54 protein-coding genes and 1 pseudogene (2 of these 55 cut by a window edge) are annotated in these 57,671 nt (G+C 43.3%); 49 read left to right on the plus strand and 6 right to left on the minus strand.

Annotated features, from left to right (window positions below; genetic code table 11):
• The 8 genes from manA to recG all read left to right on the plus strand — a co-directional run.
• Positions 1 to 44, plus strand: the final stretch of a protein-coding gene (manA, locus tag RDV49_RS04210) for a mannose-6-phosphate isomerase, class I (RefSeq protein ID WP_037608060.1). The gene continues 901 nt to the left of window position 1, outside the view; the window shows 44 of its 945 coding nt (coding positions 902-945); its start codon lies beyond the left edge, outside the window; the stop codon is at positions 42 to 44.
• A 127-nt stretch (positions 45 to 171) separates the two neighbouring features.
• Positions 172 to 912, plus strand: coding sequence for a MerR family transcriptional regulator (locus tag RDV49_RS04215; protein ID WP_310744366.1), 741 nt, complete (start codon positions 172 to 174; stop codon positions 910 to 912).
• A gap of 374 nt (positions 913 to 1,286) precedes the next feature.
• The gene (kimA, locus tag RDV49_RS04220) at positions 1,287 to 3,131 is read left to right on the plus strand and encodes a potassium transporter KimA (protein ID WP_003008566.1); all 1,845 of its coding nucleotides are present in this window, start codon (positions 1,287 to 1,289) and stop codon (positions 3,129 to 3,131) included.
• Between the two features lie 174 nt (positions 3,132 to 3,305).
• Complete coding sequence (secA, locus tag RDV49_RS04225) at positions 3,306 to 5,825, plus strand: preprotein translocase subunit SecA (RefSeq protein ID WP_003008563.1); 2,520 nt, start codon at positions 3,306 to 3,308, stop codon at positions 5,823 to 5,825.
• A gap of 52 nt (positions 5,826 to 5,877) precedes the next feature.
• Complete coding sequence (locus RDV49_RS04230) at positions 5,878 to 6,906, plus strand: 3-deoxy-7-phosphoheptulonate synthase (protein ID WP_003008560.1); 1,029 nt, start codon at positions 5,878 to 5,880, stop codon at positions 6,904 to 6,906.
• 86 nt (positions 6,907 to 6,992) lie between these two features.
• A complete protein-coding gene (gene acpS / locus RDV49_RS04235) occupies positions 6,993 to 7,358 on the plus strand; it encodes a holo-ACP synthase (RefSeq protein WP_003005615.1) in 366 nt (121 codons plus the stop codon).
• Entirely contained in the window at positions 7,345 to 8,457 is a 1,113-nt protein-coding gene (gene alr, locus RDV49_RS04240; protein ID WP_003008552.1) for an alanine racemase, read from the plus strand. The genes acpS and alr overlap by 14 nt, the downstream gene beginning before the upstream one ends.
• A gap of 60 nt (positions 8,458 to 8,517) precedes the next feature.
• Positions 8,518 to 10,533 (plus strand): ATP-dependent DNA helicase RecG, encoded by a 2,016-nt coding sequence (gene recG / locus RDV49_RS04245; protein ID WP_003008548.1) that lies wholly within the window; start codon positions 8,518 to 8,520, stop codon positions 10,531 to 10,533.
• Positions 10,534 to 11,037: 504 nt separating this feature from the next.
• Here the strand turns inward: recG and RDV49_RS04250 are convergent.
• Positions 11,038 to 12,000, minus strand: coding sequence for an asparaginase (locus RDV49_RS04250; protein WP_003008546.1), 963 nt, complete (start codon positions 11,998 to 12,000; stop codon positions 11,038 to 11,040).
• Positions 12,001 to 12,062: 62 nt separating this feature from the next.
• Here RDV49_RS04250 and RDV49_RS04255 point away from each other — a divergent pair, with 62 nt between their 5' ends.
• On the plus strand, positions 12,063 to 13,463 hold the full coding sequence (locus tag RDV49_RS04255; protein WP_003008543.1) for a Cof-type HAD-IIB family hydrolase: 1,401 nt from the start codon (positions 12,063 to 12,065) through the stop codon (positions 13,461 to 13,463).
• A 36-nt stretch (positions 13,464 to 13,499) separates the two neighbouring features.
• On the opposite strand, the gene RDV49_RS04260 is transcribed toward RDV49_RS04255, so the two are convergent.
• Positions 13,500 to 13,952: a universal stress protein gene (locus tag RDV49_RS04260; protein ID WP_003008541.1), complete on the minus strand. Its 453-nt coding sequence runs from the start codon at positions 13,950 to 13,952 to the stop codon at positions 13,500 to 13,502.
• 207 nt (positions 13,953 to 14,159) lie between these two features.
• Between RDV49_RS04260 and RDV49_RS04265 the strand changes: the two genes are divergently transcribed.
• The 33 genes from RDV49_RS04265 (at position 14,160) to RDV49_RS04425 (ending at position 46,324) form a co-directional block, all read left to right on the plus strand.
• Entirely contained in the window at positions 14,160 to 15,374 is a 1,215-nt protein-coding gene (locus tag RDV49_RS04265) for a pyridoxal phosphate-dependent aminotransferase (RefSeq protein ID WP_003008537.1), read from the plus strand.
• A 187-nt stretch (positions 15,375 to 15,561) separates the two neighbouring features.
• A complete protein-coding gene (gene codY, locus RDV49_RS04270; protein WP_003005668.1) occupies positions 15,562 to 16,350 on the plus strand; it encodes a GTP-sensing pleiotropic transcriptional regulator CodY in 789 nt (262 codons plus the stop codon).
• A complete protein-coding gene (locus RDV49_RS04275) occupies positions 16,350 to 16,928 on the plus strand; it encodes a cysteine hydrolase family protein (protein ID WP_003008534.1) in 579 nt (192 codons plus the stop codon). The genes codY and RDV49_RS04275 overlap by 1 nt, the downstream gene beginning before the upstream one ends.
• A 112-nt stretch (positions 16,929 to 17,040) precedes the next feature.
• Positions 17,041 to 18,264: a glycosyltransferase gene (locus RDV49_RS04280; protein ID WP_003008530.1), complete on the plus strand. Its 1,224-nt coding sequence runs from the start codon at positions 17,041 to 17,043 to the stop codon at positions 18,262 to 18,264.
• Positions 18,251 to 19,138 carry a glycosyltransferase family 2 protein gene (locus RDV49_RS04285; protein WP_003008527.1) on the plus strand — a complete coding sequence of 296 codons (888 nt, stop codon included), beginning with the start codon at positions 18,251 to 18,253 and terminating at the stop codon, positions 19,136 to 19,138. The genes RDV49_RS04280 and RDV49_RS04285 overlap by 14 nt, the downstream gene beginning before the upstream one ends.
• A gap of 26 nt (positions 19,139 to 19,164) precedes the next feature.
• On the plus strand, positions 19,165 to 20,448 hold the full coding sequence (locus RDV49_RS04290; protein ID WP_003008524.1) for a glycosyltransferase family protein: 1,284 nt from the start codon (positions 19,165 to 19,167) through the stop codon (positions 20,446 to 20,448).
• Positions 20,445 to 21,938: a glycosyltransferase gene (locus tag RDV49_RS04295; protein ID WP_003008521.1), complete on the plus strand. Its 1,494-nt coding sequence runs from the start codon at positions 20,445 to 20,447 to the stop codon at positions 21,936 to 21,938. The genes RDV49_RS04290 and RDV49_RS04295 overlap by 4 nt, the downstream gene beginning before the upstream one ends.
• A gap of 119 nt (positions 21,939 to 22,057) precedes the next feature.
• Complete coding sequence (gene gatC, locus RDV49_RS04300) at positions 22,058 to 22,360, plus strand: Asp-tRNA(Asn)/Glu-tRNA(Gln) amidotransferase subunit GatC (RefSeq protein WP_002884769.1); 303 nt, start codon at positions 22,058 to 22,060, stop codon at positions 22,358 to 22,360.
• On the plus strand, positions 22,360 to 23,826 hold the full coding sequence (gatA, locus tag RDV49_RS04305; RefSeq protein ID WP_003008517.1) for an Asp-tRNA(Asn)/Glu-tRNA(Gln) amidotransferase subunit GatA: 1,467 nt from the start codon (positions 22,360 to 22,362) through the stop codon (positions 23,824 to 23,826). The genes gatC and gatA overlap by 1 nt, the downstream gene beginning before the upstream one ends.
• A complete protein-coding gene (gene gatB / locus RDV49_RS04310; protein ID WP_003008515.1) occupies positions 23,826 to 25,268 on the plus strand; it encodes an Asp-tRNA(Asn)/Glu-tRNA(Gln) amidotransferase subunit GatB in 1,443 nt (480 codons plus the stop codon). Before gatA ends, gatB begins: the two co-directional genes overlap by 1 nt.
• Before the next feature lie 100 nt (positions 25,269 to 25,368).
• Positions 25,369 to 25,752 (plus strand): hypothetical protein, encoded by a 384-nt coding sequence (locus tag RDV49_RS04315; RefSeq protein WP_003008512.1) that lies wholly within the window; start codon positions 25,369 to 25,371, stop codon positions 25,750 to 25,752.
• Between the two features lie 133 nt (positions 25,753 to 25,885).
• Positions 25,886 to 26,929, plus strand: a complete 1,044-nt coding sequence (locus RDV49_RS04320) for a 2,3-butanediol dehydrogenase (RefSeq protein ID WP_003005506.1) — start codon at positions 25,886 to 25,888, stop codon at positions 26,927 to 26,929.
• Positions 26,930 to 27,024: 95 nt separating this feature from the next.
• Entirely contained in the window at positions 27,025 to 27,936 is a 912-nt protein-coding gene (locus RDV49_RS04325; RefSeq protein WP_003008510.1) for a DMT family transporter, read from the plus strand.
• Between the two features lie 143 nt (positions 27,937 to 28,079).
• On the plus strand, positions 28,080 to 29,168 hold the full coding sequence (locus RDV49_RS04330; protein ID WP_037608055.1) for a DUF4352 domain-containing protein: 1,089 nt from the start codon (positions 28,080 to 28,082) through the stop codon (positions 29,166 to 29,168).
• A 145-nt stretch (positions 29,169 to 29,313) separates the two neighbouring features.
• Complete coding sequence (locus RDV49_RS04335) at positions 29,314 to 30,459, plus strand: amidohydrolase (protein ID WP_003008504.1); 1,146 nt, start codon at positions 29,314 to 29,316, stop codon at positions 30,457 to 30,459.
• A 120-nt stretch (positions 30,460 to 30,579) separates the two neighbouring features.
• Positions 30,580 to 31,407 (plus strand): amino acid ABC transporter substrate-binding protein, encoded by an 828-nt coding sequence (locus RDV49_RS04340; RefSeq protein WP_003008501.1) that lies wholly within the window; start codon positions 30,580 to 30,582, stop codon positions 31,405 to 31,407.
• 24 nt (positions 31,408 to 31,431) lie between these two features.
• Positions 31,432 to 32,295, plus strand: coding sequence for a MetQ/NlpA family ABC transporter substrate-binding protein (locus RDV49_RS04345; protein ID WP_003008498.1), 864 nt, complete (start codon positions 31,432 to 31,434; stop codon positions 32,293 to 32,295).
• Between the two features lie 72 nt (positions 32,296 to 32,367).
• Positions 32,368 to 33,741, plus strand: coding sequence for a M20/M25/M40 family metallo-hydrolase (locus RDV49_RS04350; protein WP_003008495.1), 1,374 nt, complete (start codon positions 32,368 to 32,370; stop codon positions 33,739 to 33,741).
• Positions 33,734 to 34,801 (plus strand): methionine ABC transporter ATP-binding protein, encoded by a 1,068-nt coding sequence (locus RDV49_RS04355; protein ID WP_003008490.1) that lies wholly within the window; start codon positions 33,734 to 33,736, stop codon positions 34,799 to 34,801. The genes RDV49_RS04350 and RDV49_RS04355 overlap by 8 nt, the downstream gene beginning before the upstream one ends.
• Positions 34,798 to 35,490 carry a methionine ABC transporter permease gene (locus tag RDV49_RS04360; RefSeq protein ID WP_003008487.1) on the plus strand — a complete coding sequence of 231 codons (693 nt, stop codon included), beginning with the start codon at positions 34,798 to 34,800 and terminating at the stop codon, positions 35,488 to 35,490. Before RDV49_RS04355 ends, RDV49_RS04360 begins: the two co-directional genes overlap by 4 nt.
• 12 nt (positions 35,491 to 35,502) lie before the next feature.
• Positions 35,503 to 36,099 carry an MptD family putative ECF transporter S component gene (locus tag RDV49_RS04365; protein WP_003008485.1) on the plus strand — a complete coding sequence of 199 codons (597 nt, stop codon included), beginning with the start codon at positions 35,503 to 35,505 and terminating at the stop codon, positions 36,097 to 36,099.
• Positions 36,089 to 36,937 (plus strand): SAM hydrolase/SAM-dependent halogenase family protein, encoded by an 849-nt coding sequence (locus RDV49_RS04370; RefSeq protein ID WP_003008482.1) that lies wholly within the window; start codon positions 36,089 to 36,091, stop codon positions 36,935 to 36,937. Before RDV49_RS04365 ends, RDV49_RS04370 begins: the two co-directional genes overlap by 11 nt.
• A 14-nt stretch (positions 36,938 to 36,951) precedes the next feature.
• A complete protein-coding gene (locus tag RDV49_RS04375) occupies positions 36,952 to 37,503 on the plus strand; it encodes an ECF-type riboflavin transporter substrate-binding protein (protein WP_003008479.1) in 552 nt (183 codons plus the stop codon).
• A gap of 294 nt (positions 37,504 to 37,797) precedes the next feature.
• A complete protein-coding gene (locus RDV49_RS04380; protein WP_003005328.1) occupies positions 37,798 to 37,992 on the plus strand; it encodes a helix-turn-helix transcriptional regulator in 195 nt (64 codons plus the stop codon).
• 28 nt (positions 37,993 to 38,020) lie between these two features.
• On the plus strand, positions 38,021 to 38,503 hold the full coding sequence (locus tag RDV49_RS04385) for a DUF6773 family protein (RefSeq protein ID WP_003008473.1): 483 nt from the start codon (positions 38,021 to 38,023) through the stop codon (positions 38,501 to 38,503).
• A gap of 22 nt (positions 38,504 to 38,525) precedes the next feature.
• On the plus strand, positions 38,526 to 39,005 hold the full coding sequence (locus RDV49_RS04390; RefSeq protein ID WP_003008470.1) for a DUF6773 family protein: 480 nt from the start codon (positions 38,526 to 38,528) through the stop codon (positions 39,003 to 39,005).
• A gap of 150 nt (positions 39,006 to 39,155) precedes the next feature.
• Positions 39,156 to 40,139 (plus strand): oxygen-dependent tRNA uridine(34) hydroxylase TrhO, encoded by a 984-nt coding sequence (trhO, locus tag RDV49_RS04395; protein ID WP_003008467.1) that lies wholly within the window; start codon positions 39,156 to 39,158, stop codon positions 40,137 to 40,139.
• A gap of 99 nt (positions 40,140 to 40,238) precedes the next feature.
• Positions 40,239 to 41,144 (plus strand): DUF4299 family protein, encoded by a 906-nt coding sequence (locus RDV49_RS04400; RefSeq protein ID WP_003008464.1) that lies wholly within the window; start codon positions 40,239 to 40,241, stop codon positions 41,142 to 41,144.
• 157 nt (positions 41,145 to 41,301) lie between these two features.
• Positions 41,302 to 42,075, plus strand: a complete 774-nt coding sequence (locus RDV49_RS04405; protein WP_037608051.1) for a nucleoside phosphorylase — start codon at positions 41,302 to 41,304, stop codon at positions 42,073 to 42,075.
• The gene (locus RDV49_RS04410) at positions 42,076 to 43,779 is read left to right on the plus strand and encodes an ABC transporter ATP-binding protein (protein WP_003008459.1); all 1,704 of its coding nucleotides are present in this window, start codon (positions 42,076 to 42,078) and stop codon (positions 43,777 to 43,779) included.
• The gene (locus RDV49_RS04415; RefSeq protein ID WP_003008456.1) at positions 43,751 to 44,581 is read left to right on the plus strand and encodes an energy-coupling factor transporter transmembrane component T family protein; all 831 of its coding nucleotides are present in this window, start codon (positions 43,751 to 43,753) and stop codon (positions 44,579 to 44,581) included. Before RDV49_RS04410 ends, RDV49_RS04415 begins: the two co-directional genes overlap by 29 nt.
• 4 nt (positions 44,582 to 44,585) lie before the next feature.
• Positions 44,586 to 45,338, plus strand: coding sequence for an SDR family oxidoreductase (locus RDV49_RS04420; RefSeq protein WP_003008453.1), 753 nt, complete (start codon positions 44,586 to 44,588; stop codon positions 45,336 to 45,338).
• A gap of 83 nt (positions 45,339 to 45,421) precedes the next feature.
• Complete coding sequence (locus tag RDV49_RS04425) at positions 45,422 to 46,324, plus strand: carbohydrate kinase family protein (protein WP_003008451.1); 903 nt, start codon at positions 45,422 to 45,424, stop codon at positions 46,322 to 46,324.
• 215 nt (positions 46,325 to 46,539) lie between these two features.
• Here RDV49_RS04425 and rsmG read toward each other — a convergent pair whose 3' ends face one another.
• Positions 46,540 to 47,253 carry a 16S rRNA (guanine(527)-N(7))-methyltransferase RsmG gene (rsmG, locus tag RDV49_RS04430; RefSeq protein ID WP_003008448.1) on the minus strand — a complete coding sequence of 238 codons (714 nt, stop codon included), beginning with the start codon at positions 47,251 to 47,253 and terminating at the stop codon, positions 46,540 to 46,542.
• A gap of 70 nt (positions 47,254 to 47,323) precedes the next feature.
• Between rsmG and RDV49_RS04435 the strand changes: the two genes are divergently transcribed.
• Both RDV49_RS04435 and htpX read left to right on the plus strand, forming a co-directional pair.
• Positions 47,324 to 47,884, plus strand: coding sequence for a LemA family protein (locus tag RDV49_RS04435; RefSeq protein ID WP_003008445.1), 561 nt, complete (start codon positions 47,324 to 47,326; stop codon positions 47,882 to 47,884).
• A gap of 1 nt (position 47,885) precedes the next feature.
• A complete protein-coding gene (htpX, locus tag RDV49_RS04440) occupies positions 47,886 to 48,782 on the plus strand; it encodes a zinc metalloprotease HtpX (RefSeq protein ID WP_003008442.1) in 897 nt (298 codons plus the stop codon).
• Between the two features lie 26 nt (positions 48,783 to 48,808).
• Here htpX and RDV49_RS04445 read toward each other — a convergent pair.
• The 3 genes and pseudogenes from RDV49_RS04445 to RDV49_RS04455 form a co-directional block, all read right to left on the minus strand.
• A pseudogene (locus tag RDV49_RS04445) lies at positions 48,809 to 50,027 on the minus strand (MFS transporter).
• On the minus strand, positions 50,024 to 50,200 hold the full coding sequence (locus RDV49_RS04450; RefSeq protein WP_182448471.1) for a hypothetical protein: 177 nt from the start codon (positions 50,198 to 50,200) through the stop codon (positions 50,024 to 50,026). The pseudogene RDV49_RS04445 and the gene RDV49_RS04450 overlap by 4 nt, the downstream one beginning before the upstream one ends.
• Positions 50,201 to 50,311: 111 nt before the next feature.
• Positions 50,312 to 51,172 carry a helix-turn-helix domain-containing protein gene (locus tag RDV49_RS04455; RefSeq protein ID WP_003008433.1) on the minus strand — a complete coding sequence of 287 codons (861 nt, stop codon included), beginning with the start codon at positions 51,170 to 51,172 and terminating at the stop codon, positions 50,312 to 50,314.
• A 197-nt stretch (positions 51,173 to 51,369) separates the two neighbouring features.
• Here RDV49_RS04455 and RDV49_RS04460 point away from each other — a divergent pair, with 197 nt between their 5' ends.
• The 5 genes from RDV49_RS04460 to RDV49_RS04480 form a co-directional block, all read left to right on the plus strand.
• Positions 51,370 to 51,909, plus strand: coding sequence for a YceD family protein (locus RDV49_RS04460; protein ID WP_037608048.1), 540 nt, complete (start codon positions 51,370 to 51,372; stop codon positions 51,907 to 51,909).
• Positions 51,910 to 52,032: 123 nt separating this feature from the next.
• Positions 52,033 to 53,511, plus strand: a complete 1,479-nt coding sequence (locus tag RDV49_RS04465) for a flotillin family protein (protein WP_003008427.1) — start codon at positions 52,033 to 52,035, stop codon at positions 53,509 to 53,511.
• A gap of 168 nt (positions 53,512 to 53,679) precedes the next feature.
• Positions 53,680 to 55,104, plus strand: coding sequence for an NADP-dependent phosphogluconate dehydrogenase (gene gnd, locus RDV49_RS04470; RefSeq protein WP_003008422.1), 1,425 nt, complete (start codon positions 53,680 to 53,682; stop codon positions 55,102 to 55,104).
• Positions 55,105 to 55,113: 9 nt separating this feature from the next.
• Positions 55,114 to 55,812 (plus strand): response regulator transcription factor, encoded by a 699-nt coding sequence (locus RDV49_RS04475; RefSeq protein ID WP_003008419.1) that lies wholly within the window; start codon positions 55,114 to 55,116, stop codon positions 55,810 to 55,812.
• Positions 55,813 to 56,048: 236 nt separating this feature from the next.
• Positions 56,049 to 57,671 carry the 5' portion of a PTS transporter subunit IIBC gene (locus RDV49_RS04480; protein ID WP_037608409.1) on the plus strand. Its footprint extends 570 nt past the window's final position, so 1,623 of the gene's 2,193 nt are visible here — the first part of the coding sequence; its start codon is at positions 56,049 to 56,051; the stop codon falls past the right edge of the window.

A 57,671-nucleotide genomic window follows, 5' to 3' on the forward strand; every position in this document is an offset into this window, starting at 1 on the left:
CTTTGGAAGGGCAAGGTTTAGAATTGATCGTGAGTCATCCATAAAAAAGAAAGGGTTTGAGTTAAAAGTTGTGAAACAACTCAAGCCTTTTTTATCTGAAAACTATTTTTATGTTAAGCCTTGACTCTGACCTAAGGGGAGGGGTTATACTATCCTTGTAAGGAGGAAATCATGTATCATATCAAAGAAGCTGCAGATCTGTCAGGTGTCTCTGTCAAGACCTTGCACCACTATGACAAGATAGGACTTCTCGTCCCTGTCAAATCTGAAAATGGCTATCGGACATACAGTCAAGAAGATTTAGAACGATTACAGGTGATTCTCTACTACAAGTATCTAGGATTTTCCTTAGACCAAATAGCAGAACTCTTAGCCGAAGAAAAATCTAACTTATTACCCCATTTAACCAAACAGTTGAACTATTTGACTCAAGAAAGACAACGTCTGGATACCTTGATTTCTACCTTGCAAAAAACCATTCAAGAACAAAAAGGAGAAAGAAAAATGACCATTGAGGAAAAATTTACTGGATTTAGCTACCAAGATACTCAAAAATACCAGCAAGAGGCGGTAGAGAAGTACGGTCAAGAAGTCATGGACCAAGCTCTCGAGCGCCAAAAGGGGCGTGAAGATGAGGCGACAAGAGCCTTTAATCAAGTCTTCAAAGTCTTGGCGAAAAACCTCCAAGCAGGTTTGCCAGTAACAGCATCGGAAAATCAAGAAGAAGCAGCCAAACTTTTAGACGCGATTCGAACGTATGGATTTGACTGCTCTATAGAGGTTTTTGGCCATATCGGCAAAGGCTATGTCTATAATCCAGAATTCAAGGAAAACATCGACAAGTTTGGAGTTGGCACAGCCCAGTACACTTCGGATGTCATTGCCTTTTATGTCGAAAATCAAGCAAAATAAAAAAGTGAGAGTGGGACAGAAATCGGTAATTCGTTAGAATTCGATTTCGTCGTCCCACCTCCGCACAGTTGAGTAGGGCTGTAAAAGCTGATGAAATCAGCGCAGTAGAGCCCACTCAACCACTGCGTCTTGCTCGACAATCCAAAAATAATTGAGAGGCTAGGATTTTTGTCCCAGCCTCGTTTTTTGCTTGGATCAATTTGAAAAGAAGCAGGCCGATCTAAAAGAGCTTGAATGGATGAACATAATGAAAACTTTATGAAAATTTCACTATTTCGGTTGACAGTCTTGAAAAAAAGGAGTAGAATAACCCCTGTTTTATGAAAAGAGGCAGGGAATCCCCGGCCTCATGATCTTTTTTCAAGGAGTTTTTTATGTTTTCAACATTGAAAAAATGGTTTATTGGCCGTCCGTTGAAATCTGGTGCAGAAGGTGAAGGTGGATTGCTAGGGAAAATGCAGGCCTTGGCCATGCTTTCTAGTGACGCACTTTCTTCTATTGCCTATGGTCCAGAGCAAGTTATCCTGGTCTTGATGACCGTATCAGCAGGAGCCATTTGGTGGTCCATTCCAATTGGGATTGTGGTCCTGGTTCTCCTAGCCAGTTTAACGATTTCTTATCGCCAGGTCATTCATGCCTACCCTCAAGGGGGAGGGGCCTACATGGTGACTACGGAGAACTTGTCTCCCAAAGCGGGGTTGATCGCTGGTGGGAGTCTCTTAGTCGACTACATGCTGACAGTAGCAGTATCTGTGTCTTCCGGTGCAGATGCCATTACGTCAGCGATTCCATCTCTTCATCCTTATAATCTTCACATTTCCATTTTATTGGTCTTGATCTTGATGCTGATGAACCTTCGGGGGCTACGCGAATCGGCCACATCATTGATGATTCCGGTTTACCTTTTCATTGTCAGTACCATTGCCTTGATCGGCTATGGTGTGATCCAAATCTTGACGGGTCACTTGGCCTATAACGCAACTGCTCATGTGGGTCAAACCATTTCAGGGGTTAGTGTCATTCTCTTGTTGCGGGCCTTTACGAGTGGATCCGCTTCCCTAACAGGGGTTGAAGCTATCTCCAATTCGGTTCCTTTCTTTAAGAAACCAAAAGCAAAGAATGCGGCCTCTACCTTAACCATTATGGCTTTGATTTTGGGGATCATGTTTGCAGGGATTACCTTCCTCAATTACTGGGTGGGTGTCGTTCCAGCAAAAGGGGTAACAACTCTAGCCCAAATGGCCCAAGCTATCTTAGGGAATTCCCCAGTCGGACAAGCCTTCTTTTACGTCTTTCAATTGTCAACAGCCTTGATCTTGGCAGTTGCGGCTAATACCGGTTTCTCTGCCTTTCCAATGTTGGCCTTTAACATGGCTAAAAATAAATACATGCCGCACATGTATATGGAAAAAGGAGATCGTCTGGGCTATTCTAATGGGATTTTGACCTTGGCGATTGGTGCCATCGTCTTGCTCTTGATCTTTGATGGACAAACAGAAAGCTTGATTCCGCTTTATACCATCGGGGTTTTCATTCCTTTTGCCCTTTCTCAAACAGGGATGGTGATCCACTGGAAACGCCAATATCAAAAAGGATTTCTTAAGTATTCGCTTGCCAATATCCTGGGGGCAGCCATCTGTTATGGGATTGTCTTGATCCTCTTATTATTCCGTTTGCGTGAGATCTGGCCCTTCTTCCCTATTATTGGTCTCTTGCTTTGGATGTTCTTGAGTATCCGTAATCACTATGATAAAGTTGCGGCCCAATTGCGCTTGGGAGGTCAGATCGAAAAGACAAGTTATGCGGGCAATACCGTGATTGTCCTTGTTGGGAATGTCACTCAGGTAAGTGTAGGAGCTATGAGTTATGCAAATAGCCTAGGAAACGATGTTATAGCTATGCACGTCTCAACGGAAGAAACCAAGGTCAAAGATGCTGAGGTAGCAGAAGAATTTAAGCGTTATTTCCCTCATATTCGCTTTGAAAATGTTATGACCAGTTACCGAGATATTATCCAACCAACGGTTGAATTTGTCTCAAAAGTAGCTGAGGAGGCCAAGGAAAAAGGGAACACTGTTACAGTCTTAGTTCCTCAATTTATTCCTAAAAAACATTGGCAAAATGTTCTCCACAACCAAATGAGTTTGAAATTGAAGTATGCACTTCGTTGGCATGAAGAAGTGGTTGTGGCAAGCTATTCTTACCATTTGTCTGAATAACGATCGCCTAAAGAAAAGATGTCTGCTTGAGCAGGCATCTTTTTGGATTTTCTCACATGAAAAAAACCACTCGAAAGTCTTGTAAGATACAGCCTTGATCTTGAAAAAATGTTAAAAAAATGCTAGAATAAAAAGAACATTTTAGATTTTGAAAAATTCAAAGTAAGGAAAAAAATGGCAAATTTATTAAAAACAATTATTGAAAATGATCGAGGCGAAATCAAACGCCTTGAAAAAATGGCTGATAAGGTCTTTTCTTATGAGGACCAAATGGCAGCTTTGACGGATGACGAATTAAAAGCGAAAACAGTTGAGTTTAAGCAACGCTACCAAGACGGTGAGTCTTTGGATGATCTTTTGTACGAAGCCTTTGCGGTTGTTCGTGAAGGGGCAAAACGGGTACTTGGTTTATTCCCATACAAGGTTCAGGTCATGGGGGGAATCGTCCTTCACCATGGTGACGTTCCAGAGATGCGTACAGGGGAAGGAAAAACCTTGACTGCGACCATGCCTGTATACTTGAATGCCTTGTCTGGTAAAGGGGTACACGTTGTTACCGTCAATGAATACCTGACAGAGCGGGATGCGACAGAGATGGGAGAACTTTACTCATGGCTTGGCCTTTCAGTAGGGATCAACCTTGCAGCAAAATCTCCAGCTGAGAAAAAAGAAGCTTACCTCTGTGATATTACCTACTCGACTAACTCAGAGATCGGGTTTGATTATCTTCGTGATAACATGGTTGTTCGTGCTGAAAACATGGTTCAACGTCCATTGAACTATGCCTTGGTCGATGAGGTAGACTCCATCTTGATCGACGAAGCGCGTACTCCGCTGATCGTTTCTGGGCAGACAGCTTCTGATACAAGCCAACTCTATCACATGGCAGATGCTTATGTGAAGACCTTGACAGAGGATGATTACATTATCGATGTACCATCTAAAACCATTGGTTTGTCAGATTCAGGGATTGATAAGGCGGAAAGCTACTTTAATCTTGAAAATTTGTATGATATTGAAAACGTAGCCTTGACCCACTTTATTGACAACGCCCTTCGTGCCAACTACATCATGATTTTGGATATCGACTATGTGGTCAGCGAAGATCAAGAAATCTTGATCGTCGACCAATTTACTGGTCGGACCATGGAAGGACGTCGTTATTCTGACGGACTTCACCAAGCGATTGAAGCCAAAGAAGGTGTTCCAGTTCAAGAAGAAACCAAAACATCTGCGTCGATTACTTACCAAAACCTCTTCCGTATGTACAAGAAGTTGTCAGGGATGACAGGGACAGGGAAAACTGAAGAAGAAGAATTCCGTGAAATTTATAACATTCGCGTGATTCCAATTCCAACCAACCGTCCGATTGCCCGTATTGACCATCCAGACCTTCTCTACCCAAGCTTGAAATCAAAATTCAAGGCTGTTGTGGAAGATGTCAAGTCTCGTCATGAAAAAGGTCAACCAGTCCTCGTGGGTACCGTTGCCGTTGAAACCAGTGATTACCTTTCTCAATTGTTGGTTCAAGCAGGTGTCCCTCACGAAGTTTTGAATGCGAAAAACCACTACAAAGAAGCGCAAATCATCATGAATGCTGGTCAACGTGGTGCTGTTACCATCGCGACCAACATGGCCGGTCGTGGTACCGATATCAAACTCGGTGAAGGTGTTCGCGAACTCGGTGGACTTTGTGTCATTGGGACAGAACGTCACGAAAGCCGTCGTATTGATAACCAGCTTCGTGGACGTTCAGGACGTCAAGGAGATCCAGGTGAATCTCAATTCTACTTGTCTCTTGAAGATGAATTGATGCGTCGTTTCGGTTCTGAACGGATCAAAGCAGTGCTTGATCGCTTCAAGTTGAGCGAAGAAGAATCGGTGATCCGTTCAAATATGTTCACCCGTCAGGTAGAGGGTGCACAAAAACGGGTTGAAGGAAACAACTACGATACCCGTAAACAAGTCCTTCAATACGATGACGTGATGCGGGAACAACGGGAAATTATCTACGCTGAACGCTATGATGTCATCACAGCTAACCGTGACTTGGCACCTGAAATCAAGGCCATGATCAAACGGACCATCAAACGGATTGTTGAAGGGGCCAGCCACTCAAGCAAGGAAGAACGCGTTGAAGCGATTCTGAACTTTGCCAAATACAATTTGGTTCCGGAAGATACGATTTCTGCAAGCGATATTGAAGGAAAATCTGACAAGGAAGTCATCGATTACTTGTATGCACGTGCAGAAGAAATCTATGCTAGCCAAGTAGCGAAATTGCGTGACGAAGAGTCTGTGCAAGAATTCCAAAAAGTCTTGATCCTTCGAGTGGTAGACAGCAAGTGGACGGACCATATCGATGCTTTGGATCAATTGCGAAATGCGGTCGGACTTCGTGGGTATGCGCAAAATAACCCAGTGGTAGAATACCAATCAGAAAGTTTCCGTATGTTTAACGATATGATTGGATCGATTGAATTTGATGTGACTCGTCTCATGATGAAAGCCCAAATTCACGAACAAGAACGTCCACGTACGGAACACAGCATTTCAACAACTGCGACTCGCAACATTGCAGCGCAACAACAAGATATTCCAGCAGATATTAACTTGTCACAAGTGAAACGCAACGATTTGTGTCCTTGTGGTTCAGGCAAGAAATTTAAAAACTGTCACGGACGTAAATTTTAAGAGGTCCTCTGAAATAGAAAGAGGATGGGTCTAGCTAGCATAAGGAGGCCGTATGGTATTCATTACGAAGAGCAATAAGATTGATGAGCAAGAGATCACTTCGCTTTACCGCTTGGAAGGTCCAGCCTTGGAGCGCAAAGAAGCGCGTGATCGAGAATTGGAAGCTATTATCAAAGGAGAAGACCAACGGATCCTTCTTGTGATCGGGCCTTGCTCTTCTGATAATGAAGAAGCTGTGATGGACTATGCCCGTCGTTTGGCGGACTTGCAAGAGCAAGTGAAAGATCAGATTTTCATTGTGATGCGGGTCTATACGGCTAAACCTCGGACCAACGGGGATGGCTATAAAGGCTTGATGCACCAACCAGATACACATGCAGCACCAAGCTTTGTGGACGGTTTGAAAGCGGTCCGACATCTCCACTACCGTGTGATTACAGAAACTGGTTTGACAACTGCGGATGAGTTGCTTTATCCAGCAAGTCTTCCGTATGTTGAAGATTTGATTTCCTATCATGCCATTGGAGCGCGTTCGGTTGAAGACCAGGAGCATCGCTTTGTATCTAGTGGGATCTCTGCTCCGACAGGCATGAAGAATCCAACTTCTGGAAATCTTTCTGTCATGTTCAATGCGATTTATGTAGCCCAACATCCCCAAAACTTTTTGTTCAATGCCCAAGCAGTGGAAACATCAGGAAATCCTTTAGCTCATGCGATCCTTCGTGGAGGATTGGATGCAAGTGGTAAGAATATTCCAAACTACCATTATGAAGATTTGCTAGCGGCAGCAAAACGCTATAGCGAAATGGGCTTGCAACATCCCTTCATCCTGGTGGATACCAACCATGACAATTCTGGCAAACAATTCGAAGAGCAAGTACGCATCGTGAGAGAAACCATGATGAACCGTGCTTGGAACAAGGATTTGGCAACTTTAGTTCGTGGTTTCATGATTGAATCCTATCTAGAAGATGGTCGTCAAAATGAACCAGTGGTTTATGGTCAATCCATCACAGACCCTTGCCTGGGTTGGGAAAAAACACAGGCCTTGGTCAAAGAAATTGCAACGATGAATAAGTAAAAGGCAGGGGCGGAAGGAGTGATTCTTTAGCCCCTTCTCTTTTGTCAGTAAAACGATACTGAAACAATAAATAAGGATAAAACAAGATGATCAAAGGACATGGCATCGATATCGAATCGATCGCTGCGATTGAAAAAGCCTATCAGAAGAATACTCGATTCGCTGAAAAAGTCTTAACCGAGGCTGAGCGAGAGCGCTTTGAGGAATTGTCTGGAAAACGGAAAATGGAATATTTAACGGGCCGATGGTCCGCCAAAGAAGCCTTTTCAAAGGCAATGGGAACAGGGATTGGACCAGTTGGTTTTCAAGATTTAGAAATTTTAAATGATGCCCACGGAGCTCCCTATTTTTCCAAGTCTCCTTTTTCTGGGAAGGTATGGATTTCGATCAGTCATAAGGGAGACCTAGTGTCGACCAGTGTCATTTTGGAGGAAGAAAATGAAAGCAAGTAAACATAGACCAACTGTTGCTAGAGTCGATTTGGATGCCATTGCCTTTAATGTGCAACAAGTCAGTGACCATATTCCGAGTCAAGCCTTGAAATATGCAGTCGTCAAGGCCAATGCCTATGGTCATGGGGTCGTTGCAGTAACCAAAAAATTGGCGCCTCAGGTTGATGGCTTTTGTGTATCCAATATGGATGAAGCCCTTGAAATTCGTGAAGAAGGTTTGCAACACCCTATTTTGATTTTAGGAGTTGTGCCAAGTGAAACAGTGAATCTAGCCAAAGAGCATGACATCCGCTTAACAGTGGCGAGTCTTGCTTGGTTGGATCAATTGCTTGGACAAGAAGCAGATCTTTCAGGATTGAAGGTCCATATCAAGGTGGATTCTGGAATGGGGCGGATTGGATTCCGAAGGATCGAAGAGATCAAAGAGGCTGAACGTCTCCTCTTAGCAGCTGGAGCTGAAATTGAAGGGATTTTTACTCATTTTGCGACAGCAGATGAAGCAGATGATCGAAAATTCCAAGCGCAATACCAGTTTTTCAAAGAAGTATTGGCTGCTCTTGAAACCCTTCCTCCCATTGTCCATGCGAGTAATTCGGCTACCTCTTTGTGGCATGCAGATACGATTTTCACAGCTGTGCGCTTGGGAGATGTCATGTATGGCTTGAATCCAAGTGGTTCTGTTCTAGCCTTGCCTTATGAAATCAAGCCAGCCTTGAGTTTGGTGAGCGAATTGGTTCATGTCAAACAGTTAGAAGCCGGTCAAGATATTGGCTACGGGGCCACCTATACGACGGAAGATGCCCAATGGATAGGGACGATTCCTATCGGCTATGCGGATGGCTGGATTCGAGAGATGCAAAATTTCCAAGTGCTGATTAAGAGTGAGTTTTGCCCTATTGTAGGCCGGGTTTCGATGGACCAGATTACTGTTCGCCTTCCAGAAGAATTACCTCTGGGGACCAAGGTTACCCTGATTGGCCGAGACGGCGAGAAAGAAATTACGGCAACAGAGATTGCGGATTACCGTGGTACCATTAATTATGAAGTAGTCTGTCTCTTGAGTGATCGGATTCCTCGTGACTATACAGGTGAAGAATAAGAAGAAGCAGGTGGGATTTTCCCGGATGGACCTGCTTTTTTATAAAAGAAAGGAGGAGAAATGAATCTACATCAACCCTTATCCGTACTGCCTGGAGTCGGTCCAAAATCGGCGGAAAAATTTAAAAAGTTAGGGATTGAAACCTTAGAAGATCTGCTCTTGTATTTTCCCTTTCGCTATGAAGACTTCAAAACTCGCAATGTTTTAGAGTTGGAAGATGGTGAAAAAGCTGTCATCTCTGGGCTGGTAGCAACACCAGCCAATGTCCAATATTATGGCTACAAACGAAATCGCTTGCGTTTTTCCATCAAACAGGGAGACCAGGTCATTGCGGTTAATTTTTTCAACCAACCCTATCTAGCAGACAAAATTGAGGTTCAGCAGACAGTGGCGATTTTTGGGAAATGGGACAAGGCTAAAGGCAGTTTGACAGGGATGAAACTCCTGGCTCAAGTGGAAGATGATTTGCAGCCGGTCTATCGAGTGACGCAAGGAGTCAGCCAAAACAGCCTGGTGAAATTGATCAAAATAGCGTTCGACCAGGGCTTGGACCAGCTTTTAGAAGAGAATGTGCCCCAAATCTTACGAGAGCGTTATCAACTCATGTCTCGTTCCCAAGCAGTGCAAGCTATGCATTTTCCTAAGGATCTGGCAGAGTACAAGCAAGCTCTTCGCCGGGTAAAATTTGAAGAGCTCCTCTTTTTCCAGCTGCAACTCCAAGTGTTAAAGGAAGAAAACCACGATGCCAGCCAAGGGATTTCCTTGGCCTGGGATCCAGAAAAATTAGCAGAACGAAAAAAACAGCTTCCTTTTGAGCTAACGCAAGCTCAAGAAAACAGCCTGAATGAAATCTTGACAGATATGGCCTCTCCTTATCATATGAACCGCCTCTTACAAGGGGATGTGGGAAGCGGGAAGACAGTCGTGGCCGGTCTTGCCATGTATGCAGCCTTAAGCGCTGGGAAGCAAGCAGCCTTGATGGTTCCAACGGAGATTTTGGCAGAGCAGCACAAGGAAAGCTTGCAAAATCTTTTTCCGGACTTACCAATTGCCCTTCTAACAGGAGGATTAAAGGCGGCTGAGAAACGAGAAGTCTTAGAAGAGATCGCATCAGGAACAGCTCAACTGATTGTGGGGACACATGCCTTGATTCAAGAGGGAGTTCACTACCAAGATCTAGGCTTGGTCATTATTGATGAGCAGCACCGTTTTGGGGTTTCCCAGCGCCGTATTCTTCGAGAAAAAGGACAAAATCCAGACGTCCTGATGATGACGGCTACCCCTATTCCCCGGACCTTGGCTATTACAGCCTTTGGAGATATGGATGTGTCCATCATTGACCAGATGCCTGCGGGACGCAAGGAAATCATCACACGTTGGGTCAAGCATGAGCAGTTAGAAGTGGTCCTCGACTGGTTAGTCAAAGAACTTGGCAAAGGTTCTCAAGCTTATTTTATTTCTCCACTGATTGAGGAGTCAGAGGCGCTAGATTTGAAAAACGCCCTTGCTCTCCAAGAAGAGTTAGAGGCCTTCTTTGGTCAGCGGGCACGTGTTTCTCTTCTTCATGGGAAGATGAAAAGTGAAGAAAAAGATGCCATCATGCAGGCCTTTAAAGAGCACCAAGTCGATGTTTTGGTGTCTACGACCGTTATTGAAGTAGGAGTCAACGTACCCAATGCAACCGTTATGGTCATTATGGATGCAGATCGGTTTGGTCTTAGCCAGCTTCACCAGCTACGAGGCCGGGTTGGTCGGGGGAACAAGCAATCCTATGCTATTCTAGTAGCCAACCCTAAGACAGATAGTGGCAAGCAGCGCATGAAAATTATGACAGAGACGACCAATGGGTTTGTTCTAGCAGAAGAAGATTTGAAAATGCGGGGTTCAGGTGAAATCTTTGGAACCCGTCAATCTGGGATTCCAGAATTTCAAGTAGCGGATTTGGTAGAAGATTATCCCATTCTGGAAGAAGGAAGGAAAGTTGCCAGCCAGATCGTAGCCACGCCAGATTGGCGCGAACACCCCGATTGGCATCTGCTCTCGCTTTACTTAGAAAAGAAAGAACATTTAGACTAAAATATAAAAAGGGAGTAGAGTGGAAATTCTTTGGATTCCACTCTACTCCCTTTAAGATGGCATTTTACGGGCTTTGTATCTTGATGAAATGCGACAGGACGAAGGTGGATCGATACCATCCACCTGAGGAGTTAGTGAGACGTGTCGGCAAGGCACCATAGTGCTTGCCGTTACACGAATTGAACACGCCCTAAATGCTGTGTGAAAAAATGCCAACTATACGAGTACTAACTTCAAGACACAGTAGCTGATTGGACTCTTCTCTCGCTTTATGAGCTCGGAAGAATCCTAATCAGCCTTGTGGGGGTAGGACGACGAAGCGTCTGCCAAAGTATCGCTTCTGTCCTACTCCCTATTTTCACTTGGCATTTTACGGGCTTTGTATCTTATTAATTGAACACGGGCTGCGGATTGTGTCAAAAAGATGAATCCTCCTAGAATCTTTTGGATTCTTCGTCGTATTCCCTATTTTGACTGTATCCGCTACGCCCTTTGTATCTTATTTTACCCTTCGATATAGTCTTTGAGTTCTTGTCCTTTTAGGCCGGCATTGAGGGCGATGAGGAGTTTGATGCGCGCTTTGGGGGCATTTAATTCTTTGATGAAAAAGACACCTGCTTGATGGAGTTGGACGCCTCCTCCTTCATATGCGTAGACGGGTTCAGCGATTCCATTGAAGCAACGGGATACTAAAGCGATTGGAAGGCCTGCATCCATGAATTCTTGGAGTTTATGTGCCGTTTCTTTAGGGATGTTTCCTGCTCCAAAGGCTTCGATAATGAGGCCATCGAGCTTTGAAAGATCCAGCATGTCCAGTAGATCGGTTTTCATCCCTGCATAGGTAGCAATGATCGGAACGAACCCATCGATGGTATTGAGATCAAAGCGCACCCTTGGCTCGGCTGTTTTAAAGAAGAGGATTTCCTTTTTCATGACCAAACCTAGTGGACCGTGGGTTGGTGTCTGGAAGGTGCTGACATTGGTGGTATGGGTTTTGGTGACGTACTTAGCCGCATGAATTTCATCGTTCATGACGACTAAGACCCCTTTATCACGTGCTTTTGGATCGGCAGCCACTCGAAGGGCTGTCAGAAAATTATAGACGCCATCGCTTCCTAGCTCATTGGAGCTTCGCATAGCTCCTGTAATGACCACAGCGATCTCTGGTAACTCCATGGTATCCAAGAAATAAGCCGTTTCTTCCAGCGTATCTGTCCCGTGGGTAATAACGATGCCGTCGTAGTTGTGAGCTTCCTCCTTGATTTTTTGATATAGAGCTAACATGTGACGGGGTGTCATTTGAGGGCTGGGAAGGTTGAAGAAGTCCTCCGAGGTGACTGCAATCCCTTCAATTGGTGAAGTAACTTGGGTCATGGGATTGACTTCATTGGTAATCACTGCCCCAGAGTCATCTGCCGCCATCGAAATGGTCCCTCCGGTATGTAGTGCTAAAATTTTCTTAAACATGTGAAGCTCCTTGGAATATGTGATATAATTTATTTTATCATAAAAAGAAAGAAACAGTAGACATGGAAATAAAAGCAGTCTTTTTTGATATCGATGGAACCTTGGTCAATGATAGTCGAGCGGTCCTAAAATCAACAGAAAAAGCTATTCAGTCTTTAAAGGAAGAAGGGATCTATGTAGGCCTTGCGACAGGGCGGGGACCGGCCTTTGTCAAACCGTTTATGGAACGCTATGGTTTTGATTTTGCAGTGACCTATAATGGTCAGTATATTTTGACCAAGGACCGCGTGCTGTTTACTAGCCCAATCGATAAAAAGAGTCTGCACCAACTAATTGACTATGCTCGGGAACACCGTAAGGAAATTGCTCTCGGTACCAAGGATGGGGTATTTGGTTCTCGGATCATGAGTTTTGGGATGAGTCCTATTTCAACCTGGTCTAGTCGCTTTGTGCCCCGCAAAATGGCCCGTACCGTCAGTCGAGGATTTAACAAAGTGGTCAGCAAGGTCGTCCCACAAGATCAGGACACCCTCTATGCACTAGCGCAAGAACCGATCTACCAAGTGTTGATCTTATCGAGTCCAGAAGAGACTGCAAAAATTGAAAAAGAGTTTCCAGATCTGAAATTCACACGGTCTAGTCCTTTTGCAGCAGATGTCCTCAACCCAGGGATTTCCAAGCTAGAAGGGATCCGCATCGTTGGTCAGGAATTTGGCTTTGACATCGATGAAGTGATGGCTTTTGGAGATTCTGATAATGACTTAGAGATGCTGTCAGGTGTTGGCTTGTCCATTGCGATGGGAAATGGGACGACCAGCGTTAAAGCGATTGCTAAGCATACCACGACTAGTAATGGCAAGGATGGCATTCAAAAGGCCCTGCAACACTTTGGTATTCTCTCAGAGAAAGAACTCTTTCTTTCTAAGGATGATCACTTCAATAAGGTCAAAACCTTCCATGGTGTGATGGATGGAGAAACCCAGGAGAAACCTGTTGTCTGGCAGTCTCAAGACGCCCTTTATCGAACCATGTTCAAGCAAGAGGAGTTGGTAGAATTTGTCCGAGCAGCTAGCACAAGTGAGGAAGAATTTGACCGCTCGGTAGCCGCTCTTCACGAAGCCTTGGATAAGGCTGCAGATAAGGTTCGGAGCAAGCATCCAGCTGAAATCTCCATGGTAGGGCAGGTTGATGCCTTAATTGATACCCTCTATCTGACTTATGGTAGCTTTGTACTAATGGGGGTCGATCCTGAAGAGGTCTTTGAGATTGTTCACCGGGCCAATATGGGCAAGATTTTCCCAGATGGGAAGGCGCACTTTGATCCAGTAACCCACAAAATTCTGAAGCCAGATGATTGGGAAGAAAAATACGCCCCGGAACCAGCTATCAAAAAAGAACTCGATCGCCAGCTCAAGGCCTACGAAAAACATGCAAAACAAAAAGAAGCAAAAAAAGACAACTAAAAAAGTTTGGAACCTTTGTTCCAAACTTTTTCTTTCTTACATGGTTTTATCCTTATCACGTACCACTAGTAAGTCTACTTTGGCGTGGCGAAGGATATATTCTGAGGAGGATCCGACCATTAACCGTTCGAAGGCATTGAGTCCGGTAGCCCCGACCATAATAAGGTCAACCCCTTCCTTACTTGGGATATCATTGGCTAAGAGGACTTTTGGATTTCCCATTTCTACAACAGTCACAACATTTTGAACGCCGACTTTTTCAGCACGTTCCTTGTAGCCCTTGAGCAATTCGTTAGCTTCTTCTTGCAATTCTTCGTAGACCTCAGCATCAAAAGTTGAGACGCTTTGAAGGGCACGGGTATCGATGACGTGGGCAATCGTCAATTTAGAGCCGTTGCGAAGAGAAACGTTAACCCCTTTTTCAAAGGCTAATTCTGCTTCATGGGAACCGTCGACGGCGACCATGATGTTTTCGTATTTTTGAGACATAACCCTACCTCCTTATAGCTTGAAAACATGGATAGAACAGAAGTTTTTCTATTCTTTATACACTTATATTTTATTCCTTTTAAGCTAGAATGTAAAGGTAAAGTCTCACTTTTCTGGTATATTTTTGCAGAATTTTTAAAGTCCTCAATTTGTACTCTATTTGAACTAGTGGTATAATAGAGATAATTTCGTGAATCGAGGCAGAATATGAAGGAATATAATAAATCAAGCAAACTCGAACATGTCGCTTACGATATTCGTGGTCCAGTCTTGGAAGAAGCCATGCGCATGCGAGCAAATGGAGAAAAAATTCTTCGTTTGAATACAGGGAATCCTGCTGAATTTGGCTTTACAGCTCCAGATGAAGTTATCCATGATTTGATCATGAATGCGCGTGATAGTGAAGGCTATTCAGATTCAAAAGGGATCTTTTCAGCCCGCAAGGCCATCATGCAGTACTGCCAGTTGAAAAAAATTCCAAATGTGGATATTGATGATATTTACCTTGGAAATGGAGTGAGTGAGCTGATCGTCATGTCCATGCAAGGACTGCTCGACAATGGCGATGAAGTCTTGGTTCCTATGCCGGACTATCCTCTTTGGACAGCAGCTGTCAGTCTAGCTGGTGGGAATGCGGTTCACTATCTTTGTGATGAAGAAGCAAACTGGTATCCAGATATCGAGGATATCAAGTCGAAAATTACCTCAAATACCAAAGCCATCGTTGTCATCAACCCGAATAACCCAACAGGTGCCCTCTATCCAGATGAGATCTTGCTTGAGATTGTAGAGATTGCTCGCCAAAATAACTTGATTATCTTCGCAGATGAAATCTACGATCGCTTGGTCATGGATGGCGAAAAGCACACGGCTATTGCAAGCTTAGCGCCTGATCTTTTCTGTGTGAGTATGAATGGCTTATCAAAATCACACCGCATCGCAGGCTTCCGTGTTGGTTGGATGGTTCTGTCTGGTCCGAAGCATCATGTGAAGGGCTATATCGAAGGCTTGAACATGTTGTCCAATATGCGTCTTTGCTCAAATGTTTTATCTCAACATGTTGTGCAAACCTCTCTTGGAGGCTACCAATCTGTGGATGAACTCTTGCTTCCAGGTGGTCGAATCTACGAACAACGGAACTTTATTTACAAAGCCATCAATGAGATTCCAGGCCTCTCGGCTGTTAAGCCAAAGGCTGGATTGTATATCTTCCCTAAGATTGATAGGGATATGTACCGCGTGGATGACGATGAACAATTTGTTTTAGAATTCTTGAAGCAAGAAAAGATTCTTTTGGTTCATGGCCGTGGCTTTAACTGGAAAGATCCAGATCACTTCCGGATCGTTTACCTCCCACGTGTGGATGAATTGGCTCAAATTCAAGAAAAAATGACTCGTTTCTTGAAACAATACAAACGCTAATTAGCTAAAGGATTGAAGATGAAGGTCTTCAATCTTTTTTTGTTTCATTTTATAAAATCCATGTTATCTCATCGCCATTTTTCTGAATTGTGCATAATTGTAGAAAAAATAAATAATTTTCAGATAATTTGATTGAAATTCCCACACTTATATGATATACTTGACCTGACTATATGCGAGGTTTATTATGGCAAACTTATTAGAAAAGACACGTAAAATTACATCCATCTTGAAACGGACAGATGAACAATTGCAGGCTGAGATGCCTTATAATGATATTGCCCAGCAATTGGCGGATATTATTCACTGTAATGCCTGTATCATTAACAGTAAGGGAACCCTCCTTGGTTATTTCATGCGTTATAAGACCAACAATGACCGGGTAGAAGCTTTCTTTCAAAATAAAAAACTACCAGAAGATTATGCCAAGGCGGCTAGTTTGGTCTACGATACAGAAGCTAATTTAGATGTGGACCATGATTTGAGTATCTTTCCGGTTGAAACCAAGTCTGAATTTCCTGATGGCTTGACCACCATTGCGCCTATTCATGTTTCTGGGATTCGGTTGGGTTCCTTAATCATTTGGCGCAATGATAAACAGTTTGCGGATGATGATTTGATCTTGGTTGAGATTGCTAGTACCGTGGTAGGGATTCAAATGTTGAACTACCAACGCGAGGAGGACGAGAAGAATATTCGTCGTCGCACAGCTGTCAATATGGCTGTGAATACCTTGTCTTACTCTGAATTGCGAGCTGTTTCTGCCATCCTTAGTGAATTGAAAGGCAATGAAGGTCAGTTGACTGCTTCTATCATTGCAGATCGGATTGGTATCACCCGCTCTGTGATTGTCAATGCACTCCGGAAATTGGAGTCAGCTGGTATTATTGAAAGCCGTTCTCTTGGAATGAAGGGAACCTATCTCAAAGTGTTGATTCCAGATATCTTTGAGGAAATTAAGAAAAGAGATTACTAATGACAAAAGCTTTGATTTCAATTGACTACACTGTCGATTTCGTAGCAGATGATGGTAAACTTACGGCAGGTGCTCCTGCACAAGCCATTTCTGAGACTATTGCTCAGGTGACCCAATTGGCCTTTGACCAAGGAGCCTATGTCTTTTTTGCCATTGATGCGCATGATGTAGAGGATCCATTTCATCCTGAAAGCAAGCTCTTCCCACCTCATAATATCATTGGGACTAGCGGACGTGATTTGTACGGCCCTTTAGCAGATTTTTATCGGGAGCACAAAGCGGATCCACGCGTCTTTTGGATGGACAAACGTCATTATTCTGCTTTTTCAGGAACGGATCTAGATATCCGCCTGCGGGAACGCCATGTAGATACCGTTATTTTGACAGGTGTCTTGACTGAGATCTGTGTCCTTCATACAGCGGTTGATGCCTACAATCTCGGCTACCAGATTGAAGTCGTGGAACCTGCGGTGGCGTCGCTCACTCCTGAAAATCACCAGTTTGCCTTGAATCATTTCAAGCATGTCTTAGGGGCAAGCTTAGTAGACGGCACACTAGCTGTATTAGATAAAAAATAAGAAAATTTTCTAAAAGAGGTCATAGACGGTTGTCTAGGCCTCTTTTTGGGGGCGTAGAAATTGTTTTCCTCTCTTGAAAATGGTATTCTAATGAAAGAAAAAAGGGGAAGTTATGAGTAAAAAAGCTGTCGTGTTTTCAGCCAATCTGTCTTATATGGAAAAATTGGAAACCGCTATGAAGTCACTGTGTGCCCATCAGGACCAGTTGAAAATTTATGTCTTAAATGAAGATCTACCAACTGAGTGGTTTACTATCATGAATCAGCGCTTGCGCCAGTTGGATTCAGAAGTGATCAATTGTCGGATGTCTCCCGAGCAATTCCAGTCCTTTTCGCTTCCAAGTGACCATATTCACTATGCGACTTATTTCCGTTATGCTATTCCAGAGATTGTGGAGGAAGAGCGGATTCTCTATCTGGATTGTGACATGATCTTTACACAGGATTTATCGCCTTTATTTGAGGTCGATCTAAAAGGTTATGGACTGGGCGCGGTGGAAGATAAGCCAACGACGACAGATGGATTTAATGCTGGACTTTTAGTGATTGATAAGACTTGGTGGCAAGAGCACCAAGTAACAGAGGCTCTTTTTGACCTCACTCGTGAACACCATCAACAGGTCTATGGAGATCAAGGGATTTTAAATCTGTATTTCAAAGATGCTTGGTATCCATTGCCTTGGACTTATAATCTACAAGTAGGATCTGATAAGGATCAGTACCTCTATGGGGACTTGGATTGGTATGAAGCCTTTCAAGGGATTCCTGCGGTCATTCATTACACTTCTCATAATAAACCATGGACCTCCAAACGCTTCAATCGTTTTCGGGAACAATGGTGGTTTTACTATGCCCTCTCTTGGGAGGAAATTTTGCTTCGAAAACCGATTTTGAAGCAAACCTATCAAGAGTTAGTGGGAGAATTTCCTTATCATGCTGCCATTTATACCCATACAGCAGATATCCACGAGTTGGAGACGTTGTTAAAAGAGTTGCCAGACGTAGCGATTCATGTCCTTGCCCATAGCCATTTTGGTTTTAATTTGGTGCAATTGGAATGCTACCCCAACCTCTTTCTTTATCCCTCTTTTGATCCCTTGACCAGTCGAAAGGTCCTAGAAAAATTGGATTTTTATCTGGATATCAATCCATATGATGAGGTCGATCAGATGACGCAAAGGATCCAGCAATTGGGCTTACCGATTTTCTCTTTTGAAGGAACCAATCATGTAGAGAATGGTGTGAACCAAGTGTTTGCGGATGATCAGGTGCAGGAGATGGTGGCAGCGATTCACGATTATTTAAAGAGAAACGAGAAGAAGCATGGAAACAAATGAAGTAGTGAGTATCATCATTCCCATCTATAATGTAGAAGCTTATTTGAGACAATGTTTGGAAACGGTTATCCATCAGACCTACCCTCATTTGGAAATTATCCTGGTCAATGATGGTTCGCCAGACCAGTCAGAAGAGATCTGTAAAGAATTTTTTAGGAAGGATGCGCGCATCCGCTACGTTCGCCAAGAAAATGGGGGCTTATCTGCTGCTCGGAATACAGGGATTGAGCTAGCGACTGGGGATTACATCACCTTTATTGATCCAGATGACTGGGTGACGGAGGACTATGTAGAAGTGCTCTATCGCCAACTTCAAAAGTATAATGCGGATGTTTCCGTAGCCAACTATAACCTCTATGATGACAGTAGTAGCAAATACTTGATCAAGGTGACAGACGACGATTATTCAGAGACTCTTTATGAGGGGAGAGAGATCATGGACCACGATGCCATCCAGGAGACCAGAGATATGGCCTGGGCTTGTGCCATGATGAAGCTCTATAAGCGTAGCTTATTTGAAGGGCTTCGTTTTCCAGTCGGAAAAAATGTTGAAGACAACTTCCTGATGTACAAGCTCTTCTTAAAAGCCCATCGAGTAGTTCATACGGAGAAATGTATTTATTGGTATCGCGTGGGGCGTGCAGATACTCTGTCCCAGGTTTGGACCGAAAAGCGAGTCGTCGATGAGATGGAAGCTAAGCAGGAGAAGTTGGCTCTACTGGGGATGTTGGGCTATGATTTGACTTGGCATCGCTATATCTACAAAACGCGCTTGAAACGAGCCCTTGAAAAATTAGAGGAAGCAAGCTTGCAAGGGTCAGAAACCTATGAGCGCGTGGTGACCAACCTCCGTTTTATTGAAACGATGGACTAACCCCTTATTGATGAGAAAGGATCAGCATGTTCATTATTGCACCAGAGCAGACCAGAGAGCTGGATCGTTTGCAAAAATACTTGGCCAAACTTGGCCAGTCCTACCGGGTATTTGTGACCAATTTGGAAACAGATTTGGACCAACAGACAGAGAGTCTTGCGACCTTTTTTACCCAAAAAGACCCAGCATCAAAAGTTGGAAAACCTTTATTTTTCAATGATCTAGCTGTTCCAGAATTATGGGAATGTTGGACACTAGGGATCACGACTTATCTTTTTGATGGGGAGGAACGTCGTGCCAATGTGGTTTTGCGAGGGGATATCTTGTCACGAACGGTTGACAGAGTGGAATGGTTTGGTCAGAGAGAAGAGATCTTATCCATTGATGTATACAACCGCTATGGCTGGAGAAGCAAACAGAGTCTTCTTACGGAAGCTGGTCAACCCTATTTAGACATTTATTTGAACCCTCAGCAAGAAGAAGTCTTGCTTCACTTTGTCTCACAAGGAACCTTTTTGCTTCAATCTCCCAAGGGACGGGATCGCCTGTATGCCAATAAAGAAGAGATGCAAAGAACTGTCCTAGAACAAGTCTTGCCGGATGATGAAGCTATCCTTTTGCTAGACAAGTCATTACTAGAGGTTGTGAAAAAGATACCAAAGGAAAGACTCGCCTACTGTGCACGTGATGCTCATGATCTAGACGAGATCAAAGAACAAGTCAGTCAGATTTTATTGGTAGAAGATGGTCTGTTGAGGGAGGAAAAAGACGGAATTACAGCCTTGTCAGGGCTGGTAGATGTGGAGCAGGAAAGTTTTCAACCAGAAGCCCTGGTCATGACGGCTTCTCAAGAGGTTGAAGGATTATCTAGCCTGGTCCATCAATTCCCACAAGTTACCTTTCACATTGCTGCTTTGACAGCCATGGGACCGAAATTAACAGACTTGGAGACTTGTTCTAATGTACACCTCTATCCAGGGATTTCGCTGGGAAATTATGAGAGTTTATTAGCTAGATGCTCTATTTATCTGGATTGTAATCAAGGAGAAGAAGTGTGGAGCAGTAGCCTTCATGCTCTTGAAAATGGACAAGTCTTGTTTGGTTTGAAGAGTACGGTGCATCAGGAAGCCTATAAAGAATTAAGCACGATTACCGATACAGTAGAAGAAATGAGAAATCAATTAGAAGCATTAGTCCAGCAGCCAGACACCATTAAAGCATTGTTAAGAGAGCAAGCACGAATCTTGAAATTGCCTGAAAAAGAAGTTTTGGAAGAGCTGTTTAAGCGATTAGAGGGAGGGACCGCATGACCATTTATACCTTTAATCTATTAGTGGGATTTGAACCCAATGGGGTCGATGTTGCACAAGCCTCTCGGGCAAAGATGCTCCGGGGACTAGGAGTGGCAGCGAAGTTTGTCTTTACCACTTGGCCCACTCCAGAAAAATTGGCCTATTACCTCTCATTGGGGCACCGGGATGAGGAACTGCTTTTTGCCCATGTAGCTTTTACGGATCAACAGACTACGGTCCCTCAAAAGACGGTGGGGGCCTTGCAAATGGATTTTCAACTGACGCGTCTGGATGTTGTTGAAAAAACGGAAAGAGCCATTCGCTACCAATTTGCGGATGGAAACGCCCTGACCTTTCATCTGGATCCCTATCATTCAAACTGTGTCCGCTATGTAGACTATCTTTTGGCTGGAAATAGAATCAAGCGAGAGTATTATGGAGCTTGTAAACTTGTCACCGAGTATTTTCAGTATGGTAGTGTTGTCAGACGGACCTATCACCATCAAGATGGGACTATCGCTTTTGAAGAATCGAGGTTAGGTGGAAGCTGGCTCTATAAACTGGGGTCTGAGATTTTAACCAACCATACAGAAGTGATGAGACGTTTTTTGTCGCAGCTGTCGCTAAAAGAAGAAGATTTGATTCTGCTTGACCGGGCTTCGCGCATGGATTTTGCCCGTCCTTTGTTGGAGAAACCTGCCCCTTCAAAGCTCGCCATGGTGTTTCATTCGGAGCATGAATTTGAAAATGGCCATCTCAACTATGAGTATTATTATGTGTTCAAGTATGCCAAACGCTTCGATTATTTCATCACAGCAACGGATCTTCAAAAAGAAGTCTTGGAGCAGACACTTGCTAAACAAGGATGCCAAGGAATTCCAATCTATAGCATTCCAGTAGGGCATCTAGAAGAATTGACGGAATCACTAGGAGACAGACCTCCCTTTAGTGTGCTCACAGCTTCCCGTTTGGATCCAAGAAAACGCATCGATTTGGCCATTCGAGTAGTGGCCCAAGCTCATGAACAACTCCCAACCCTTCAGTTTGATATTTATGGAAAGGGTGGAGAAGCGGACAACTTGTGCCACCTGATTCAGGAGCTTTCAGCACAAGATTATATTCACCTACGAGGTCATGCGGATCTTCAGCAGATCTATCCTTGCTACCAAGCCTACCTCACTACTTCTCAGTGGGAGACCTTTGGTTTGACTTTGATGGAGGCGGCTGGAGCAGGTTTGGCCTTGCTGGGCTTTGATGCTCGTTATGGCAATCCGACTTTTATAAAAGAGGGTGAAAATGGCTTTTTGGTACCTTATAGCGAGACAGTGCCAGAAGAACAATTGGTGAAAGAGTTGGCGGACAAGCTGGTCCAGCTCTTTGAAAGCGACCTTGCTCCATTTCACCAGGCTTCTTATGACTTGGCCTCTTCCTACCTCGCTTCTAAGGTCCAGGAAGTCTGGAAAGAGACTCTAATGGAGATGGGGCAATTCGGCGGAAAAGAAATATAAAAAGAAGAATCTGTAGCGACAAAAAAGTCCTACAGATTTTTTCTAAGGCAAGCAAATTGGGCTAAATTATGGTAAAATAGAGGGTATTGAATAATCATCATTTCACGAAAGGAAGCAAGATGAAAATTACGCAAGAAGAGGTAACCCACGTTGCCAATCTTTCAAAATTGAAATTCTCTCCAGAAGAGACAGCTGAGTTTGCGACAACCTTGTCTAAAATTGTCGACATGGTGGAATTGTTGGAAGAGGTGGACACAACCGGTGTTGCCCCAACAACGACCATGGCGGATCGTAAAACCGTATTGCGTCCGGATGTTGCTGAAAAAGGGACGGACCGTGACCGCTTGTTTAAAAATGTACCTGAAAAGGATAACTACTACATCAAGGTACCAGCTATCCTAGAAGATGGAGGAGATGCCTAATGTCATTCAACCATAAAACCATTGAAGAGTTGCACGACCTCCTTGTCTCTAAGGAAATCTCAGCAACTGAATTGACCCAAGCAACGCTGGACGATATCAAGGCGCGTGAAGAAGCGATCAATGCCTTTGTAACGGTGGCTGAAGAAGCTGCCCTTGCGCAAGCCAAGGCTATTGATGAAAAAGGAATTGATGCAGATAACCTTATGTCAGGGATTCCGCTCGCAGTCAAAGACAATATCTCAACAGATGGCATCTTGACCACTGCAGCTTCAAAAATGCTCTATAATTACGAGCCAATCTTTGATGCGACAGCTGTTGCCAATGCCAAAGCCAAAGATATGATTGTCATCGGAAAGACCAACATGGATGAGTTTGCCATGGGTGGATCTGGTGAGACTTCTTACTATGGACCAACCAAGAATGCTTGGGACCAGAGCAAGGTGCCTGGTGGATCTTCTAGTGGTTCAGCAGCTTCTGTCGCTTCAGGTCAAGTCCGTTTGTCCCTTGGTTCAGATACAGGTGGTTCTATCCGTCAACCAGCTGCTTTTAACGGGATTGTTGGTCTCAAACCAACTTATGGAACGGTTTCCCGTTTTGGTCTCATTGCTTTTGGTAGCTCACTCGACCAAATTGGACCTTTTGCACCAACGGTTAAGGAAAATGCCCAATTGCTTAATGTCATTGCTAGTGAAGATGCCAAGGATTCAACTTCTGCACCTGTTCGTGTAGCAGACTTTACTTCTAAGATTGGTCAAGACATTAAAGGCATGAAGATCGCCCTTCCGAAGGAATACCTTGGGGAAGGGATTGACCCAGAAGTCAAAGAAACTATCCTTAATGCGGCCAAACACTTTGAAAAATTGGGAGCAACTGTCGAAGAAGTTAGCCTTCCACACTCTAAATATGGGGTTGCCGTTTACTACATCATCGCTTCATCTGAAGCATCTTCAAACTTGCAACGTTTCGATGGGATTCGCTATGGTTTCCGTGCAGAAGATGCTAAAAACTTGGATGATATCTACGTGAACACTCGTAGCCAAGGCTTTGGTGATGAGGTTAAACGCCGGATCATGCTTGGTACCTTTAGTTTGTCATCTGGTTACTACGATGCATACTACAAGAAAGCTGGTCAAGTCCGTACCCTCATTATCCAAGACTTCGAAAAAGTCTTTGCGGATTACGACCTTATCCTTGGTCCAACCGCTCCAAGTGTAGCCTTTGATTTGGATTCGCTCAACCATGACCCGGTTGCCATGTACTTGGCTGACCTCTTGACTATTCCAGTCAACTTGGCAGGTCTTCCAGGGATTTCGATTCCTGCAGGTTTTGCGCAAGGTCTTCCAGTTGGTTTGCAGTTGATCGGTCCGAAGTATTCTGAAGAAACCATCTACCAAGCTGCAGCTGCCTTTGAAGCAACGACGGATTACCACAAGCAACAACCCCTTATTTTCGGAGGTGACAATTAATGAACTTTGAAACAGTCATCGGACTTGAAGTCCACGTTGAATTGAATACAAACTCAAAAATTTTCTCACCAACCTCTGCCCACTTTGGGAACGAGCAAAATGCCAATACCAATGTGATTGACTGGTCTTTCCCAGGGGTGCTTCCTGTCTTGAACAAGGGTGTTGTGGATGCTGGTATCAAGGCTGCTTTGGCGCTGAATATGGATATCCATCAGCACATGCACTTTGACCGGAAGAACTATTTCTACCCTGATAATCCAAAGGCCTACCAAATTTCGCAATTTGACGAGCCAATCGGTTACAACGGTTGGATTGAAGTGCAATTGGAAGACGGTTCAACTAAGAAAATCGGGATTGAACGAGCCCACTTGGAAGAAGATGCCGGTAAAAACACCCACGGAACAGATGGCTTCTCTTATGTAGACCTCAACCGTCAAGGGGTGCCATTGATTGAGATTGTATCTGAAGCAGATATGCGTTCTCCAGAAGAAGCCTACGCTTATTTGACAGCTTTGAAAGAAGTTATCCAATACACTGGTATTTCAGACGTCAAAATGGAAGAAGGATCGATGCGTGTGGATGCCAACATTTCCCTTCGCCCATACGGTCAAGAGGAATTTGGTACCAAGACGGAGTTGAAAAACTTGAACTCTTTCTCAAACGTCCGTAAAGGTCTTGAATACGAAGTGGAGCGCCAAGCGAAAATCTTGCGTTCAGGTGGTGTCATTCGTCAAGAAACACGTCGTTATGATGAAGCGAATAAGAGCACGATTCTTATGCGTATCAAAGAAGGAGCAGCGGATTACCGTTACTTCCCAGAACCAGACCTTCCATTGTTTGAAATCTCAGATGAGTGGATCGAGGAAATGCGTACTGAGTTGCCAGAGTTTCCAAAAGACCGTCGGGCTCGCTATGTGGCAGAGCTTGGTTTGTCTGACTATGATGCCAACCAATTGACAGCGACGAAAGTTACTTCTGACTTCTTTGAAGCAGCTGTAGCCCTTGGTGGCGATGCTAAACAAGTGTCTAACTGGCTCCAAGGTGAAGTCGCACAATTCTTGAACGCAGAAGGCAAAACGCTGGAAGAAATCCAATTGACACCAGAAAACTTGGTTGAAATGATTGCCATTATCGAAGATGGAACCATTTCATCTAAGATTGCCAAGAAAGTCTTCGTTCACTTGGCGAAAAACGGTGGCGGTGCGCGTGAATACGTCGAAAAAGCTGGCTTGGTACAGATTTCAGATCCTGAAGTCTTGATACCAATCATCCACCAAGTCTTCGCAGACAACGAAGCAGCCGTTGCTGACTTCAAGTCAGGGAAACGGAATGCGGACAAGGCCTTCACAGGCTTCCTTATGAAAGCAACCAAAGGCCAAGCCAACCCACAAGTAGCCCTCAAGTTACTTGCCCAAGAATTGGCGAAGTTGAAAGAAGACTAATAGAGAAAAAAACCAGCCGAGAGGTTGGTTTTTACTATCCATAAAATTGTGTTAGAATAGGAAAGATCATTACATATCAACTGACATTAGGAGGAGTTACATGAACAAATTTTTAAGAGTCTTATTTGTCCTAGTTATCATTGCCATGACTGGAGCGATTATCTTCCAGCTATTCTTTCCATCCTATATGGGAAGTCATTCGGGATATGGTGTTTCTGTCGGTTGGCAGCGGGAGATTGGGATTTGGAATGTGGCGGTCCTTGTGATCCTGATTGCTGTCAATCTCAAATACGATTGGTTTTATCTTCGAACGGTTCTATTGGCTTTGATCCTAGGTGGGCTTGGGATCGGTACTAATCATCTCTTCAGTTATTTTCACTATCATCTGCCGGTCAATGGGATCGGTGCGCTTGAAAATTATCTCCTAGTCCTTGGTTGGATTGTTGGGTGGAGATTGGAATCTTCTCGGATCAAGAAGAAATAAAAAGGAGCAGTCAAAGGGCTGCTCTTTTTCATCTTCAGTTTTTCCTTGACAAACAAAAGGAAAACGTTTACAATGTGTTATATAAAGTTTCCTGAAAAGAAAACAAAAAACGTGAAAACAAGGAGATCATCATATGGCTACTATGAAAGCAGCTCGCTGGCATGCAGCAAAAGACGTTCGTATCGAAGAAGTGGAAGTACCTGAAGTACAACCACATCAAGTAAAAGTGGCAGTTAAGTTCACAGGGATCTGTGGTACGGACTTGCATGAATATTTGGATGGACCGATCTTCATCCCAACTGAAGAACATGTGTATTCTGGTCAAAAAGCACCGGTCACTTTGGGACATGAATTCTCTGGTGAAATTGTAGAAGTCGGAAGTGATGTGACTCGTGTCAAAGTTGGCGATCGTGTCACTATCGAACCAATTCTTGCAGAGCACAACTTAATTGGTGATTATAACCTCGATCCAAACTTGAACTTTGTCGGACTCGCTGCAGATGGTGGTTTTGCTAAATATTGTGTTCTTGATGGTGATCTTGTCCATGTGATTCCAGATAGCTTGAGCTATGAACAAGCCGCTCTTACAGAACCTGCTGCGGTTGCTGTGTATGCCGTTCGTCAATCTGCTTTGAAAACTGGAGATACAGCTGTTATCTTTGGTTTGGGCCCAATTGGTCTTTTGATTGTTGAAGCCCTTCGTGCAGCAGGAGCATCAAAAATCTATGCGGTTGAATTGTCTCCTGAACGCCAAGCCAAAGCAGAAGAATTGGGAGCGATCGTTGTTCGTCCAGAAGAAGGAGAAACAATTGTAGAAGCCATCCATCGTTTAACAGGTGGTGGAGCAGATGTTTCTTATGAAGTTACTGGAGTTCCAGTTGTTTTAGGCCAAGCCCTTGCAGCCGTTCATAAAGCTGGGGAATGTATGGTTGTATCTATCTGGGAACGTGAAGCTAGCATCAATCCAAATGAATTCGCTATTCAAGAAAAATCCCTCAAAGGAATTATTGCCTACCGCCACATCTTCCCTAAAGTCTTGGAATTGATGGAACAAGGCTACTTCTCTGCTGAAAAATTGGTTACTAAGAAAATCAAATTGGAAAATATCGTTGAAGAAGGATTTATTGAATTAACACAAGATAAATCCCAAATCAAGATCTTGGTTCAACCTGAATAAGCGAATAAATTTATATGAAATAAAGCAAGGCTGAAACGTTTCGTTTCGGCCTTTTATGATACAATAAAAGTAAGGAATAGATTTGGGAGGGGACTATGTCAAAGACGATGAAAGGGACGCTCATGACCTTGATTGCTGGGATCGCTTGGGGCTTGTCAGGAGCCTGCGGCCAGTACCTGCTGGCTCATGGATTTACAGCAATTGGTTTGACAACGATTCGTTTAGTGTTTTCAGGAGCTGTACTACTGCTTCTTGCCTATCTAGCGGACCAGGAAAAAGTAAAGGCCTTTCTAACAGACCGCTCGTCATACATCCCCTTGCTTTTATTTGCATTTTTGGGTTTGTTAATGACCCAATTGACTTATTTAGAAGCGATTGATGCGACTAATGCAGGTACTGCAACTGTTTTTCAATATCTCTGTCCCATTGGAGTTTTGGCCTATTCTTGTGTTAAGGACCGAGTAGCTCCGACAGTATCTGAAATCTTTTCGATGATCTTAGCCATTGCAGGGACCTTTCTCATTGCAACCCATGGTCAACTCAATCAATTGGCAATCACTCCTAAGGGGCTAGCTTGGGGACTGGTTTCTGCCTTTGCCTATGCCCTCTACATCATTCTGCCTATTCAATTGATTCAAAAATGGGGCAGTATGTTGGTGATTGGTATCGGTATGCTCATTCCAGGACTTGTAATGATTCCCTTCACAGGAAGAAGACTTTTTCATGGCCAATATAGCATGGATAATCTAATGGGCTTGGTTGGCTTAGTGGTGATTGGGACCATATTTGCCTATACGGTCTTTTTGAAAGGGACAACTCTGATTGGACCGGTCAAAGGTAGCCTTCTTGCAGCTATTGAGCCTATTTCAGCTGTATTCTTTGCTTTTGCCATTATGAATGAACATTTCTTTGCCATTGATTTTATAGGAATGGCTATGATCCTCTTTGCGGTCCTCTTGATTTCCCTTAAGGATCTCATGATTCAAAAAGAAAAAGGAATCTTGTAAAACCAAAACCAATTATTTTTCAGTTAAAAGGTTGAGACGAAGATCTTGACCTTTTTATGATAGGGGAGAGTTATCACTATATAGCGTATACATAGCTAGAAAAAGATGTTAAAATAGAACAAAACTTTTTTAAGGAGATGAGAATGAAAAAGATTTTTAAATGGACCTTATTTGCTGTGGCGACCTTGAGTCTAGTAGCTTGTGGGACTGGTGCTCAAAAGACCAATTCGCAGCAAGCAAAGACAGAAAAAGCAGCGAAAAGCTCTGCATCTGACGGTCAAGTCGAGGTGAGTTTAAAAGGAGGGCAATACATCAAACCACCTGTCCTCAATGACTCAGAAGACGGAACCTATTTAGCCCTTCAATTAGAATTTAAAAATGTTGCCAAAGAATCTATCAACGTGTCAGATTCAGATATCACCATTTACGATGCAGATAATAACAAGGTCAAATTGCAGTCAGGAATTTATGACCACAGTGAAGCCTTCCAACTGCTCAAGAGTGATCAGTTGGCCCAGGATAAAAAATTAACCGGCTATATCGTTTTTCCAGTCGAAAAAGGCAAGAAGTACGAAGTGCAGTATGAACGAAAAAACTATAGCTCTGATAAAAAATCCAAGCCTTTAAAATTTGCGGTGGATTCTTCTCAGTATGAGGATAAGGTGGAAGCTTCCACTATTCTAGCAGATGAATACATCAATCAAGTTTACTTTAGTGGCCAACGAAAGGTCAAAAAGGATGACGCTTTTGTTTTGGGAACTGATTTGAAAAAGGAACGCAGTGATTTCCGTGCGAAATTTGCGGCTGATTTTACTCGTCAATTGCATGATTACCAATTCCCTGAAGAAGAAGTGACCCAGTTTATCGATGCTTATGAAAAAGAAAATGCTAAGCGTGCGAAATTAACCTATAAGGTTAAACAATATCTCCCGGACAAGGTGGTCATTAGTCTAAATCCTGAGACGGTCAGCATGGAAAAGACGATCTTAAACCACATGCAGACCTTCTATCAGGAACATCGAAAAGACTATCCAGGGATCATCGAAGCGAACCAGGCTCAAAACAAAGCCTATAGAGAGGAAATGATGGCTTCTCTGGCAGATCGCCCCTTGACGACGCCGGATCGATACGACTACCAGTTGACCTTTGTTAAGAAAGATGGCAAATGGGAAGTAGAAAAAGCCTACAATAGTGATAGCTTTATGGAAAAATTCGAGGGAAATCTTTCTTAATGCTGAAGTTGGCACTCCTAGGATATGAATCTAGGAGTGTTTTTATCTATAGTTTGAAACTATATCAAAACCCAAGAAACAAGAATTAGACGGAAACACCTATTAGTGATAAAATAATTTTAAGTTTGAAAGGAGATGAAGGCTTGTGTCTTTTTCTTATGAAGAGTTAGCAGAGATTCGCCACTATATCCACCAACACCCAGAATTGTCTGGTCAAGAATACCAGACAACCGCCTTTCTAAAAGAGCGTTTAGAAGAGTTGGGGATTCGTATTTTAGAGAGTGGATTAAAAACGGGTCTGATTGCAGAAATTGGATCCGGCCAACCGGTGGTAGCACTTCGAGCAGATATCGATGCCCTTCCAATTTTGGAACAAACAAATCTTCCCTACCAAAGTCAGAATCCAGGAGTCATGCATGCATGTGGCCATGATTTTCATCAAACCAGTCTTCTGGGAGCAGCAGCCCTTCTCAAGGAAATAGAAGACCAGCTTGAAGGGACCGTACGCTTGATCTTTCAACCAGCAGAAGAAACATCAGAAGGTGCTTCTGATGTTTTGGCAACAGGACTGTTGGAGGATGTTCAAGGAATTATTGGTTTTCACAACATTCCCCAGCTAAAAGCAGGGCAACTTGCCTTGAATGCTGGAGCTATGATGGCAGGGGTTGAGAAATTCAAGGTTACCGTGACAGGGGTTAGTAGCCATGCTGCAAGACCGGATTTGGGAGTTGATACGGTAACAGCCGTCACAACCATGGTTCAGAATGTACAATTATTAATTTCACGGACCATTTCTCCCTTTGAAACAGCTGTTTTGTCCATTACGCATCTAGATGTGGGTTCAACCTGGAATGTACTCCCAAAATCAGGCTATTTTGAAGGAACGATTCGCTCCTTTAATCCGAGTGTGCAAAGAGAGTTGAAGGAACATTTTATTTCGATCATTCGTCATATAGCAAAAAGTCTGGAAGTAGATGTAGCTTTTGAGTGGGGTGTGACACCTCCCGTTACCTTTAACGATGAGGAATTGACGCAGGTGGTTTGGGAAGCTTCACAAGACTTGGCTGAAGTGATTCCAGCAAATCCTTCTACTGCTGGAGAAGACTTCGCCTTTTACCAAGAGCGAATTCCTGGAGTCTTTGCCTTTATTGGTTCGAATGGAGAGCCGGATGCGCCAGACCTCCATCATGATCACATGACCATCGATGATGCAGCCTTTGAGGTTTCGGTTCCCTATTATGTTGAAAATGCGCAAGCTTTATTGCGGTATTTTAAGGCCAAAGATGTGTGATAAAGAAAAACTATCACCTCCATAAAAAATATATATTAGGCAAGTAAATGCTTTTTTGATAAAATTAAAAAATACTTTTAAAATGGCGTTTTATGTGCCTGAAACGAATAAGGAGATCCTATGAATCTAAAAAAAGTGATTAAGTATTCTGCTTTAGGATTAGTTGCAGTCCTTGCAACCAGTGCTTTAGTAGCATGTTCATCTGGTAAATCAGCCAGTGGTAAGAAAACCATTGAAGTTGGTACTGTTGGAACAACCAAACCATTCTCTTACGAAGAAAAAGACGGCAAGCTAACCGGTTATGAAATCGAAGTTTTGCGTGAAATCTTCAAAGGTTCAGACAAATATGAAGTAAACTTTAACAAAACAGAGTGGTCTTCAGTCTTCGCTGGCTTAGATAGTGACCGTTTCCAAATCGGTGCCAACAACATTAGCTACTCAAAAGAGCGGGAAGAAAAATACCTCTATCCAAATCCATATGCTCGTAATCCATTAGTATTGGTCGTACCAAAAGATTCTTCTATTAAATCTTTGGATGACATTGGTGGCAAGAAAACAGAAGTTGTTCAAGGAACATCTACTGCTAAACAATTAGAAGATTACAATAAAAAACATTCAGATAATCCAACTGACTTGCAATACACAGATGGAACCATTCAAACCATCATGGCTAATTTAGCGGATGGTCGTACAGATTACAAGATCTTCGAACGGATCTCAGTAGATACTATCATTCGTGATCAAGGCTATGACAACTTGAAGGTTATCGAGCTTCCAAGCGACCAACAACCTTATGTGTATCCAATTATTGCAAAAGAAGATAAAGATCTTCAAAAATTTGTCAATAAACGTATCAAGGAACTCTACGACAATGGAACCCTTGAAAAACTGTCTAAAAAATACTTTGGTGGAACTTACCTACCAGAAGCAAAAGATATTAAAGAATAATATTTAATTAAAGGAGACTTCAAAATGAAATTGAAAAAAATTCTTGGTTTAACAGCTCTTGCAGCTCTTGCAACATTTGCTCTTGCAGCATGTGGTTCTTCAAAATCATCTAGCAAAGATGGTGAAACAACTGTAAAAGTAGGTGTCATGACTTTGAGCGATACTGAAAAAGCTCGTTGGGATCAAGTTCAAAAGAACTTGGATGACGCTAAAACAGGGATCAAATTGGAATTCACTCAATTTACAGATTACTCACAACCAAACGTGGCTGTAAAAGATGGTAGCGTAGATATCAATGCATTCCAACACTACAACTTCCTTGATAACTGGAATTCTAAAAACGACAAAGCCCTTGTTGCAGTAGCAGATACTTACATCGCTCCAATCCGTCTTTACTCTGGTACAGAAAACGGTAAAAACAAATACACTTCTATCAAAGAAATTCCTAAAGGTGGAACAATCGCTGTACCAAATGACCCAACAAATGAAAGCCGTGCCTTGTATGTCTTGCAATCAGCAGGTTTGATTAAATTGGATACCAAAGATGGACAATTGGCAAACGTATCAAATATCAAAGAAAATTCAAAAGATTTGAAGATCTCTGAATTGGATGCTTCACAAACACCATCTGCTCTTCCATCAGTAGATGCTGCTGTCATCAACAATACCTTCGTTCGTGAAGCAGGCGTTGATTTCAAAAAAGCTATCTATGTTGAAAAGAAAGACAACAACTCAAAACAATGGTACAATTTGATCGCTGCTAAGAAAGATTGGGAAAAATCTGATAAAGCAAAAGCTATCAAAGAAATCATCAAAGCCTATCACAAAGACAATGTGAAGAAAGTGATCGAAGAATCTTCAGAAGGAATGGACCAACCAGTCTTTTAAGATTCGATCTCAAGTGTATGAAGGAGGTGGAGAAGCAATTCTCTACCTCTTATCGTGTATTAGGAGGAATGCATGCCTTTTGCAACAGAAGCGGAACAAATTCGAAAATTTGAAAATGATGAGGTCGCACAACATTATTTTGAAGTGTTGCGAACCTTGATTTCAAAAAAATCCATCTTTGCTCAACAAGTAGGTCTCAAGGAAGTGGCCAACTATTTGGGGGAAATTTTTACAGCTGCAGGAGCCAAAGTCGAAGTGGATGATAGCTACACAGCCCCTTTTGTGATTGCCAAATTTTTCTCCCCAAATCCAGACGCAAAAACCATCATCTTCTATAACCACTATGATACAGTACCAGCGGATGGAGACCAACCTTGGACGGGAGATCCTTTTACCTTATCGGTTCATTACGGGACCATGTACGGTCGAGGGGTTGATGATGACAAGGGGCATATCACGGCTCGTCTCACAGCTCTTCGAAAATACATTCGTGAAAGTGGCGATTTGCCAGTCAATATCACCTTTATCATCGAAGGGGCAGAGGAGTCTGCATCGACTGACTTGGATAAATACTTGGCCAAACATAAGAAACACTTGCGTGTGGCAGACCTCTTAGTGTGGGAACAAGGTACCCGAAATAATCAGGGTCAGTTGGAAATTTCCGGTGGTAGCAAAGGGATCGTCACCTTTGATATGGTGGTGAAGAGTGCAGAAGTGGATATCCATTCCAGCTATGGTGGCGTGGTGGACTCTGCTTCTTGGTATTTGTTAAATGCTATCGCCAGTCTTCGTGACAAAGAAGGCCGAATCTTGGTGGATGGGATTTATGATCAGATCCAAGAACCCAATGAACGCGAACTAGCTTTGATCGAACAATATGCCAACAAAGGACCAGAAGATGTAGCGGAAACCTATGGTCTAACCCTTCCAATCTTGAAGGAAGACCGAAAAGAATTCCTGCGTCGTTTCTATTTTGAACCAGCCCTGAATATTGAAGGTTTTGGCTCTGGTTACCAAGGACAAGGTGTTAAAACGATTCTTCCGGCAGAGGCGCGTGCCAAGATGGAGGTGCGCTTGGTTCCAGGTCTAGATCCCAAGGATGTCTTAGAAAAGATCAAGCAACAATTGAAGAAAAATGGCTATGATCAGGTCGAATTGGTCTATACTCTCGGTGAAATGAGTTACCGAAGTGATATGAGTGCCCCATCGATTTTAAATGTCATACGGCTGGCCAAAGATTTCTATAGAGAAGGAGTTTCTGTTCTTCCAACAACAGCGGGAACAGGGCCAATGCACACGGTCTTTGAGGCTTTGCAGGTGCCGATGGCAGCCTTTGGAATTGGCAATGCCAATAGCCGTGATCATGGGGGCGACGAAAATGTGAAAATCGCCGATTATTACACCCATATTGAATTGATAAAGGAGTTAATAGCAAGTTATGAGTAAAGCAATGATTCAGCTGGACCACATTGATGTGACCTTCCAGCAAAAGAAACGTCAGATCCAAGCCGTCAAAGATGTGACCATTCATATTAATGAAGGCGATATTTATGGGATTGTAGGGTATTCCGGAGCCGGGAAATCGACCTTGGTTCGGGTGATCAATCTCTTACAAGTTCCAAGTGCCGGAACCATCACTGTGGATGGGGATGTGATTTACCAAGATCGGGTGACCTTAAAACCGGCTGCTCTTCGAGAGAAACGTCGGGATATCGGGATGATCTTCCAACACTTCAACTTGATGGCTCAAATGACCGTCGCAGAAAATGTAGCCTTCGCTCTTAAACATTCAAATTTAAATAAAGAACAAAAGAATGAAAAAGTGGCGAAATTGTTGGATCTAGTTGGTCTAGCTGACCGTGCAGAAAATTACCCAGCCCAATTGTCTGGTGGTCAAAAGCAACGGGTAGCGATTGCGCGTGCCCTTGCCAATGATCCAAAGATTTTGATCTCAGATGAGTCAACTTCAGCCTTGGATCCAAAGACGACCAAACAAATTCTAGCTCTGTTGCAAGAATTGAACAAGAAACTTGGTTTAACCATTGTCTTGATCACCCATGAGATGCAAATTGTCAAAGATATTGCCAACCGGGTAGCTGTCATGCAAAATGGCGAACTGATTGAAGAAGGGTCTGTTTTAGATATCTTCTCGAATCCGAAAAATGCTTTGACGCAAGACTTTATCACCGTTGCAACAGGAATCGATGAAGCCATGGTGAAAATCAATCAACAAGCGATTGTTAAGAACTTGCCTGATGATTCGATGTTGGCGCATCTCAAGTATGCAGGTTCTGTGACAGATACAGCCATCATCAATGATATTTACAAGCAGTACCAAGTATCTGCCAACATTTTATTTGGGAACATCGAGATCCTTGATAACACGCCTGTTGGAGAATTGGTGGTCATCTTATCAGGTGAAAATCAAAATCTGGAAACGGCCAAAGCTGAGTTAGAAAATGCAGGAGTTTCCGTGACTATTGTGAAAGATGGGAGAAAAGCATGATCCAGTTAATTCAAACATATTTACCAAATGTCTATAAATTAGGGTGGTCTGGCCAGTATGGATGGGGAACCGCTATTTACTTGACTCTTTACATGACCGTTATTTCCTTCATTATTGGTGGATTTTTAGGTTTGGTGACAGGACTTTTGTTAGTCTTGACCCGTCCAGGTGGTGTCATCGAAAATAGAATCGTTTTCCAAATTTTGGATAAAATTACTTCCTTGTTCCGCGCCATTCCTTTCATTATCTTGTTGGCCTTTATTAATCCCTTGACCTACTTGCTCTTGAAAAATACCATCGGTCCTACAGCGGCACTTGTTCCGCTATCCTTGGCTGTCTTTCCATTCTTTGCCCGCCAAGTCCAAGTAGTCTTGTCAGAATTGGATGGAGGCGTGATTGAAGCAGCACAAGCCAGTGGGGCAACCTTCTGGGATATTGTTGGTGTCTACCTTCGTGAAGGGCTTCCTGATTTGATCCGTGTAACAACAGTGACCATCATTTCCTTGATTGGAGAAACCGCCATGGCGGGTGCCGTTGGTGCTGGAGGATTAGGAACCTTGGCCATCAACTACGGGAAAAACATGTTTAACAATGATGTCATCTTTGTGGCGACCTTATTGATCCTGATTCTGATCGTTCTGGTCCAATTTATCGGGGACTTCCTTTCGAAGAAAATTAGCCACCGTTAGGATCAGTATCCAATGAATAGAATAAATGTGAATCAAATAAAACAAGTTGGAGCCTTCACTTTCCTCTATTTTCTTGCGATTGGACTGGGGGTCTTAGTTGGAAATCTGGTCGATCATCAAGGAAATATGTTTTATGCTCCTGCCTTTTCAGCCTTGTTTGGCGGGATGATCTACCGCTATTATCTAGAAAAAATAAAAGGAGTTGGATCTATCTTTATAGTTGGCTGCGTGATTGGATCCTTCTTCCTCTTTTCGCGTCATGGTGCAGGGGCCTTTATTCCAGCCTTGATCGCCGGAAGTTTTGCGGAAATGGTCGCCTCAAGTGGTCGTTTTCGCTCGAATTTACGAAATGCCTTGTCTTTTGTCATTTTTGCCTTTGCGACGACAGGGCCCATTCTTATGATGTGGTTCTATCCAGCCAGTTACCGCATGTCGTTACTGGATCGTGGTAAATCGATAGACTATGTCAATCGGGTGATGGTATCACCAGATCTAGCGACCATCACTTGGTTTGTCCTCACGGTCATATTGGGTGCTGGATTAGGATGGGGACTATCGAACTTCCTTCTTCCATTATTGGACAAAAAAGGAGATAAAGATGCACAATAATTTACTAGTTCTTCAGTCAGACTTTGGTTTGGTGGATGGAGCAGTATCCGCTATGATTGGGGTTGCTTTAGAAGAATCGCCAACCCTTAAAATTCACCACTTAACTCATGATATTACCCCCTACAATATCTTTGAAGGGAGTTACCGTCTCTTTCAGACAGTAGATTACTGGCCAGAAGGGACGACCTTTGTTTCGGTGGTCGATCCTGGTGTCGGTTCCAAACGAAAGAGTGTCGTAGCTAAAACGGCGAAAAATCAATACATTGTCACTCCGGATAATGGCACTCTCTCTTTTATCAAGAAACATGTAGGGATTGTTGCTATCCGTGAGATTTCAGAGGTGAAGAATCGTCGAGCCAATACAGAGTTTTCTTATACCTTCCATGGCCGTGATGTCTACGCCTATACAGGAGCTAAGTTGGCCAGTGGCCATATTAGTTTTGAAGACGTCGGACCAGAACTCAGTGTCGAACATATTGTGGAAATCCCAGTGGTTGAGACGGTTCTTGAGGACAATCTTGTTAAAGGTGCAGTCGACATTCTAGATGTGCGCTTTGGTTCTCTTTGGACTTCCATTACTCGGGAAGAGTTCAATCATTTGGCACCCGAATTTGGGGAACGTTTTGAAGTGACCATCTATAACAATGACATGCTGGTTTACCAAAACCAAGTAACCTACGGTAAATCTTTCGCCGACGTGCGAATTGGACAGCCAATCCTTTATATCAATTCCCTTTACCGTGTTGGTCTTGCCATCAACCAGGGATCCTTTGCCAAGGCCTATAATGTAGGAGTTGGGGCTTCTTGGCATATCGAGATTAGAAAAATGGAAAATTAATAGGAGATATCATAATGAAACAGAAATCATTATTTTCAATTAAAGATGTTGTAGCTATTGGGGTTGGAGCAGCCCTCTTTGTCGTGATTGCTATGTTGCAAATCCCTGCACCTGCACCGAATACGAGCATTCAGTTGCAATATGCCCTTCAAGCTCTCTTTAGTGTAGTCTTTGGCCCAATTGTCGGCTTCTTAATCGGCTTGATTGGTCATGCCATTAAGGACGCTATGTCAGGTGGTCTTTGGTGGACTTGGATCATTTCAAGTGGTTTGTTTGGACTCTTTGTTGGTTTCTTCCGCAAACAAATCGGTGAATTTAAAGGGGAAGTGACAAAGAAAGAATTAATTGTCTTTAACGTTGTTCAAATCGTATCCAACCTTGTGATCTGGGGCTTGATTGCTCCGGTTGGAGATGTCTTGATCTACAAGGAAAGTGCCAATAAAGTCTTCCTACAAGGTGTTGTTGCGGGTTCATTTAATGCATTAACAGTAGCTGTTGCAGGTTCTCTTCTCTTGATTGCTTATGCACGGACTCAAACAAAAGATGGAAGTTTGACCAAAGATTAAATGTACAGAAGATAAGAGAGTGAAACAGAAATCGGTAATTCGTTAGAATTCGATTTCGTCGTCCCACCTCCGCACAGTTGAGTAGGGCTGTAAAAGCTGATGAAATCAGCGTAGTAGAGCCCACTCAACCACTGCGTCTTGCTCGACAATCCAAAAATAATTGAGAGGCTAGGACTTTTGTCCCAGCCGCTTTTTTGTTTTATCAAAAATATTTTTTACAAAATGTAAGATATATATTGCAAAATAGAAAATATAGTGTATAATAAAGCTATAAAAACAAGAAAGGAAAATCATGTGGCGAAAAATCTCAAATTAAAAATGGCCCGGGTCGAGCATGATATGACCCAGGGGGATCTTGCAGATGCCATTGGAGTGACGCGCCAGACCATCGGTCTGATTGAGGCGGGAAAGTATAACCCAACCCTCAGTCTCTGCCTTGCCATCTGTAAGACCTTGGATAAGACGCTGGATCAACTGTTCTGGGAGTAACAGTTTTAATAATAGAAAGAGGAAGAATATGAAACAAAAGAAAGAACCAATTGTAAAAGATGAACGGACCATGCTACTTGATGGAAAAATCGCAGGAGAACTTGTCCTTGGTATGACCTGCTTTATTGCCCTATCTGCCTTTGTGAAATCCAGTATCCTGGACTTAGACCTAGTCGCTTATCTCCCTGAGATGTTCCTTCTGATTGCCATGGGAGCCTATGCCTTTGTGAGAAGGATCAGTTCAGGGATTGATATCCGAGATATGTTAGAAAAAGATAGCTGGTTGAGTCGCCTTGGGTCAGGTCTATTCTTTGCTGTGCTTGTGACAGCTATGGATGTGATTGGAAAGAGAGAAGCAATGAGCTTTATCTTGAGTCCCAAGTATCTGGTCAAAATTTTATTAGAAATTCTCGTCTTTGCCATCCTGACAGATCTGCTTGAAAAACCACTTGCTCTTATCAATCGGAAAAAACAAGAGAAGATCGAGGCAGAGTTAGAGGATGAAGAATAAGGAGGAAGAGATGTGATTACAATTGCTGAACAAACAAATCATAGATGAACGAGAAGAAGGCTTAGCTAATAAGGCTGGTGCTGAGACGGCTGGTTTTCTTTTCCTTGCCTTAACTGTTTTTAGTGTGGGATCCATTTTTACATCTAAGGTGGGGCTCAGTCCAATCATGGTGGTAGCCTTACTCATCGTCTCAGGATTGTATTACTCTGTTCGTTGTCAACGATTGGGTGTGAAATTTATCAGTTATAGCTATCTAAATGTGACGGGAATTGTAGCAGTAACCTCTATTCTCTCCTTGTTCATCTGGGCTCAAAATTTTCAATTAAACCAAGCTGTCTATCAGGCAAATCCCTTCCATTCAAAATTCTTACTGGTACTACCTATTACCTTTTTACTGAATCTTCTAATTGTATGGGGAGTCAATACCCTTGTAATGCTTCTTGCAAAAGTTGAGAAAAAACGCTATGAAGCCTATCTAGATCAGTTGGAAAAGGAAGAGTAGGAAGTTGGAACCTTGGTGTCGTCGTATAAAAGTCTGGGAAACCAGGCTTTTATTTTTCAGTCAAATAAATTGCATTCGTTTTCTTGGGAGAGTATACTGGTATAGTTGAATGAAAAATTCTGATAATTTAATCTTAGAAAAGAGAATCTTATGGCAAAACTTATTCGTGTATTACTTTATTATAAATATGTTCCCATCGAAAACGCAGAACAATTTGCGGCTGATCACTTGGCCTTCTGTAAATCAATCGGCCTCAAAGGACGTATCCTAGTCGCTGACGAAGGAATCAATGGAACTGTTTCTGGTGACTACGAAACAACACAAAAATACATGGACTACGTTCACAGCCTTCCAGGTATGGAAGACCTCTGGTTCAAGATTGATGAGGAAGAAGAGCAAGCTTTCAAGAAGATGTTTGTACGTTATAAGAAAGAGATTGTCCACCTTGGATTAGAGGATGATAACTTCGATAACGATATCAATCCTCTTGAAACAACAGGTGCTTACTTGTCTCCAAAAGAATTTAAAGAAGCACTTCTCGATGAAGATACCGTTGTCCTTGATACTCGAAACGACTACGAGTACGACCTTGGACACTTCCGTGGAGCTATTCGTCCAGACATCCGCAACTTCCGTGAATTGCCACAATGGGTCCGTGATAACAAGGAAAAATTCATGGACAAACGCGTTGTCGTCTACTGTACAGGTGGAGTCCGCTGTGAGAAATTCTCTGGCTGGATGGTGCGTGAAGGCTACAAAGATGTTGGTCAATTGCATGGCGGAATCGCCACTTACGGGAAAGACCCAGAAGTTCAAGGCGAACTATGGGATGGTAAAATGTACGTCTTTGACGAGCGGATTGCAGTCGACGTCAACCATGTCGATCCAAGCGTTGTCGGAAAAGATTGGTTTGATGGAACACCATGCGAACGCTATGTCAACTGTGGAAATCCTTTCTGTAACCGTCGGATCTTGACTTCAGAAGAAAACGAAGACAAGTATCTTCGCGGATGTTCGCATGAGTGCCGGGTTCACCCTCGCAATCGTTATGTTGAAGAACACAACTTGTCACAAGCAGAAGTTCGTGAGCGTTTAGCCCTTATCGGTGAGACGCTTGATGGAGCACCTGCATAATAGAAATAAACAGTCTGAAAGCTCAGGCTGTTTTTATATGGAAATTGATTGAAAATTGTGCTATACTTTAGGTAAGCGATTTCACAAAGGAGAAAACAAATGAGTATCGTGTTTTCAATCAAAAATAAAAAGAGCTTATTTGGCTATCAGAAAGTACTCGCAGCACAGGAAGTTCTTAAATTGGTAGAAGGGTTAACAACCTACAACTATGATCCTGCCACCCTTCATCGTCCCTTAAATGATTTTGAAGGCTTGAACTGTATTGTATTTGGTAAAAGCGGTCTTCCTCTGCAGTTACGCTATTTTGATGAGGAAGAGTCTTATCAGATTCAGGTGCCCTCTTTTGCGATAGAAGAAGATTGGCAGTTGGCCCTTCGATGGCTTAGTCGCCTCGCAGAAGTACTAGGAACGGAGATTGTGGCCAGCGACGGAGTGAGCTATACTCCAGATTCTATTTTCCATTTTGATTATGAAGTCGTCATCCTAGAAACGCTGGGTAATGTGACGAAAGAAAAAGATCTAAAAGAGTTTGAAGTACAAGGCTTCGCTCATCCAGTCTATTTGGATCGGGATACAGTGCAGGAAGTCTTGAACCATGTCCATCCACTAGAAGCCTACTCTGCCTTTATCAAGAAGATTCAATATAGTGCAGCTTATTTCAGTCAAGTCCGTTTTTATCAACAGGAGGAGACAGGAGCCTTCTTAGCCAGCTATAGCTTGACAGAAGATACGGATACGGTCTTGCCCAGCGTGCCACATGTTCCTGCAGAATATGTAGAAATTGTGGGCTTAGCGGGTATCATTGATTGGCGAGTTCTATTGGTTGCGATCGATGGAGATCCGGATAAGCCAGAAAATTACCATCCAATTGGCTCTCTTGCTCTGAAGAATCTATTGGCAGCGCTAGAGCCAGATGAATTCCAGCTGCTAGATGCTAGTCAAATTGAAATTAAAAAATTGTCCAAAGAACGGTTGCTAGAATTAGCGCAATTGGAAAACAAGTAAAAAGAATCGCAGTGAACTGTCCTTTCGACGTTTGATCCGAAAAATCTAACGTCTGGGAGCAGTTCTTTTTTATGCTCCTTCCTTTGATCAAAAACCAATGACTAGGCTAATTATGGTATAATAGGGGCCTAGAAGTAGAATGAAAGAGGTGCACGAAATGCTGTTAGAAGAATTTGATGCCAATCGACAGGCGATTATCAATCCACAAGACTTACACCAACCAATTGAAGGATTTCCCAAAGTTGTCATCTCTTGCTTTTCAAGAGTAACCTTTGCGCGCCTTCTTGAGAATTATGACCACGAGGTCATTGCAAGAACCTCTATGGCTAATTTTGAAGTCCTGGTCTATGGGATCACTATTGGAGACCAACAGATTGGTGCCTTTAATGCACCAGTTGGGGCTGCTTCCTGCGTGGGGATTATAGAGGACCTGATTCAATTTGGGATGGAAAAACTCGTTCTTTTTGGGACCTGTGGGGTATTAGATCGAGATATCGAAGCAACCTCCATTATCATTCCAACAGCTGCTCTTCGCGACGAGGGGACCAGTTACCACTATCTTCCGGCTAGTGATGAAGTGGAAGTAAACAAGAAAACCCTTCCTCTCTTCCAAGCCTTTCTGGACAGTCACAAGGTTTCTTATCAGTCAGGAAAAGTGTGGACGACAGATGCACCTTACCGGGAAACCATCGACAAGATGAAGCGACGAAAGGAAGCAGGAGCCATCTGTGTGGATATGGAATGTTCGGCAGTGGCAGCCCTAGCAGTTTATAGAGGCTTTGAGCTCTGCCATTTCTTCTATGCAGCTGACCACCTCTCGGAAGAAAAATGGGATATCCGAACCTTATCTAGTCATGAAGATTTAGATAGCAAGGATCGCATCGCGGAGTTAGCCATCCAATTTGCGCTCTTTTGGGAAAAGGCAAACTAAATGAAAGAAGCAATGATTGAACTGAAGGATTTTTCCTTCCAATACAAGGCACAGTCTGAACCAACCTTGAAAAATCTCAACTTAACCATTTATAAGGGGGAAAAGGTTCTGATTGTTGGGCCGTCTGGTTCTGGTAAGTCAACCATTGGCCAGTGCTTAAATGGGATTATCCCTAATATCTATAAGGGAACCAGTAGTGGGCAATTCCTCATTCAGGGGAAAGAAGCCTTTGATCTCAGTATTTATGAGAAATCTCACTTGGTCAGTACGGTTTTGCAAGATACAGATGGCCAATTTATTGGTTTGAGTGTCGCAGAAGACTTGGCTTTTGCTCTTGAAAATGACATGGTGGATCTGGGAACGATGAAAGAGCGTGTGCAGAGTTGGGCAGAACGCTTGGATTTGATGAAGCTCTTGGATCATCGGCCACAAGATTTGTCCGGTGGGCAAAAACAGCGAGTGAGTTTAGCAGGTGTTCTGATTGACGAAAGTCCGATCCTCCTTTTTGATGAACCACTGGCTAATCTAGATCCCAAGTCGGGTCAGGATATTATTGATCTGATCGATCAGATTCATGAAGAACAGGGGACGACCACCATTATTATCGAACACCGTTTAGAGGATGTACTCTACCGTCCTGTCGATCGGGTTATCTTGATCAATCAAGGACAAGTTCTCTATAATGGTCAACCAGATGAGTTGTTGAGGACGACACTGCTAGCTGAAAATGGGATTCGAGAACCTCTTTATTTAACAACTCTTCGCCAGCTTGGTCAGGATATCGATCAATTGGAGCATCTAGATCGTCTAGAAGATATCGAACTTACTGGTGTGAATCGTTCCATTACAGAAGCGACCTTTACTAAAACTGGTGAGACGGAAGAACTATTGAAGTTGGAGCAGATTTCCTTTGCTTATCAAAAGGATCATCCGATCTTAAAAGATATATCCCTCACGATTCCGAAAGGGCAGCGCTTAGCGATTGTCGGGAAGAATGGGGCAGGAAAATCAACTCTTGCGAAAGCCATCTGTGGATTCATTACCACAGATGGGCAATACACCTCTAGAGGTGAAGATATCAAGCAGGAGAGTGTCAAGGAGCGGGCTGAGCGAGTGGGCTATGTCCTGCAAAACCCCAATCAAATGATTTCGACCAATATGATTTTTGACGAAGTCGCTCTAGGTTTGCGTTTGCGGGGTGTCGCTGAAGAAGACATCAAAGAGCGTGTCTATCAAGCACTGAAAACTTGTGGTCTCTATGAGTTTCGTAAATGGCCGATTTCTGCTCTCTCATATGGGCAAAAGAAACGGGTGACCATCGCCTCTATACTAGTTTTAGGACCAGAAATTTTGGTCTTGGACGAGCCGACAGCAGGTCAGGACCAGCGCAATTACACTGAAATCATGGAATTTCTAAATAGCTTGCAAGAAAAAGGCCATACCATTGTCATGATTACCCATGATATGCAACTGATGTTGGATTATTCTGATCGTGCCCTTGTAGTATCAGACGGACAAATTCTAGCAGATCTCCCACCTGCAGAGCTGTTCACTCATCCGGATATTTTACAAGAGGCTAATCTCAAAGAGACTTCGATTTTTGCTTTAGCCAATCGATTAGGAATGGATCCCTTGGCGCTAACGCAGTTTTATATGCAACAGAAAGGAGCAGGTCATGAATCATCGATTAGTCGGCTACCATGAGGGGACGAGTTTTCTTCATCGCCTTTCAGGTGCGAGTAAGTTACTCTTTCTTCTTTTTGTATCTCTTGCGGCCATGTTGAGTTATGATACCCGGCTCCTTCTAGGAATTGGTGTGGGCGCCTTGCTTTTATTCTCTACAGCTGGTATTCGATTTCGGGATATTTCATTTGTGCTTGCATTTGCTTTTGTTTTTGCACTGTTAAATGTTGTCATGGTCTATCTCTTTGCCCCCCAGTATGGAGTAGAGATCTACGGGGCAAAGACGGTACTGATGAAGGGGTGGGGCTCCTATAGTATCACCTCGCAGGAACTCTTTTATCTTTTTAATCTAGCTCTTAAGTATGTCTGTACCATACCTCTAGCCTTGATTTTTTTGATGACGACCCATCCTAGTCAGTTTGCTTCAAGCCTCAACCAAATTGGAGTATCTTACAAGATTGCCTATTCTGTCAGCTTGACTCTGCGTTACATTCCTGACGTACAAGAAGAATATCAAACGATTAAATTGTCTCAGGAAGCCAGAGGGGTGGAGTTGTCCAAAAAGGCCAAGCTGATCAAGCGGATCAAAGGCAATTTGCAAATCATCTCTCCCTTAATCTTTAGCTCACTTGAGCGGATTGACAGCATTTCTACGGCTATGGAATTACGTCGCTTTGGTAAAAATAAAAAGCGGACCTGGTATTCTCATCAAGCCATGGAAATGAAAGATTATGGGATGATTCTATCAGCATTAGCTGTTCTGGTCTTTAGTATTGTCCTGATCTTTGTCAATCAGGGACGTTTTTACAATCCATGGAGGTAATGACATGTCAGAAACGATTTTAGTAACAGGAGCTTCAGCTGGCTTTGGTCAAGCGATTTGCCGTCGCTTAGTAGCAGATGGATACCGTGTGATCGGATCAGCTAGACGCATTGAAAAATTACAGGCCCTCCAAGAAGAGTTAGGAGAAGCCTTTTATCCCCTGCAAATGGATGTGACGGATCTTTCTCAGGTAGATCGTGCACTTGCCAGTTTGCCAAAAGCTTGGGAGAGAGTGGATGTTTTGGTCAATAATGCTGGCTTGGCCCTAGGCCTCGCCCCAGCTTATGAAGCAGAGGTCGCAGACTGGCTGACCATGATTCAGACCAATATTGTCGGCTTGACCTATCTGACAAGGAAAATCTTGCCCCAGATGGTGGAACGAAATGATGGCTATATTATCAATTTGGGCTCTACAGCAGGAACTGTACCTTATCCAGGGGCCAATGTTTACGGGGCGTCCAAGGCTTTTGTCAAGCAATTCTCCCTCAATCTTCGGGCGGATCTAGCCGGCAAGAAGATTCGTGTCAGCAATATTGAACCCGGTCTTTGCGAAGGAACGGAGTTCTCTTCTGTTCGCTTTAAAGGAGACGAAAAACGGGTAGAAGCCCTCTATCGAGATGCCCATGCCATTCAGCCGGAAGACATTGCCAACACCGTAGCTTGGTTGATCCAACAGCCCAAGCATGTCAATGTCAATCGGATTGAAATCATGCCAGTTTCCCAAACCTTTGGCCCTCAACCCGTTTATCGTGATTAAAAAGAGAAGCAACCAAACCACAAGGAGTTGGTTGTTTTTTATGTTTCCTCTGGTATAATAGAAGGCAAAGTAAGGAGAAAAAGATGACAGCTGCGTTAGTTATTGGTTCTACAGTTTGTGATGTGATGATTTACTTGGATCGTTTGCCAAGTCGTGAAGGAGATGCCCATATTGATCACCAGCAATGGTCTGTGGGAGGTTGTGCCTTTAATGTCGTTAATATCCTTCATTTTTTGTCGCAACCCTACCAGTTTGTCTCGCCAGTCGGTTCTGGAATATATGGTGATTTTATTCGGAGAGAGCTGAAACAATTAGGGATTTCCTCTAGCATCTCATTAGAAGGGGCCAATGGTTGCTGTTACTGCTTTGTAGAGTCTGATGGTGAAAGGACCTTCTTATCGGACCACGGAGTGGAGTATAGCTTCCAAGCAGAGTGGCTAAAAGATATCGAGACAGATCGATTTGATTATATCTACTTGTGTGGCCTTGAAGTTGAGGAGCCAACCGGTCTTGCATTGGTGCAGTCTGTTTCGCAACTAGAAGGCCAGGTGATTTTCGCACCTGGGCCACGCGGACTCTTGATTCCAAAGGATCGACTGGAAGCAATTTATGATCTGCATCCAATTCTCCATGTTAATGAGGCTGAAGCACTGGCTTTTTCAGGGTGTAGAGAGATCCAGCCAGCCATCGAACACTTGTATCAGAGAACGGGGCAATTGGTCATTGTCACCTTGGGTGAAAACGGAGCGGTTGCCTATGATGGCAACTGGTATGAGGCAGACGGTTTTCCAACAGAAGTCATCGATACAGTAGGCGCTGGAGATAGCCATGTGGGATCCTTCATATCCGCTCGTTTAGAAGGCTTAGATATCACGCAAGCCTTAAGATTTGCCAACAAAGTCTCTAGCCAGATTGTTGCAAGTAAGGGCGTTCATCTGACAAAAGAGCAGCAAGAAGCCCTACGAACAGAATTGAAACAAAAATAAAAAAGAGAGTGGGACAGAAATCGGTAATTCGTTAGAATTCGATTTCGTCGTCCCACCTCCTCACAGTTGAGTAGGGCTGTAAAAGCTGATGAAATCAGCGTAGTAGAGCCCACTCAACCACCGCGTCTTGCTTGACAATCCAAAAATAATTGAGAGGCTAGGACTTTTGTCCCAGCCTCTTATTTGACATTATCCGCTTGGCCCTTTGTATCTTACTACAATGGCCGCTTATTGGGCATACCTGCTTTTCTTGGATATTTATTGGGGGTTTCTTTTTTCTTTTCGACAACAGTGATATAGCGTGGATCCCCATTTGGCAATTCATATTGTAGATTGTCTTCAACCTTACTAAAGAGCAGATTGAGGGCATTTTTGGCTTCTTCCAACTCTTCTGGAGCATTGCTGGCCTTGAGAGCAAGAAGCCGTCCTCCTACTTTCAGATAAGGGATGGTCAGTTCAGAGAGGACTTGCATGCGGGCAACGGCGCGGGCAGTTACAATATCAAATTGGGCACGAAAAGCCTTGTCTTGCGCAAAGTCTTCTGCACGTCCATGGTAGAAATGAACTCCGCTCAAACCTAACTCTTCAGCCAGCAAGTGGAGAAAATTGATCCGCTTATTAAGGGAATCAATGATAGTCACATCCAGCTCAGGGAAAAGAATTTTCATAGGAAGGCTTGGAAAGCCGGCGCCAGCTCCGATATCCAAGAGACGGATGGGTTGGTTTTCGATCAAGCCTTGTAAAATGGGTGCGATAGAGTCATAAAAATGCTTGAGATAGACTTCGTCTTTTTCGGTGATGGCAGTGAGATTAATCTTTTCATTCCATTCCACGAGGAGCTCAAAATAGCGTTCGTATTGCTCTTTTTGACGGTCAGTTACTGGGAAGCCGAGTTCGGCTAAACGGACATAAAATTCTTCTGGTTTCATGCTTTTATTTTACCACAAAATAAGGGAAATTTGATATACTGGTAGAAAGAAATGAAAGGAATTCAATAAAATGATTTGGATTATTCTTGGGATCCTTGTGGTCCTTGTGTTGATTGTAGTAGGAGTTTACAACGGTTTGGTGAAAAGCCGCATGCAAACTCGTGAAGCATGGAGTCAAATTGATGTGCAATTGAAACGTCGGAATGACTTGATTCCAAACTTGATCGAAACCGTTAAAGGCTATGCTAAGTACGAAGGAGATACACTAGCAAAAGTGACTCAACTTCGCCAACAAGTAGCGCAAGCTTCTTCACCTGCAGAAGCAATGGCGGCCAGCGATGCTCTTTCCCGTCAAGTAGCAGGCATCTTTGCGGTTGCCGAAAACTACCCAGACTTGAAAGCTAACACCAACTTCATGCAGTTGCAAGAAGAATTGACCAATACAGAAAACAAAATTTCTTATGCGCGTCAATTGTACAACAGTGTCACAAGCAACTACAATGTCAAGTTGGAAACTTTCCCAACAAACGTAATTGCTGGAATGTTCGGCTTCAGACAAGCTGAATTTCTTCAAGTGCCTGAAGAAGAAAAAGCAGTACCAAAGGTGGACTTTAGCGGATTAGGAGACTAATATGCTCTTTGACCAAATTGCAAGCAATAAAAGGAGAACCTGGATTCTCCTTATTGCTTTTTTCATACTCTTAGCTCTTATCGGAGCAGCCGTTGGCTACCTCTGGTTAGGCTCCTCCCTTGGTGGCGTCATCCTAGCCTTAATCATTGGCGGTATCTATGCCTTTAGTATGATTTTCCAATCAACAGAAGTTGTCATGCGGATGAACGGGGCGCGTGAGGTGACCGAAGAGCAAGCCCCTCAACTCTACCATATTGTCCAAGATATGGCTATGGTAGCTCAGATTCCCATGCCTCGGGTTTATATTGTGGATGATCCTTCGATGAATGCATTTGCGACTGGATCTAATCCTCAAAATGCAGCTGTTGCAGCGACAACAGGCCTTCTAGCTGTGATGAACCGTGAGGAATTGGAGGGAGTCATCGGACACGAAGTCAGCCATATTCGCAATTACGATATTCGCATCTCGACGATTGCAGTGGCCCTTGCCAGTGCCATCACCATGCTTTCTAGCATTGGTGGCCGGATGATGTGGTGGGGCGGTGGCCGTAGCCGGGACGATGATCGAGAAGGTAGCGGTGGTTTGGAGATTGTTATGTTGATCCTTTCCTTGCTTGCCATCGTTTTAGCGCCATTAGCAGCGACCTTGGTCCAGTTAGCCATTTCTCGTCAACGGGAGTTCCTAGCAGACGCTTCAAGTGTTGAATTGACACGGAATCCTCAAGGAATGATAAATGCTTTGTTAAAGCTAGACAATAGTGAACCAATGCAACGACATGTCGATGATGCGAGCAGTGCACTTTTTATCAACGATCCAAAAAAAGAAACCGGTTTGCAAAAACTCTTTTATACCCACCCACCCATTGCTGAACGGGTGGCTCGCCTAAGAAAAATGTAAAAAAAATCCACCAAACGGTGGATTTTTTATTTGGTAGTTAAGAGGAAGGTAGTGAAACCAAGGATGGCAAAGGTCCCCCAAGCTATGGGAAGGCTCCAGATAGCTAGACTAGAAAAGAGAGCTGTCCCAAGTGGCATGGCAAAGCTGACCATCAGTCCCAAAAAGCTAGAGGTAGAAGCTAATTTTTCAGCGGGCAATTTACTCATTAAAAGACTGGAAACTTTTGGGTTGATTTTTGCTACAAGATAACCAAGGAAAGTGATGAGTAGAAGGGAAAGAATGTCCCAGTGCATCAGGATATTTGTGAGCCCAAGCATGGTCAGCCCACCTGCGATCCACAGGAGGGTATGGTGGAGCGATTGCTTGGAAAAATAGTCATGGGGTGTCAAACTAGCCCAGACCATGCTTAAAATAGTCACTGCCTCTAAAATCAAGAGCGACTGGCTAAAGCTCAACTGAAAGAAGGGGGAGTGAAGCAGTTGCAGATTGTAGATACCTGAGATGGATCCCCCCCAGGGCATTGATGAGAACCAATGAGAAGAGCAACTTGCCAAAGTGGTGGACCTCCTCATCTGCAAAAATACTTTTGGCGTTCTGGTACATCTCTTGGCATTCGTGTAGCAAAGAATTCTTACTTTTGGGCTCAATGACAGGATCATGTGTCAGCTGCTTTTTTCTCATCAGGAGACAAGTGGAAGACAGGAGAAAAGTCACGGCATTGATCGAAGCGACCAGGGCGAAATTTTGATGGCTGATGGCTAGCAGCCAAACTCCTAGAGCTTGTCCAGAAATCGAGCAGACCATACTAAGTAGTTGGTTGAAGGAATAGGCCTCCATCAAATCCTCGTCAGTGATGTTCTTTTTCATGATAGGGAGTTGCAAGCCTCCGCGATAATCACTCAAACAATCTGAAACAATGTTTAAAAAGCAAACAATCGAAAAGGCTAGGTAACCTGGAATCTTGGTCATGAGAGCAATAAGGATGAAGAGGATGGCTTGAAGATAGCCAATGCGGATCAACCAGTTAGCTTTTTTCTTCGTGCGGTCAGCCTTCATTCCGACAAAAATGGTAAAGAGGCTAGGAATAAATACAATGAGATTGGCAATGCCAACTGCCAGACTCGGTTGCGGCATACTGGCAGCAAAGACCACAAAGACCAGATTGTAGATGGCAGCGCCAAGGGTATTCAAAAAGCGAGAAAGACTAAGTAAGGCAAAAATCTTATTACGGACTAAGAGTTTCATAAGCCTTCCTCCTTCATGTGATCAGTTGCTAGGACTTGTTTGATGGATCGAAAGATCTGTTTGAAGAGGTCCATTTTCTCCTCTTCAGAGAGAGCTAGTTCCTGATCCTTCAGATAGACGCTGGTATGCGTGAGAAGAAGATGGAAAAAGTGATTTTTTAGTTTGGTCATCATGGGAAGAACCTTCTTTCTTTGCTTGATGGTTCTATTATAGACTTCAAAAACAAGAAAAAACGAAATGTTGCATATTTTCAACAAAAACTCACAGGATAGATCTGTGAGTTTTTAGGATTTATTGATCAGTTCTTGCAGGCCCTGTTTGTAGTAGTTGGCACTGTCCTTACAATCAAGAATGGATAGGACCTGGATGGCCTGCTCCATCTTTTCAAGACCAGCTTCTTTTTCTCCCTTTCGATAGAGAAATTCTCCGTTGGCATAGAGGTAAACCGTCCGCAGGTAGGCTTCGTTTTCGGAGTAAAAGTGGTCCTTAATCAACTGATCAAAATAGGTTGCATCTTCAAATTCATTTGAACTAATGGCCAGAAAGAAGCCATTAAGAAAAATAGAGTTAAGGGCAGGACGAGAGGAATCTAGGAGAAGCTTGAAATCCTCCCTTTGGACCAACTCCTCTGTGTATTGTCGATAGAGGCGACTAGAGAAAAGTGGAGAGGTCAGAGAAAACAGGTTTAATTCAAAATTTCCCCAGATTGTGACAGAGAAGAGATAATCATGGAGGAAATCCAGTTCCTCTTGGCTAGCGGTGAGCTCCACCTCAGGATAGAAGCCAAGCATTTGGACTTTGAGAATAATGCTGGCTAAGAGGTCTTCTTTTTTGTGATATTTCTGATAGGCTTGCTGGTAGCTTTGGTACAAGGCTTGATCGTGTTCCAAACTCATGTTTTCATAGTGCTCTTTCAACAATTTGGGAATAAAGGAGTGCTGATCGATTCCAGCTAGATGGGAAAACTCACTGAGGCTCGTTTTGATCTGTTGCAAAGCCTTAAAAAACCGTTGGGTCGTCAGGTCATTTTCCCCTCTTTCAAATCGAGATAACATGGAGCGCGAAAATTCGCCACCCGTAGCTTCCTCTAGAGAGATGTGGCGACTTTCACGTATTTGCCGAAAAACAGCTCCGATTTCTTTCATGAATTCTCCTCTATCTAACAATGCCCTAGCCAGTGACCCTCTTTTGTCCAAGAGATGGTGGGACCTTGTGTACAACACCAATTGGCCTAGTTACTGTATCTTTTTTCATGATTATAACAAATTTTTGAGGAGACTTCTTGGTTGAGGGGCAGCTTCATGATATACTAGTAGTATCTAGAAGATTTGAGGACAAAAGAATGAACCTATTTACACAAGAAATCCGTAAAAATCCTGAAGGACTAGCCTTTGATCAAGAGTTGGATTTGCTCAAGGAATTGCAAAAGCGTAATCCAGAAATTCTTGATTTAAAGAATGTGACGGCGACAGGACGAGTAGCCTATGATACAGGCCTCTATGTCTTGGATTACCAGTTGAGCTACACCATCGTTTTGGCATCTAGCCGAAGTATGGAGCCTGTCGAGCTTCAAGAAAGCTATCCTGTAACAGAAGTGTTTGCGGAGGATGTACAGTCTGACGCAGATATCGAGGCTCTAGAGGAAGACTTGATCCTTCCAATTGAAGGTGGGAAGATTGACCTGAGTGAGAGTGTAGCGGATAATATCCTGCTCAATATTCCCCTCAAGGTTCTTACTCCAGAAGAAGAGGCTGGACAAGGTTTTATCGAAGGCAATGATTGGAAAATCCTATCCGAAGAAGAATACCAAGCCACTCAAGCGATTAAGAAAGAAGAAAACAGTCCTTTCGCCGGTCTAAATGGCTTGTTTGACGAAGAATAAGCTAGAGATTGCATTTGATAAATTTAGACATAAATACAGGTCTTTTCTTTGAGGAAAGGCCTTCTTTTGATATACTAGGATTAATAAACAACAGAGGGTAGACCTCTAAAAAGGAGAAAAAGTATGGATACTTTATTTATTCCAGGTTGGTTGATTACTGTTGTAATCGTAGCCATTCTTGTATTGATCTTGTTGGTCAAAGGGTATGTCAATGCTAAACCCAACGAAGTCGTGGTCATTACCGGTCTTCGGAAGCAACGTCACTTGCGTGGGAAAGCAGGCTTTATGATTCCCTTTGTCGAACAACGCTCTTATCTTGATATTGAGCAATTCTCGACAGATGTTCGGACGTCAGAAGCAGTCCCAACACTGGACTTCATTAACGTCCGTGCCGATGCAGCTGTTAAATTAAAAATCGGTACAACCGATGAAATGATTGCCCGGGCTGCAGAAAACTTCTTGAACTGGAATACGACAGATATTTCCAACTCTGTCCAAGATGTCTTGGAAGGAAACTTGCGGGAAGTGATCGGTCAGATGGAGCTCCGTAAGATGGTCAATGACCGTCAAGAGTTTGCCTCAAAAGTGCAGGACAACGTAGCACCAGACTTGGCAAAAATGGGTCTAGAAGTCATCGCCTTTACGGTTCAATCCTTCTCTGATGAAGGGGGAGTCATCGATAACCTCGGGATTGAAAATGTTGAAACCATTAAGAAAGATGCCTTGATTGCCAAAGCCAAAGCAGAACGTGAACGCAAGGAAGTTGAAGCAGAACAAGATAAATTGGCTAACGACAAACGCGTCGCAGCCGATCTTGAAATTGCGCAAAAACAAAACGAATTAAAACTCAAACAAGCAGCCCTCAAGCAAGAAGCAGATATTGCCCAAGCAAAAGCGGATGCCGCTAAAGGGATTGAGGCAGAGGTGCAACGTCGTGAACAAGAGCGCGTGGCAGCCGAAGCTAATATCATGAAACAGGAAAAAGAAGCGGAAGTCAAAGAGCGCGAAGTTAAGGTTCGTGAGCAAGAATTGGATGCCAACATCCGCAAACAAGCTGAAGCTGAAAAATATGCGCGTCAACAAGCTGCAGAAGCAGAATTGATTGAACGCCAACGCAAGGCGGAAGCAGAACTCTTCGAAACACAAAAAGAAGCCGAAGCTCGAAAAGCCCAAGCCGAAGCTGAGAAATTTGCCCAATTGCAAGAGGCCGAAGCTATTGAGGCTAAAGGTCGTGCCGAGGCTGAAGCCATTCGCTTGAAACTGGAAGCCGAAGCCAAAGGTTTGGACCAAAAGGCCGAAGCGATGAAGAAAATGCAAGAAGCTGCCATTACTGAAATGGTCGTTGATAAGTTGCCTGAAATTGCGCGTGCTGTCGCAGAACCATTAACCAAGGTTGATAAGATCACCATGTACGGGGAAGGCAATGCTTCTAAGATGGTGGGCGATATTATGCAAAGTATCGACCAAGTCTCTCAAGGAGCCGGATTTGATATTCGTCAATTGCTAGCAGGAGCTCTTGGGGTCAATATGACGGTCAATAAACTCAAAGAAGGAGAACAACCGGTCATTGAAGCAGAGGAGTTAGCTTCTAAAGAAGATTAATGCCATTCATCAAGAAGTGTCTGAGAACTGTTTCTCGGGCGCTTTTGTTTTTAAGATCAAATGACTTGCATGATCTTCTCCCTCTAGAGAAGGCGGGAAGCTATTTTCTGCTTTCTTTTGAGGAGGAAAAATGGTAGAATAAAGGCAAACTATAAAGAGGAGTGTCACATGACTAAAGCAAACTTTGGTGTTGTTGGTATGGCCGTAATGGGTCGTAACCTTGCCCTTAATATCGAATCTCGTGGCTACACAGTTGCCATTTTTAACCGTAGTAAAGAAAAAACAGAAGATGTGATTGCTTGCCATCCTGATAAAAACTTTGTGCCAAGCTATGATATCGAAAGCTTCGTAAACTCAATCGAAAAACCACGTCGTATCATGCTCATGGTTCAAGCAGGACCTGGTACAGACGCAACTATCCAAGCCCTTCTTCCACACTTGGATAAAGGTGACATCTTGATCGACGGAGGAAACACTTTCTATAAAGATACCATCCGTCGTAACGAAGAGTTGGCGAACTCAGGGATTAACTTTATCGGTACAGGTGTATCTGGTGGTGAAAAAGGTGCCCTTGAAGGTCCTTCTATCATGCCTGGTGGACAAAAAGAAGCATATGACTTGGTAGCGGACGTTCTTGAAGAAATCTCTGCGAAAGCGCCTGAAGATGGAAAACCATGTGTGACATACATCGGTCCTGATGGAGCTGGTCACTACGTGAAAATGGTCCACAACGGGATCGAGTACGGGGATATGCAATTGATCGCAGAAAGCTATGACCTCATGCAACACTTGCTTGGTCTTTCTGCAGAAGACATGGCTGAAATCTTCACTGAATGGAACAAGGGTGAATTGGACAGCTACTTGATCGAAATCACTGCTGATATCTTGAAACGCAAAGACGATGAAGGTCAAGATGGACCAATCGTAGACTACATCTTGGACGCTGCAGGGAACAAAGGAACTGGTAAATGGACGAGCCAATCTGCCCTTGACCTTGGTGTGCCATTGTCACTCATCACTGAGTCAGTATTTGCCCGTTACATCTCTGCTTACAAAGAAGAACGTGTACACGCTAGCAAGGTTCTTCCAAAACCAGCTGCATTCAAATTTGAAGGAGACAAGGCTGAGTTGATCGAAAAAATTCGTCAAGCCCTTTACTTCTCAAAAATCATCTCTTACGCACAAGGTTTTGCGCAATTGCGTGTTGCTTCTAAAGAAAACAACTGGAACTTGCCATTTGCGGACATCGCATCTATCTGGCGCGATGGATGTATCATCCGTTCTCGTTTCTTGCAAAAGATCACAGATGCTTACAACCGCGATGCAGATCTTGCTAACCTTCTATTGGATGAGTACTTCTTAGATGTTACTGCTAAGTACCAACAATCAGTTCGGGATATCGTAGCTCTTGCTGTTCAAGCTGGTGTACCAGTACCAACCTTCTCAGCAGCCATCACTTACTTCGATAGCTACCGTTCAGCGGATCTTCCGGCAAACTTGATCCAAGCACAACGTGACTACTTTGGTGCTCACACTTACCAACGTAAAGACAAAGAAGGTACCTTCCACTATTCTTGGTACGACGAAAAATAATCTTGCTCTATGGTCAAACGAGTTCTACTAGTAGAAAATGAGAAGCAAATCGCTCGCTTCATTGATTTGGAACTTCAAAAAGAGGGGTATCAAGTTGATGTGGTCGAGGATGGAAAAGCGGGTCTGGCCTTGATTGCTGCGACTAAATATGATCTGATCTTGTTTAATTACGATTTGTCAGATATGTCTGGTGAAACATTCGCAGAGGAAATCAGTCGGATTCGTCCAGCTTCTGTCTTGATTGTTTTGGATAGCCGCGATAAAATTGCTGAGCACAAAGAGAGTATTCAGCGCTTTGCCGTTTCCTATATGGTCAAACCCTTTATTATCAGCGATTTGGTGGATAAGATCACAGCCATTTTTAGAGGTCGTGATTATATTGACCAACATTGTAGCCAGATGAAAATTCCAACATCATACCGCAATTTGAGCATTGATGTGGAACACCATACCGTCTATCGTGGGAAAGACATGATTAGTTTAACCCGCAGAGAGTATGATCTCTTAGCGACTCTGATGGGAAGCAAAGGAGTGGTGACACGAGATCAGTTGCTGGAAAGTGTCTGGAAGTACGAGAGTACGGGTGAGACTAATATTGTGGACGTCTATATCCGGTATCTCCGTGGGAAAATTGATTTACCCGGTCAAAAAAGCTATATTAAGACCGTTCGTGGGATTGGCTATGCCATGCAAGACGCATTAGAATAAAATATTCGAACCCTTAGAGGGTTCGAATATTTTTATATCCCAAGGGAAACGTTTGCGTTTGGAAAGGATGGGTTTTAAAAAGGATTTGGCTTAAAAAAGATAAAAAAAGATAAAATTTGGAGAAAAAAATGAATGTAAGGCTTTACAAATTTTTAAAATGTGGTATACTAGAAGCAAATTAAGCGCAAACGTTTTCTTAAAAACAAAAGCCTTAAACAATATAAGGAGGTTGAATGATGAATAAAGGATCATTCAAAAGTTTATTTAGCTTTGAATTCTGGCAGAAGTTTGGTAAGGCCTTGATGGTCGTTATCGCTGTCATGCCAGCTGCTGGGTTGATGATTTCAATCGGGAAATCAATCCCTATGATCAACCCGAATTTATCTCCACTTGTTATTACAGGTGGGATTCTCGAACAAATCGGTTGGGGGGTTATCGGTAACCTTCACATCCTCTTTGCACTCGCTATCGGTGGTAGCTGGGCCAAAGAGCGTGCTGGGGGTGCCTTTGCGGCTGGTCTCTCTTTCATCTTGATTAACCGTATTACCGGTGCAGTTTTCGGAGTGACATCTGCAATGTTGGCCGATAAGGATGCTACCGTTCATACGATCTTAGGTGGATCAATTAAAGTTGCAGACTACTTCATTAGTGTCCTTGAAGCACCGGCACTTAATATGGGGGTGTTTGTAGGGATTATCTCAGGTTTTGTTGGAGCAACAGCCTTCAATAAATACTATAACTACCGTAAACTTCCAGAAGCCCTTTCTTTCTTTAACGGGAAGCGCTTTGTCCCATTCGTTGTTATCGTTCGTTCAGCTCTTACAGCCTTGGTTTTGGCAGCCTTGTGGCCAGTAGTTCAATCAGGAATTAATGGATTTGGTGTTTGGATTGCCAACTCACAATCAACAGCTCCAGTATTGGCACCATTCTTGTTTGGTACCTTAGAACGTCTTCTCTTGCCATTTGGTCTTCACCACATGTTGACCATTCCAATCAACTATACTCAATTGGGTGGTAGCTACCAAGTTCTTACAGGTGCTGCCAAAGGAACAACTGTATTTGGACAAGATCCACTTTGGTTGGCTTGGGTAACAGACCTTGTTAACTTGAAGAAGGCAGATCCTAGCCAATACCAACACTTGCTTCATGCGTACACACCAGCTCGTTTCAAAGTTGGTCAAATGATTGGATCATTTGGTATCTTGATGGGGGTTGTAGTTGCTATCTATCGCAATGTGGACCCAGATAAGAAAGAAAAATACAAAGGGATGCTTTTTGCAACTGCCCTTGCTACATTCTTGACAGGTGTTACTGAACCAATTGAATACATGTTCATGTTCATTGCAACACCTTTATACCTAATCTATGCCTTTGTTCAAGGAGCTGCCTTTGCAATGGCTGACTTGGTTCACCTTCGTGTCCACTCATTCGGTTCAATCGAGTTTTTGACACGTACCCCAATGGCCATCAACGCTGGTTTGGCATTAGATATCTTTAACTTTGTATGGGTAACAGTCCTCTTTGCCTTTATCATGTACTTCATTGCCAACTTCATGATTAAGAAATTCAATTATGCAACTCCAGGACGTAACGGTAACTATGAACAAAATGATGATGCCCCTGCAGGAGATGGTGCAGCAGCAGGTGCTGCTACAAGCTCAGCAAGCTCACAAGTCATTAACATCATCAACCTTCTTGGTGGACGTGCCAATATCGTAGACGTTGACGCATGTATGACTCGTCTTCGTGTAACCGTTAAGGACGCTGAAAAAGTCGGAACAGAAGAACAATGGAAAGCTGAAGGCGCTATGGGTCTTGTCATGAAAGGACAAGGTGTCCAAGCAATCTACGGACCTAAA

The organism is Streptococcus parasanguinis, assembly GCF_031582885.1.
Taxonomy (GTDB): Bacteria; Bacillota; Bacilli; order Lactobacillales; family Streptococcaceae; genus Streptococcus; species Streptococcus parasanguinis_M.

Excerpts from the sequence above, each read along its gene's own strand:
- RDV49_RS04215 (WP_310744366.1), top strand. The coding sequence starts at position 172 with ATGTATCATATCAAAGAAGCTGCAGATCTGTCAGGTGTCTCTGTCAAG.
- kimA (WP_003008566.1), top strand. The coding sequence starts at position 1,287 with ATGTTTTCAACATTGAAAAAATGGTTTATTGGCCGTCCGTTGAAATCT.
- secA (WP_003008563.1), top strand. The coding sequence starts at position 3,306 with ATGGCAAATTTATTAAAAACAATTATTGAAAATGATCGAGGCGAAATC.
- RDV49_RS04230 (WP_003008560.1), top strand. The coding sequence starts at position 5,878 with ATGGTATTCATTACGAAGAGCAATAAGATTGATGAGCAAGAGATCACT.
- acpS (WP_003005615.1), top strand. The coding sequence starts at position 6,993 with ATGATCAAAGGACATGGCATCGATATCGAATCGATCGCTGCGATTGAA.
- alr (WP_003008552.1), top strand. The coding sequence starts at position 7,345 with ATGAAAGCAAGTAAACATAGACCAACTGTTGCTAGAGTCGATTTGGAT.
- recG (WP_003008548.1), top strand. The coding sequence starts at position 8,518 with ATGAATCTACATCAACCCTTATCCGTACTGCCTGGAGTCGGTCCAAAA.
- RDV49_RS04250 (WP_003008546.1), bottom strand. The coding sequence starts at position 12,000 with ATGTTTAAGAAAATTTTAGCACTACATACCGGAGGGACCATTTCGATG.
- RDV49_RS04255 (WP_003008543.1), top strand. The coding sequence starts at position 12,063 with ATGGAAATAAAAGCAGTCTTTTTTGATATCGATGGAACCTTGGTCAAT.
- RDV49_RS04260 (WP_003008541.1), bottom strand. The coding sequence starts at position 13,952 with ATGTCTCAAAAATACGAAAACATCATGGTCGCCGTCGACGGTTCCCAT.
- RDV49_RS04265 (WP_003008537.1), top strand. The coding sequence starts at position 14,160 with ATGAAGGAATATAATAAATCAAGCAAACTCGAACATGTCGCTTACGAT.
- codY (WP_003005668.1), top strand. The coding sequence starts at position 15,562 with ATGGCAAACTTATTAGAAAAGACACGTAAAATTACATCCATCTTGAAA.
- RDV49_RS04275 (WP_003008534.1), top strand. The coding sequence starts at position 16,350 with ATGACAAAAGCTTTGATTTCAATTGACTACACTGTCGATTTCGTAGCA.
- RDV49_RS04280 (WP_003008530.1), top strand. The coding sequence starts at position 17,041 with ATGAGTAAAAAAGCTGTCGTGTTTTCAGCCAATCTGTCTTATATGGAA.
- RDV49_RS04285 (WP_003008527.1), top strand. The coding sequence starts at position 18,251 with ATGGAAACAAATGAAGTAGTGAGTATCATCATTCCCATCTATAATGTA.
- RDV49_RS04290 (WP_003008524.1), top strand. The coding sequence starts at position 19,165 with ATGTTCATTATTGCACCAGAGCAGACCAGAGAGCTGGATCGTTTGCAA.
- RDV49_RS04295 (WP_003008521.1), top strand. The coding sequence starts at position 20,445 with ATGACCATTTATACCTTTAATCTATTAGTGGGATTTGAACCCAATGGG.
- gatC (WP_002884769.1), top strand. The coding sequence starts at position 22,058 with ATGAAAATTACGCAAGAAGAGGTAACCCACGTTGCCAATCTTTCAAAA.
- gatA (WP_003008517.1), top strand. The coding sequence starts at position 22,360 with ATGTCATTCAACCATAAAACCATTGAAGAGTTGCACGACCTCCTTGTC.
- gatB (WP_003008515.1), top strand. The coding sequence starts at position 23,826 with ATGAACTTTGAAACAGTCATCGGACTTGAAGTCCACGTTGAATTGAAT.
- RDV49_RS04315 (WP_003008512.1), top strand. The coding sequence starts at position 25,369 with ATGAACAAATTTTTAAGAGTCTTATTTGTCCTAGTTATCATTGCCATG.
- RDV49_RS04320 (WP_003005506.1), top strand. The coding sequence starts at position 25,886 with ATGGCTACTATGAAAGCAGCTCGCTGGCATGCAGCAAAAGACGTTCGT.
- RDV49_RS04325 (WP_003008510.1), top strand. The coding sequence starts at position 27,025 with ATGTCAAAGACGATGAAAGGGACGCTCATGACCTTGATTGCTGGGATC.
- RDV49_RS04330 (WP_037608055.1), top strand. The coding sequence starts at position 28,080 with ATGAAAAAGATTTTTAAATGGACCTTATTTGCTGTGGCGACCTTGAGT.
- RDV49_RS04340 (WP_003008501.1), top strand. The coding sequence starts at position 30,580 with ATGAATCTAAAAAAAGTGATTAAGTATTCTGCTTTAGGATTAGTTGCA.
- RDV49_RS04345 (WP_003008498.1), top strand. The coding sequence starts at position 31,432 with ATGAAATTGAAAAAAATTCTTGGTTTAACAGCTCTTGCAGCTCTTGCA.
- RDV49_RS04350 (WP_003008495.1), top strand. The coding sequence starts at position 32,368 with ATGCCTTTTGCAACAGAAGCGGAACAAATTCGAAAATTTGAAAATGAT.
- RDV49_RS04355 (WP_003008490.1), top strand. The coding sequence starts at position 33,734 with ATGAGTAAAGCAATGATTCAGCTGGACCACATTGATGTGACCTTCCAG.
- RDV49_RS04360 (WP_003008487.1), top strand. The coding sequence starts at position 34,798 with ATGATCCAGTTAATTCAAACATATTTACCAAATGTCTATAAATTAGGG.
- RDV49_RS04365 (WP_003008485.1), top strand. The coding sequence starts at position 35,503 with ATGAATAGAATAAATGTGAATCAAATAAAACAAGTTGGAGCCTTCACT.
- RDV49_RS04370 (WP_003008482.1), top strand. The coding sequence starts at position 36,089 with ATGCACAATAATTTACTAGTTCTTCAGTCAGACTTTGGTTTGGTGGAT.
- RDV49_RS04375 (WP_003008479.1), top strand. The coding sequence starts at position 36,952 with ATGAAACAGAAATCATTATTTTCAATTAAAGATGTTGTAGCTATTGGG.
- RDV49_RS04385 (WP_003008473.1), top strand. The coding sequence starts at position 38,021 with ATGAAACAAAAGAAAGAACCAATTGTAAAAGATGAACGGACCATGCTA.
- trhO (WP_003008467.1), top strand. The coding sequence starts at position 39,156 with ATGGCAAAACTTATTCGTGTATTACTTTATTATAAATATGTTCCCATC.
- RDV49_RS04400 (WP_003008464.1), top strand. The coding sequence starts at position 40,239 with ATGAGTATCGTGTTTTCAATCAAAAATAAAAAGAGCTTATTTGGCTAT.
- RDV49_RS04405 (WP_037608051.1), top strand. The coding sequence starts at position 41,302 with ATGCTGTTAGAAGAATTTGATGCCAATCGACAGGCGATTATCAATCCA.
- RDV49_RS04410 (WP_003008459.1), top strand. The coding sequence starts at position 42,076 with ATGAAAGAAGCAATGATTGAACTGAAGGATTTTTCCTTCCAATACAAG.
- RDV49_RS04415 (WP_003008456.1), top strand. The coding sequence starts at position 43,751 with ATGAATCATCGATTAGTCGGCTACCATGAGGGGACGAGTTTTCTTCAT.
- RDV49_RS04420 (WP_003008453.1), top strand. The coding sequence starts at position 44,586 with ATGTCAGAAACGATTTTAGTAACAGGAGCTTCAGCTGGCTTTGGTCAA.
- RDV49_RS04425 (WP_003008451.1), top strand. The coding sequence starts at position 45,422 with ATGACAGCTGCGTTAGTTATTGGTTCTACAGTTTGTGATGTGATGATT.
- rsmG (WP_003008448.1), bottom strand. The coding sequence starts at position 47,253 with ATGAAACCAGAAGAATTTTATGTCCGTTTAGCCGAACTCGGCTTCCCA.
- RDV49_RS04435 (WP_003008445.1), top strand. The coding sequence starts at position 47,324 with ATGATTTGGATTATTCTTGGGATCCTTGTGGTCCTTGTGTTGATTGTA.
- htpX (WP_003008442.1), top strand. The coding sequence starts at position 47,886 with ATGCTCTTTGACCAAATTGCAAGCAATAAAAGGAGAACCTGGATTCTC.
- RDV49_RS04450 (WP_182448471.1), bottom strand. The coding sequence starts at position 50,200 with ATGATGACCAAACTAAAAAATCACTTTTTCCATCTTCTTCTCACGCAT.
- RDV49_RS04455 (WP_003008433.1), bottom strand. The coding sequence starts at position 51,172 with ATGAAAGAAATCGGAGCTGTTTTTCGGCAAATACGTGAAAGTCGCCAC.
- RDV49_RS04460 (WP_037608048.1), top strand. The coding sequence starts at position 51,370 with ATGAACCTATTTACACAAGAAATCCGTAAAAATCCTGAAGGACTAGCC.
- RDV49_RS04465 (WP_003008427.1), top strand. The coding sequence starts at position 52,033 with ATGGATACTTTATTTATTCCAGGTTGGTTGATTACTGTTGTAATCGTA.
- gnd (WP_003008422.1), top strand. The coding sequence starts at position 53,680 with ATGACTAAAGCAAACTTTGGTGTTGTTGGTATGGCCGTAATGGGTCGT.
- RDV49_RS04475 (WP_003008419.1), top strand. The coding sequence starts at position 55,114 with ATGGTCAAACGAGTTCTACTAGTAGAAAATGAGAAGCAAATCGCTCGC.